The sequence below is a fragment of the Leptospira yasudae genome (assembly GCF_003545925.1).
In the GTDB taxonomy this organism is placed as follows: Bacteria; Spirochaetota; Leptospiria; order Leptospirales; family Leptospiraceae; genus Leptospira; species Leptospira yasudae.
The window spans coordinates 590,172-647,842 of record NZ_QHCU01000002.1; the positions used below are offsets into that span (position 1 = coordinate 590,172).

General features: G+C 45.5%; 51 protein-coding genes, 1 tRNA gene and 2 pseudogenes (1 of these 54 only partly in view). 27 read left to right on the plus strand and 27 right to left on the minus strand.

What is annotated here, in order from left to right:
- Window positions 1-252 precede the first annotated feature (252 nt).
- The 4 genes and pseudogenes from DLM76_RS08020 to DLM76_RS08035 form a co-directional block, all read right to left on the minus strand.
- Window positions 253-1,047 (minus strand): DNA-3-methyladenine glycosylase family protein, encoded by a 795-nt coding sequence (locus DLM76_RS08020; RefSeq protein ID WP_118964864.1) that lies wholly within the window; start codon window positions 1,045-1,047, stop codon window positions 253-255.
- Window positions 1,048-1,071: 24 nt separating this feature from the next.
- Window positions 1,072-2,289 (minus strand): cyclic nucleotide-binding domain-containing protein, encoded by a 1,218-nt coding sequence (locus DLM76_RS08025; RefSeq protein ID WP_010572707.1) that lies wholly within the window; start codon window positions 2,287-2,289, stop codon window positions 1,072-1,074.
- Window positions 2,290-2,337: 48 nt separating this feature from the next.
- Window positions 2,338-2,914, minus strand: a pseudogene (locus tag DLM76_RS08030) (tetratricopeptide repeat protein).
- A gap of 41 nt (window positions 2,915-2,955) precedes the next feature.
- A complete protein-coding gene (locus tag DLM76_RS08035) occupies window positions 2,956-3,240 on the minus strand; it encodes an LIC10235 family protein (RefSeq protein WP_118954094.1) in 285 nt (94 codons plus the stop codon).
- A 376-nt stretch (window positions 3,241-3,616) separates the two neighbouring features.
- Between DLM76_RS08035 and DLM76_RS08040 the strand changes: the two genes are divergently transcribed.
- From DLM76_RS08040 to DLM76_RS08065, 5 genes are all read left to right on the plus strand, one after another.
- Complete coding sequence (locus DLM76_RS08040; RefSeq protein WP_118964866.1) at window positions 3,617-4,309, plus strand: hypothetical protein; 693 nt, start codon at window positions 3,617-3,619, stop codon at window positions 4,307-4,309.
- Window positions 4,310-4,775: 466 nt separating this feature from the next.
- Window positions 4,776-5,354, plus strand: coding sequence for a tyrosine-type recombinase/integrase (locus tag DLM76_RS08050; RefSeq protein WP_118964868.1), 579 nt, complete (start codon window positions 4,776-4,778; stop codon window positions 5,352-5,354).
- Between the two features lie 64 nt (window positions 5,355-5,418).
- Window positions 5,419-5,754, plus strand: coding sequence for an STAS domain-containing protein (locus DLM76_RS08055; protein WP_003005878.1), 336 nt, complete (start codon window positions 5,419-5,421; stop codon window positions 5,752-5,754).
- A gap of 34 nt (window positions 5,755-5,788) precedes the next feature.
- On the plus strand, window positions 5,789-7,288 hold the full coding sequence (locus DLM76_RS08060; protein WP_118964869.1) for an ArnT family glycosyltransferase: 1,500 nt from the start codon (window positions 5,789-5,791) through the stop codon (window positions 7,286-7,288).
- Complete coding sequence (locus DLM76_RS08065) at window positions 7,285-7,935, plus strand: SGNH/GDSL hydrolase family protein (RefSeq protein ID WP_118964870.1); 651 nt, start codon at window positions 7,285-7,287, stop codon at window positions 7,933-7,935. The genes DLM76_RS08060 and DLM76_RS08065 overlap by 4 nt, the downstream gene beginning before the upstream one ends.
- A gap of 35 nt (window positions 7,936-7,970) precedes the next feature.
- Here the strand turns inward: DLM76_RS08065 and DLM76_RS08070 are convergent, their stop codons facing one another.
- Complete coding sequence (locus tag DLM76_RS08070; protein WP_429946407.1) at window positions 7,971-9,035, minus strand: SMP-30/gluconolactonase/LRE family protein; 1,065 nt, start codon at window positions 9,033-9,035, stop codon at window positions 7,971-7,973.
- Between the two features lie 151 nt (window positions 9,036-9,186).
- Between DLM76_RS08070 and DLM76_RS08075 the strand changes: the two genes are divergently transcribed.
- Together DLM76_RS08075 and DLM76_RS08080 are read left to right on the plus strand one after the other, a co-directional pair.
- Window positions 9,187-9,444 (plus strand): LIMLP_16025 family protein, encoded by a 258-nt coding sequence (locus DLM76_RS08075; RefSeq protein ID WP_010572699.1) that lies wholly within the window; start codon window positions 9,187-9,189, stop codon window positions 9,442-9,444.
- A gap of 5 nt (window positions 9,445-9,449) precedes the next feature.
- On the plus strand, window positions 9,450-10,229 hold the full coding sequence (locus DLM76_RS08080; protein WP_158586375.1) for a penicillin-binding transpeptidase domain-containing protein: 780 nt from the start codon (window positions 9,450-9,452) through the stop codon (window positions 10,227-10,229).
- Between the two features lie 155 nt (window positions 10,230-10,384).
- Here DLM76_RS08080 and DLM76_RS08085 read toward each other — a convergent pair.
- Both DLM76_RS08085 and sixA read right to left on the minus strand, forming a co-directional pair.
- A tRNA-Pro gene (locus DLM76_RS08085) sits at window positions 10,385-10,456 on the minus strand.
- 64 nt (window positions 10,457-10,520) lie between these two features.
- Window positions 10,521-11,003 carry a phosphohistidine phosphatase SixA gene (sixA, locus tag DLM76_RS08090; RefSeq protein WP_118954086.1) on the minus strand — a complete coding sequence of 161 codons (483 nt, stop codon included), beginning with the start codon at window positions 11,001-11,003 and terminating at the stop codon, window positions 10,521-10,523.
- Window positions 11,004-11,225: 222 nt separating this feature from the next.
- Here sixA and DLM76_RS08095 point away from each other — a divergent pair, with 222 nt between their 5' ends.
- The 3 genes from DLM76_RS08095 to DLM76_RS08105 all read left to right on the plus strand — a co-directional run bounded on the left by DLM76_RS08095 (window position 11,226) and on the right by DLM76_RS08105 (window position 14,571).
- Window positions 11,226-12,140: an ABC transporter ATP-binding protein gene (locus tag DLM76_RS08095; RefSeq protein WP_118964962.1), complete on the plus strand. Its 915-nt coding sequence runs from the start codon at window positions 11,226-11,228 to the stop codon at window positions 12,138-12,140.
- The gene (locus DLM76_RS08100) at window positions 12,133-12,960 is read left to right on the plus strand and encodes an ABC transporter permease (RefSeq protein ID WP_118964873.1); all 828 of its coding nucleotides are present in this window, start codon (window positions 12,133-12,135) and stop codon (window positions 12,958-12,960) included. Before DLM76_RS08095 ends, DLM76_RS08100 begins: the two co-directional genes overlap by 8 nt.
- A 90-nt stretch (window positions 12,961-13,050) precedes the next feature.
- Window positions 13,051-14,571 carry an HDOD domain-containing protein gene (locus DLM76_RS08105; protein ID WP_118954083.1) on the plus strand — a complete coding sequence of 507 codons (1,521 nt, stop codon included), beginning with the start codon at window positions 13,051-13,053 and terminating at the stop codon, window positions 14,569-14,571.
- A gap of 21 nt (window positions 14,572-14,592) precedes the next feature.
- On the opposite strand, the gene rsmA is transcribed toward DLM76_RS08105, so the two are convergent.
- The 8 genes from rsmA to DLM76_RS08145 all read right to left on the minus strand — a co-directional run bounded on the left by rsmA (window position 14,593) and on the right by DLM76_RS08145 (window position 23,293).
- A complete protein-coding gene (gene rsmA, locus DLM76_RS08110) occupies window positions 14,593-15,498 on the minus strand; it encodes a 16S rRNA (adenine(1518)-N(6)/adenine(1519)-N(6))-dimethyltransferase RsmA (protein ID WP_118964874.1) in 906 nt (301 codons plus the stop codon).
- Window positions 15,461-17,545 (minus strand): ComEC/Rec2 family competence protein, encoded by a 2,085-nt coding sequence (locus tag DLM76_RS08115; RefSeq protein ID WP_118964875.1) that lies wholly within the window; start codon window positions 17,543-17,545, stop codon window positions 15,461-15,463. The genes rsmA and DLM76_RS08115 overlap by 38 nt, the downstream gene beginning before the upstream one ends.
- A 67-nt stretch (window positions 17,546-17,612) precedes the next feature.
- Window positions 17,613-18,581: a tryptophan--tRNA ligase gene (gene trpS / locus DLM76_RS08120; protein ID WP_118954080.1), complete on the minus strand. Its 969-nt coding sequence runs from the start codon at window positions 18,579-18,581 to the stop codon at window positions 17,613-17,615.
- The gene (locus DLM76_RS08125; RefSeq protein WP_118964876.1) at window positions 18,578-20,410 is read right to left on the minus strand and encodes a hypothetical protein; all 1,833 of its coding nucleotides are present in this window, start codon (window positions 20,408-20,410) and stop codon (window positions 18,578-18,580) included. The genes trpS and DLM76_RS08125 overlap by 4 nt, the downstream gene beginning before the upstream one ends.
- A gap of 6 nt (window positions 20,411-20,416) precedes the next feature.
- On the minus strand, window positions 20,417-21,010 hold the full coding sequence (locus DLM76_RS08130; RefSeq protein ID WP_118954078.1) for a LolA family protein: 594 nt from the start codon (window positions 21,008-21,010) through the stop codon (window positions 20,417-20,419).
- A gap of 126 nt (window positions 21,011-21,136) precedes the next feature.
- Window positions 21,137-22,096 (minus strand): electron transfer flavoprotein subunit alpha/FixB family protein, encoded by a 960-nt coding sequence (locus DLM76_RS08135; RefSeq protein ID WP_118964877.1) that lies wholly within the window; start codon window positions 22,094-22,096, stop codon window positions 21,137-21,139.
- Between the two features lie 11 nt (window positions 22,097-22,107).
- Window positions 22,108-22,869, minus strand: a complete 762-nt coding sequence (locus tag DLM76_RS08140) for an electron transfer flavoprotein subunit beta/FixA family protein (RefSeq protein WP_118954076.1) — start codon at window positions 22,867-22,869, stop codon at window positions 22,108-22,110.
- 82 nt (window positions 22,870-22,951) lie between these two features.
- Window positions 22,952-23,293, minus strand: a complete 342-nt coding sequence (locus tag DLM76_RS08145; RefSeq protein ID WP_118954075.1) for an LIC10362 family protein — start codon at window positions 23,291-23,293, stop codon at window positions 22,952-22,954.
- Between the two features lie 58 nt (window positions 23,294-23,351).
- Here DLM76_RS08145 and DLM76_RS08150 point away from each other — a divergent pair, with 58 nt between their 5' ends.
- The 3 genes from DLM76_RS08150 (at window position 23,352) to DLM76_RS08160 (ending at window position 26,760) form a co-directional block, all read left to right on the plus strand.
- Window positions 23,352-24,536, plus strand: coding sequence for an acyl-CoA dehydrogenase family protein (locus DLM76_RS08150; RefSeq protein ID WP_118954074.1), 1,185 nt, complete (start codon window positions 23,352-23,354; stop codon window positions 24,534-24,536).
- Window positions 24,533-25,228 carry an O-methyltransferase gene (locus DLM76_RS08155; protein ID WP_118954073.1) on the plus strand — a complete coding sequence of 232 codons (696 nt, stop codon included), beginning with the start codon at window positions 24,533-24,535 and terminating at the stop codon, window positions 25,226-25,228. The genes DLM76_RS08150 and DLM76_RS08155 overlap by 4 nt, the downstream gene beginning before the upstream one ends.
- 206 nt (window positions 25,229-25,434) lie before the next feature.
- Entirely contained in the window at window positions 25,435-26,760 is a 1,326-nt protein-coding gene (locus tag DLM76_RS08160; RefSeq protein WP_118954072.1) for an adenylate/guanylate cyclase domain-containing protein, read from the plus strand.
- Window positions 26,761-27,025: 265 nt separating this feature from the next.
- Here the strand turns inward: DLM76_RS08160 and DLM76_RS08165 are convergent, their stop codons facing one another.
- Window positions 27,026-27,550 carry an LIC10415 family protein gene (locus DLM76_RS08165; RefSeq protein ID WP_118954071.1) on the minus strand — a complete coding sequence of 175 codons (525 nt, stop codon included), beginning with the start codon at window positions 27,548-27,550 and terminating at the stop codon, window positions 27,026-27,028.
- Between DLM76_RS08165 and DLM76_RS21695 the strand changes: the two are divergent.
- Window positions 27,549-27,773, plus strand: a pseudogene (locus DLM76_RS21695) (hypothetical protein). The gene DLM76_RS08165 and the pseudogene DLM76_RS21695 overlap by 2 nt on opposite strands.
- Before the next feature lie 79 nt (window positions 27,774-27,852).
- Here the strand turns inward: DLM76_RS21695 and DLM76_RS08170 are convergent.
- Entirely contained in the window at window positions 27,853-29,013 is a 1,161-nt protein-coding gene (locus DLM76_RS08170; RefSeq protein WP_118954070.1) for an LptF/LptG family permease, read from the minus strand.
- A gap of 126 nt (window positions 29,014-29,139) precedes the next feature.
- Complete coding sequence (locus DLM76_RS08175; protein ID WP_118964963.1) at window positions 29,140-31,461, minus strand: M48 family metallopeptidase; 2,322 nt, start codon at window positions 31,459-31,461, stop codon at window positions 29,140-29,142.
- A 169-nt stretch (window positions 31,462-31,630) separates the two neighbouring features.
- Between DLM76_RS08175 and DLM76_RS08180 the strand changes: the two genes are divergently transcribed.
- The 3 genes from DLM76_RS08180 to DLM76_RS08190 are packed head-to-tail and all read left to right on the plus strand — an operon-like array spanning window position 31,631 to window position 33,205.
- Entirely contained in the window at window positions 31,631-32,104 is a 474-nt protein-coding gene (locus tag DLM76_RS08180) for a HEAT repeat domain-containing protein (RefSeq protein WP_118954069.1), read from the plus strand.
- Between the two features lie 13 nt (window positions 32,105-32,117).
- Window positions 32,118-32,879: a HesA/MoeB/ThiF family protein gene (locus DLM76_RS08185; protein WP_118964878.1), complete on the plus strand. Its 762-nt coding sequence runs from the start codon at window positions 32,118-32,120 to the stop codon at window positions 32,877-32,879.
- Window positions 32,876-33,205, plus strand: coding sequence for a helix-hairpin-helix domain-containing protein (locus tag DLM76_RS08190; RefSeq protein ID WP_118954067.1), 330 nt, complete (start codon window positions 32,876-32,878; stop codon window positions 33,203-33,205). The genes DLM76_RS08185 and DLM76_RS08190 overlap by 4 nt, the downstream gene beginning before the upstream one ends.
- Here DLM76_RS08190 and DLM76_RS08195 read toward each other — a convergent pair.
- From DLM76_RS08195 to DLM76_RS08205, 3 genes are all read right to left on the minus strand, one after another.
- Entirely contained in the window at window positions 33,187-34,533 is a 1,347-nt protein-coding gene (locus DLM76_RS08195; RefSeq protein ID WP_118964879.1) for an LA_0442/LA_0875 N-terminal domain-containing protein, read from the minus strand. The two genes, DLM76_RS08190 and DLM76_RS08195, sit on opposite strands and share 19 nt — an antisense overlap.
- Before the next feature lie 203 nt (window positions 34,534-34,736).
- Window positions 34,737-35,768 (minus strand): tetraacyldisaccharide 4'-kinase, encoded by a 1,032-nt coding sequence (lpxK, locus tag DLM76_RS08200; RefSeq protein WP_118964880.1) that lies wholly within the window; start codon window positions 35,766-35,768, stop codon window positions 34,737-34,739.
- Window positions 35,769-35,791: 23 nt separating this feature from the next.
- Window positions 35,792-37,681: an ABC transporter ATP-binding protein gene (locus tag DLM76_RS08205; protein ID WP_167450740.1), complete on the minus strand. Its 1,890-nt coding sequence runs from the start codon at window positions 37,679-37,681 to the stop codon at window positions 35,792-35,794.
- Between DLM76_RS08205 and DLM76_RS08210 the strand changes: the two genes are divergently transcribed.
- Complete coding sequence (locus DLM76_RS08210; protein WP_118964881.1) at window positions 37,681-39,240, plus strand: ABC transporter substrate-binding protein; 1,560 nt, start codon at window positions 37,681-37,683, stop codon at window positions 39,238-39,240. The two genes, DLM76_RS08205 and DLM76_RS08210, sit on opposite strands and share 1 nt — an antisense overlap.
- Here the strand turns inward: DLM76_RS08210 and DLM76_RS08215 are convergent.
- On the minus strand, window positions 39,218-41,653 hold the full coding sequence (locus DLM76_RS08215) for a transglycosylase domain-containing protein (protein ID WP_118964882.1): 2,436 nt from the start codon (window positions 41,651-41,653) through the stop codon (window positions 39,218-39,220). The genes DLM76_RS08210 and DLM76_RS08215 overlap by 23 nt on opposite strands.
- 258 nt (window positions 41,654-41,911) lie before the next feature.
- Window positions 41,912-43,768: an OmpA family protein gene (locus DLM76_RS08225; RefSeq protein WP_118964883.1), complete on the minus strand. Its 1,857-nt coding sequence runs from the start codon at window positions 43,766-43,768 to the stop codon at window positions 41,912-41,914.
- A 110-nt stretch (window positions 43,769-43,878) separates the two neighbouring features.
- On the opposite strand from DLM76_RS08225, the gene DLM76_RS08230 reads away from it, so the two are divergent.
- The gene (locus DLM76_RS08230; RefSeq protein WP_118964884.1) at window positions 43,879-45,513 is read left to right on the plus strand and encodes an ABC-F family ATPase; all 1,635 of its coding nucleotides are present in this window, start codon (window positions 43,879-43,881) and stop codon (window positions 45,511-45,513) included.
- Window positions 45,514-45,877: 364 nt separating this feature from the next.
- Here the strand turns inward: DLM76_RS08230 and DLM76_RS21540 are convergent, their stop codons facing one another.
- Window positions 45,878-46,039, minus strand: a complete 162-nt coding sequence (locus DLM76_RS21540; protein ID WP_158586376.1) for a hypothetical protein — start codon at window positions 46,037-46,039, stop codon at window positions 45,878-45,880.
- 334 nt (window positions 46,040-46,373) lie between these two features.
- Between DLM76_RS21540 and DLM76_RS08235 the strand changes: the two genes are divergently transcribed.
- Complete coding sequence (locus DLM76_RS08235; protein ID WP_118954591.1) at window positions 46,374-46,775, plus strand: LA_3696 family protein; 402 nt, start codon at window positions 46,374-46,376, stop codon at window positions 46,773-46,775.
- Window positions 46,776-46,962: 187 nt separating this feature from the next.
- On the opposite strand, the gene rdgB is transcribed toward DLM76_RS08235, so the two are convergent.
- Together rdgB and DLM76_RS08245 are read right to left on the minus strand one after the other, a co-directional pair.
- The gene (rdgB, locus tag DLM76_RS08240; RefSeq protein ID WP_118964885.1) at window positions 46,963-47,553 is read right to left on the minus strand and encodes an RdgB/HAM1 family non-canonical purine NTP pyrophosphatase; all 591 of its coding nucleotides are present in this window, start codon (window positions 47,551-47,553) and stop codon (window positions 46,963-46,965) included.
- Between the two features lie 7 nt (window positions 47,554-47,560).
- On the minus strand, window positions 47,561-47,899 hold the full coding sequence (locus DLM76_RS08245) for an STAS domain-containing protein (protein WP_010572667.1): 339 nt from the start codon (window positions 47,897-47,899) through the stop codon (window positions 47,561-47,563).
- Between the two features lie 241 nt (window positions 47,900-48,140).
- On the opposite strand from DLM76_RS08245, the gene DLM76_RS08255 reads away from it, so the two are divergent.
- The 7 genes from DLM76_RS08255 (at window position 48,141) to DLM76_RS08285 (ending at window position 57,213) form a co-directional block, all read left to right on the plus strand.
- The gene (locus DLM76_RS08255; RefSeq protein ID WP_118964965.1) at window positions 48,141-49,250 is read left to right on the plus strand and encodes a catalase family protein; all 1,110 of its coding nucleotides are present in this window, start codon (window positions 48,141-48,143) and stop codon (window positions 49,248-49,250) included.
- A 1-nt stretch (window position 49,251) separates the two neighbouring features.
- Entirely contained in the window at window positions 49,252-50,124 is an 873-nt protein-coding gene (locus DLM76_RS08260) for a hypothetical protein (protein WP_241548199.1), read from the plus strand.
- 88 nt (window positions 50,125-50,212) lie between these two features.
- On the plus strand, window positions 50,213-51,550 hold the full coding sequence (gene creD / locus DLM76_RS08265; RefSeq protein ID WP_118964886.1) for a cell envelope integrity protein CreD: 1,338 nt from the start codon (window positions 50,213-50,215) through the stop codon (window positions 51,548-51,550).
- Window positions 51,551-51,628: 78 nt separating this feature from the next.
- A complete protein-coding gene (locus tag DLM76_RS08270) occupies window positions 51,629-52,630 on the plus strand; it encodes a class I SAM-dependent methyltransferase (protein ID WP_118964887.1) in 1,002 nt (333 codons plus the stop codon).
- The gene (locus tag DLM76_RS08275; protein ID WP_118964888.1) at window positions 52,627-54,954 is read left to right on the plus strand and encodes an FAD-binding protein; all 2,328 of its coding nucleotides are present in this window, start codon (window positions 52,627-52,629) and stop codon (window positions 54,952-54,954) included. Before DLM76_RS08270 ends, DLM76_RS08275 begins: the two co-directional genes overlap by 4 nt.
- A gap of 205 nt (window positions 54,955-55,159) precedes the next feature.
- Window positions 55,160-56,089, plus strand: coding sequence for an MBL fold metallo-hydrolase (locus DLM76_RS08280; RefSeq protein ID WP_118964889.1), 930 nt, complete (start codon window positions 55,160-55,162; stop codon window positions 56,087-56,089).
- Window positions 56,090-56,136: 47 nt separating this feature from the next.
- The gene (locus DLM76_RS08285) at window positions 56,137-57,213 is read left to right on the plus strand and encodes an SDR family oxidoreductase (protein WP_118964890.1); all 1,077 of its coding nucleotides are present in this window, start codon (window positions 56,137-56,139) and stop codon (window positions 57,211-57,213) included.
- A gap of 132 nt (window positions 57,214-57,345) precedes the next feature.
- On the opposite strand, the gene DLM76_RS08290 is transcribed toward DLM76_RS08285, so the two are convergent.
- Window positions 57,346-57,671, minus strand: the end of a protein-coding gene (locus DLM76_RS08290) for an SH3 domain-containing protein (RefSeq protein WP_118964891.1). The gene runs 769 nt beyond the window's last position; only the last 326 of its 1,095 coding nucleotides appear in the window; its start codon lies off the right edge, out of view — the gene reads right to left on this strand; its stop codon occupies window positions 57,346-57,348.

The window sequence follows — 57,671 nt, forward strand, 5'->3', positions numbered from 1 at the left end:
TTGAGGGTGTGGATTTAGTAGTAGTTCCGACGGTTTTGCTTTAAAAGAAGGTCGCCCCCGCCCGAGAAAACTCAATGAGTTGCTCTCCTCGGATCGCAACTCAGGGTGGAGAGGTGGGGCTCGTGGGAAAAAACGCGTAAATTCGCTTATAACAGAAAATTCTGAAATACGCAAGTAGATTAGACACAATTCGGTTTTTTGGGAACTCTTACAAAACCGGGTATTCAGTCGTTTCCTTTTTAGATCGGTGTTCTACCAGCCCTCTCCGCCGTCCACATCGGCCCAAAGATACCACGAAAGAATCGTGCGATACGGAGAATACTTCTTCAGAAAGTGAATGATTTCCTTTTTATTGTCTTTGGAGATTCCGTAGTGTTTTTCCACGGATTTACGCAGGATCAAATCGTTGATCGAAAAATGATCCCAACGATCCAGAGCGAAGATCAATACCATCTCGGCCGTCCAAGGTCCGACTCCCTTCAAGGAACAAAGCAGATCCAACACATTCGAATCATCTAATTTACGAAGTTTTGTGTCCGTGATTTCCTTACTGGAATAAGATTCCGCGACCCGTTTGATCGTTTCGGTTTTTGCCTGGGAAACGCCGATCTTTCTCAGAGCCGTATTCGGAATTTCTAAAATACGTTCGGGAGCAGGAAGTTTCCTGCCTCCCGCAAGCGCGATCAGTCTGCGTTCGAACGTAAGCGCGACCTTGGTCGAGAGTTGTTGTCCTAAAACGGATTTGATCAAAACTTGATAAGGAGTTCCGATCGTTCGAAGTTGACAAGGTCCGACACCGTCGATCAGCTTCTTCGTGACCGAATCTTGTTTCCGCAGCCAATCGGTAGCTTTTTGAAGACGGACCTTGCGGTCTTCCGACTTTTGGGAAACCGACGATGATCCTTTCCAATCTCCGTTTTTTTTATTTTTCAAAGGTTCCGACAAGGAACGCGAAGATTGCTTGACGACGTCGGACTTTTTGGACTTTGCGGAAGCCAAAGCGGAAGAATCTTTCGGAGGATTGGAATTGGAGGAGGACGAGGACATCTCGATCAAAGAACGCGTAACGGATTACGCTCTCTTCTTGAGTTTGTTTTCCATCTGGGATTTTTTTCTGTAGATATGAACGAGTTTTTCGAGTTCGACCAAGTCGGTGCAACTGAGCTTTCCCTGATCGAGTTTGATCCATTTGTTTTTGGTCAAAAGATCGAGAACGAGATTCTCATCCTTAGGATACGAAAGACCTACCATTTTGATTAAGTCCTTCGTGCCGATTTCGAAGTTATACGAAACTTTCGGAGCGATCTTGATTCGGTTCTTTTCGACGAGGGTCAAAAGAGTATCCGCGATTCTTCCTTGAGGATCGTTGATCATCAAGTTCGCGAGCTGCTTATATGCGGTCCAAATTCTTTCCGAAAGAAGGGTAATTAAACGGGTTGCGAGCTGAGGTTGAGCCTTAACCATTCCCTCGAAGTTCGCTTTGTTGATCGCTAGAAGTTGAACGTTTCCCCAAGCGATCGCGGAAGCGGATCTCGGTTTGTTGTCCAAAAGCGCCATCTCGCCGAAGATATCTCCGTTCTGAAGAACGGCGAGCAATACCTCGTTCTTATCCACGATCTTGGTGATCTTCACCTTACCGTTTTGAATGATATACAGTTCTCGGCCGGGTTCGTGCTCGCAAAAGATCATCTCGTTGTCCGCATACATACGGTTGAACTTGGTAAGATCGATCGCAGGAGCCTGCATCGGTTGGTTCATCGTTTGGAGTTTCAGTTTTGCCTGAGTCGCAAACGGACCGTTCGGAAGATATTGAAGATATTTCTGGAAAGCATACGCCGCGTGCGGGCTGTTCTTCTGGTTGAAGTAGTTTTCTCCGATATTGTAAAGTTCGTTCGGATCTTCTTCCACAGCGGAACGGAAGGTCAGACGAGTGATCGTCTGGTCGAACTGACGGAGTTTCATGGAGAAGTAGCGGATGATTTTCATCGCTACGGGAGTATTTCTTTGAATGAGGGTTCCGAATTGATCGTAACTCACCTCTATCACCGAAACGTCGGTGAGTGCCACTGCAGACTCGATCTGCGCGTGTTGGCTCATCGCCGCAACGACGCCGAAAAAGTCTCCCGGGCCTTGAACGGAATTCGGATCTTCACCGACAACGGGGTTTTCCCGACCGATTTTAACCTTCCCTTCTCGAATAATAAAGAAGCTAGGAGAATCCTTTTTGCCCTCTACAATAATGTAGGAGCCCTTCTGGAAATTAACGATTTGGAAGATCCCTGTGGACATGCTGTTGTGTTAGTATTTTTTTTGAAAATCAGAGTTCAACTGTTTTCATTATCGGAATTTGCGAATCAAATCTCGAAAAAAAGAGCTACTTTTCTCCGCATTCCGACATTTCCGTCTTAGAACCGCTTAAAATCTCCCATTCGGAGAGTTCCAGAGCTGCTTTTTCGGCGAGTTCTCGGGAAAAAGACTGGGTACAGATGGATTTAAAGACGTCTCTCGCTTTGTTTTCTTCCCCGATTTCAAGATAGAGTTTACCGGCTTCGAAAAACGCGTTCAAACCCTGGGAAGAAGTGGGTTCTTGAGAATATTGCTGTAGATTGATTTCCAGAACCTTTTCCGGACGACCGAGCCTCGAGTAATTGTTCTTTAAGACTTGATACGCCTTATTCTTAAACTTGCTCGAAGGATAAAGAATCAGAAAACTTTTGATTTCTTCAATCGACTTGTGGAACTTGCGGTCCTTATAGGCTTCTTCCGCGATTCGCAATAGGTTTTCAGCCTGGGTTTCTTGAAGGGGACTCGCCTCCGATAACAAAGAACCGGAAAGCGAAATCCATATTAAGAACAAAACAATCGGAAAGACGAAGAATCTTTTTGCCTGCAAGATAAACTCCGGAGGAAAGATCCCCCATTAAAGATTATCTGCAGGTTTTCCGAAAAGGTTGATTACTTTTTCTTGTCGATTGTCTTGCGATGGTGTTCGCAAAGTCTGTAGAGTTTGCCGGAGGAAGGGTTCTTTTTGGAGACTTTCGTTCCGCATACGATACAAAGGCCGTTGTTTCTTCTTCTTTGATATAAAAGTTGAACTCTTTCAGCGCCTGACAGATTATATTTACTAACCTGTATTCTGAATCCTTTATATAGATAATTTCCCACTGCCTCAAGGGATTGTGTTTTAACCCCTGATACCAGGGACTCAAGATCGTCGTTCGAGATTTTTTTCGGTTTCATACAGTTCTTTATGACGAATTCGCCTAATTAAAATTACAGAAAAAAGTTAACGTTGCATCATTTTTTATTTTGGCCCGGAAAAAAATGAAACATCTTTTTAACGCAAACGCAAATTAATAGCCAATCATTTGAAATAATTTTTTTCCTAAATGAAAGCGTGAAGAAACGGGGTCATCGCTTCATCGAGTGGGTCCGTATAACGGGTTAAAACGACCGACCGGTGGTCGGTTCATCAAATTATTTGAATTTAGAATCGAGTATTAGGATCGTTTGATTCTTCTAAACCGGTGAAAATCGGCTAAAAGCTTGCAAAAACGAATGGATCTCTTAAAATTAAGGAATCTCTTTTTGAAATAGAAAGTAAGGAGGTTTGTCTATGAAGAATGAACGTTTGTATTCCAACGAACCACGTCGGAAGGACATCTCAAAACAAAAACAAGTTCCTAAGAATCTAAATTTTGTATATAGGGTATTTTACCCTATGCTCGTTCTTTCGATCCTCTTCTCCGCTACAGATTGTAAAAAAAGCGCAAAGGACAAAGTCCAAAAGATATTATCCGATCATCAAATCCCCGTGGAAGAAAAAATCCGCCAGTCCTCCTTTCTATTGTTAGGGGATCGCTTGAAGGAAATCGAAATTTCTCCGGGAGTTTCGCCTGACGGAACCACTACGGACTCGGTGCGGGTGACTCTTGCCGTGGGAGGAAATTCCGCCCTTACGTTCCTGGGACAAAAAGAATATAAGGAAAGAATGAAATTGGAAGTCGCTTTGTTGTCCTTTCGGCTCTTGCAAACGTTGAAGGATCTTCCGATCGAAAGCTTTCGAGTGAGCATCGTAAAACCCTATTACGTGAAAAATTCTCCGAACGATTCCGTGGAGGAGTTCGAGGTGTTCCGCGCGAAAATGGAAAAGAATTCCATCGTACAGATTCGAGGATTTGATTCCGTGGATTCTTTTGCGGCCGATTCCTACGATTCTCCCGAGCCGGCGGTTTTGGACGTAATGGTTCAGATCGTTCAATCTTGGAAGGTCGAACTCGACGAATTGAATCGTGTGGAAGTGAATTGATCCTTCGGCACATACTCGGTATTCGAATTGAATCGAAATGAAATCGATCGAGAAGTTGCGGTTGATTTCAGTTCGGTTTAAATCGGTCGATTTCGTGCACGCCGAACGAAGGCACCTCGTTCGGATTTTCATTTCGGTTTATATTCGGGTCTTACAAGAGACGAATTCTTCGATTATAAATTTTAATTCGGAGAAAACTTCCGTTTATAAATCCCAATCTTAAAAAAAGATTCTTCCGTAAACCCCGTAGTTTCGGCGTTCGTGAGTGTTTGAGTGAAGGTCTATTTCCGAAATACCGACCGTGTTTCAATATCCCGAATCGGAATATTTTATATATTTTGAATATTCGTAAAATATGTTGTACAAATTAAAAAATTCGGGACTTCCGACAACCGACTCCGTTTTTTGTTCGCATTATTTTTACGTTTACGGCCTATGAATCCGAATTTGAAAAAGGAGGTTTTGCATGCTTTTTGAAAAAGAAAATTCGGAAGCTCAGGATTTTAAAAACATACTGACCAATGAGGAAGTGCGGAAGCTGATCGATGCCGCCCGGAACAATCCGGATCATTACGTCTGGATTCGATTTTTGTTTTTGTTCGGTTTAAAACCGGAGGAACTCGTTTCGATCCGTTGTTCGGACGTGAATTTGGAAACGAGAATATTACGAATTCGTGGATTCGATTCCGGGAAGGATCGGTTTTTGGACGTTCCTTTTTGTTTGTTCAAAGACTTTTATGCGATGACAAAGGGTAAAAAACCGGAAGAATTCTTATTCAGCGGTAGAAACGGCAAGTTGCATCGCAAGACGATTCAGAAACTTCTTCAAAAATTAAAACGAAAAACGGGAATCGAAGTCAACATTCCTAAAATCAGAAGAACAATCGCCGTAAGAATGGAAGCATCGGGGGTATCAATCCGATTTATCACAAACTTTCTGGGATTTAAAACAAGACGCGCGACCTATAAGTTGATCGGGAAAAATCCGAAGTCCGAACCTGTAAAAATATTTCCATTGGATGAAATTCTAGAGATTGGAGCTTAAAAATGAGTTGTAAACGCGTTCCGAAACCTTAATTTAGTCCTAATTCTCCAAAAGGAAGCCATCTTTGGAAATCAAAACGAAAAAGATCGGTAAGCACACTCTGGTTGCGCTCAACGGTAGACTGGATATCGGACATTCCGACGAAGTCGAAGCGAAACTACTGGACGATGTTCAATCCGGACAGGGTGATATCTTAATCAACCTGGAAAACATTTCTTACATTTCATCCTCCGGGATTCGTATCTTCGTAGGTATGGTCCGGGAATTGGAAAAGCAGGGAAGAAAGTTGAAACTTTGCTGTATCACTCCTCCCGTAAAAAAAGTATTCGATGTGGTCGAACTCTTAGATCTGTTTGAAGTGTACGAAACAGAAAGTTCCGCTCTCGATTCGTTAACCTAAAATCCGGGATCTTCCCGGATTTCCACTCGGGTCTATGTCCCGGAACTCACTCGCCTCCATCTCCACAAAAGCAACCCCTTGGGTTCTTTTGGTCCTTTTCCTTGCTCTTCTTATCTGGATTCCCTCCAACGATCGACTTGAGTTTCCTCCGGTTTGGCCGGACGAGGTGCTTTTCTTTTCCCCTTCTCAGGACTTTGCCGCATTCGGAACGTTACGAACGCAAGTGCTGGAAGGTTTGATTCCCGGGATGGAAGAAATCACGCTATGGATGCCTCCGCTCTATTTTTTAACCGGCGGAATTTGGATGAAATTCGTTTTACCGGGAATCGTAGGGCTTCGGCTTTTTACTCTTGTCACCGCTGCGGTTTCGATTCTGATCCTTTACGGAATTTTAAAGCGAACCGGATTTTCCGCGTTATCCGCTTTATTCTCCTGTTTGCTGCTCGGAACCGATCTATTGTTTTTACGCGTAGGTACGATGGCGAGAATGGAGATGCTTTGTCTTCTCTTCGCATTAACAAGTTTGTTCTTTTTGATTCGCACGGCGCTCGACGAAGAACCCGAAGTCATACATTGGGCGGAAGCGTTGTTGTCCGGAATATTTTTGGGTCTTTCCTTTCTTTCGCATCCTTTCGGCTCCGTCTTCGGAATTCCGGCCTTGTATCTTCTCTGGAAAAGGAAGTCCTTATTGGCTCCTTTGTTTTGGATAGGCGGATTGATTCCCCTTGCGGTTTGGATCGTTTGGTTGTTTCCACATTGGAATCTATTTCTGTTTCAATTCGGACTTCAGTTCGGAAGAAAGAAGGAACTCTTTTCCGTATTTTCGATTTTAACGAAGATCAAAATTCTGATCGGCGGTTATGAAAATCCGGGAGTCAGGATTCTATTTTATATTTTTCTCTTGGCCGGAATCGGAATCAATCGCAGACTTTTAAAGGAAAAGAAGGAACGTTTTCTTTTTCTCGCGGTTTGGATTTTGGGAACGCTCGTCTTTCTCTTTTTATCCACCGAATTCTATTACGTGATGTATTTGACGATTCCGCTTTCCGCGTTAGGCGGAATTCTACTCGAAGAATCGGATCGCAAACGCGTGATCTACGTGGGTTCCGGGCTTTTGTTCTGCAACCTGATCGTTTTGTTTTTGGCATATCGAAAAGTCGGCTTCGTAAATCCCGAGTTCGATCTTGGAAAGAAATTTTCCGAGGAAATCGGAGCGGAACTCAAGTATTCGAAAAAAGTTTATTTGCAGGCGATTCCGGACCCGTATTTTTATCTGCGCGAAAAATATCCGAACCAGCAGATTCTGGAATTCATACCGGGAGAACTTCCGGTTCCATCGGAACTGTTTTCCGGAACCCTCGATTCGATCGATACGTTCGTATTCAGCGAAGGAACGAAACGAAACGAAACGGTGGAGAATTATCTGAAAGAGAACGCTTCTTCCTTTTACAAAAGAAACGTGTCCGTTTCGCCTTCGACGACGAGAAAACTCGTGCGCGCTCAGGCGGAAATTTATCTTCGGAAGAAGAAATGAAATCTTCCGGGTTTCGAAACATTCTTCCGATTTCGAATATTCTATTTTTCTTATTTTGTGCGTGTGTCGGAAAGGAACAGGATCAACAAGGACTTTCTTCCCTTTTGCCGTTGGCAGGTCCGCTCTTGAAAGTGGGGATCATCGGAGATTCTCTTTCCCAAAGATCGGACGGGTTCGGTTTAAGGGAGAAATTGGGTACCAGGTTTACGGTCACGGATTACGCCGTTTCCGGCCGAGACGTTCCCGGATGGATTCAATCCATCGGAACGGCCTTAACGGAGACGCAAGACATTCTGATCGTGGAACTTGGAACGAACGACGTTTCGGGTTATCCCACGGATCAATTTTCGGGAAACTACGAAACTCTTTTGAATCGGATTCACGCACAGAGCAACGCCGCGGTTTTAGTGACGGTTCTTCCGCCGACGATTTCACCCGGATATAGAACGAATATTCTTCAGATCAATTCCTACCTAAAAAGTCTGAGTCCGCGATACGCGATCGCGGATATGGAAACCGTTTTTTTGGAAACGGAAAAGACGATTCCCTTGTATCCGCAGATCGACCCGATTCATCCGAATCCGGCGGGTTATGATCTGATGGGAACCGTCTATGCGGACGCGATCCGAAAAATCTACGTCCGCTGACGGTCCTGAATTTTCCGCTATCAATATTATATTCGTTAATCTGAATATTCGCAATTCAGAATAGACGGATTAAAGACCTGCGCGATATACAGTCTTCCCTCGAACGGAATCGCGGTGCTTCCCGCGGAAATCAGGGATCCGTCCGTTGCGAACACTTCCTCAAAACTTCCGTCCGGGGAAATCCGAAACACCTGGGTCGGAGCGAGGTAGTCCGGGTTCTTCGCGTGTCTCAGAAATTTGTATGTGGAACCGTGACCGACAACGAAGATTCTCCCTTTCGAATCCAACTCAAGATTGTCCGAACCGGAATTGATCCGAATTTGACGCGCTTCTCCGAGAACCGGTTTTCCTTGTTCTCTGCGGATCGGAAATTGAAACACGCTCTGATCCATGTATCCCGATCTGTATAAGAATTCGTTTCCTTTCGCATCGGGAGCATACAGAATTCCGTTTCCGTAAGAAAGCGGATTTCCGAGGTTCGACCAGGTTTTGCCGTCATAGTAGGCAATTTCACCGCGTTTGAGTCCGAACAAATCGTCCCAAAGATAACGCAGAAATCCTCCCGATCCGTGGTCGTTGGAAAGATAGATTTCGTTTTCGGAAGCGACGGATAGATCGTTCGGGCTCGTGATCAACGGGTCGGAAAGAGTTCCGACATGAGACCAAACCGCGTTCTTGCGTTCGAAGATTTCGACCGTATGGATTTTGTATAAAGTAGGATGAGAGATCACGTAAAGTCGGTAAACGTCCTTTGTTTTCAGCAGACTCATTCCGTGAGGTCGGAACTCCGGCGGAAATTTCACGGGCAATTCCTTAGGCACGGAAGAATTCTTCAGATCGATCCAATAGATCTTACCGGTTTGATCGGAGATTCTTCGTTCGTGGCTGGAAATATAAAGAATCCGTTCTTCTTTATCCAAGGCCAGGTCTTCCGGGCCGGGAAGCCCTTCGATTCGCGTGCAGGCGGCCGCAGTAGGTCCGACGGCTTTGATATCCGCGCCGCAGTTTGTAAGGCTTATCGCCGAGGCGAGAAGCAAGAAGAGAATGGTTCCAAGAGAAATACCCGAGGAGTTCCTACAAGTTTCAGTTCGTTTTAGCAAATTAGGTCGTTTCATATCGTTTTACGGCCTCCGAACATCCCGGAAAGTCTCGGCTCGGGCAAGGAAAAAAAGCAAAAAAGTGATTGCTATTTTTATGCACTGCACAAAAATAGCAACAGAGATCCTCGAAAACAAATTGAGGGGTTGCTGTATGGAAAATAAGAAATTAAACGACATAATCAATGCAGGAATCGGGGCCGTTCAAACTTCTCGCGAGATTTTCGATAAACTCGTGGATGATCTGAACGAAGGCAAAGAAAAGATCGAAGAGAGATTCGATCAGTTGAAGGCTCAGGGCGAAAAGGACATGAGCGACAACGCGTTGAAATTAAAAGTCAATTTAGCTTGGGGTTTGGTCCGTTTCGAAGAGATTCGGGACAATATTCTCAATCATTTTATCAAGAAATAAGGTCTTTGCTAAAGCGAAGTTCCCTGTTTCTTGCTCTCTGGGTTTTAATTTCCGCCGGAGAGATCGATTCTAAGGAAATTACACTATTCTCACACTTCACTGACTCCTCTCCTCGAATTGCCGGGGAGGGGAATCTTCTCAAACAAAAATTCACTCCGGCTTCCACGTTTAAGTATTGGATCACTCTTTTCTTATTGGAAAGAAATTTAATCGGACCCGCGTTTAAAAGAACGAGCGACGAAGCGCATATCCCGAACGTTCCTCGCGATCTGACTCTGCGGGAAGCGATGTATTATTCCTCCAATTCTTTCTTTCTCGCTTTTTTCGAGGAAAATCCTCAGCTCTACGAAGAACTCGAAGATTTCTTGTTTAGGATCGGTTACGTCCCGGAAACATTCAAAAAACATTATTTAGATAAAAAGAATATCTATTTTTCTGAAGCGATTCAAAAATCCCCCGAAGAACAACACGAATTTCTGCTCGAGTTTTTAAAAGACGAAGGAAGATCCAAAGGAGTTTCTCCTGAAACGTTTCGACGCTGGAAAGAAGCTGCGTTTTGGTCCGAATGCGATTTTCAAAATTCGATCGTTTACGGAAAGACCGGATCTCTCCGCGGATCGTTTTGGTTTTTGGGATTTTTGGAAAAGAAACAAAATCTTTGGCGGAGATGGATCGCAAACGCGCCGAAAGAATATTCCGTAATTACGGTTTTGCAAACGGGAGAAGGCGTTTCGAGAGAAACGGCGATCGATTCTTTTTATAGAACCGCGGGTTGTAAGAGATGAGATCGTTTCGGAAACTTTAAAAATGTTGTTCGATCGAAATCTTTAGAATCATTTGTATTAGGCGGGTCGCGACTTGAATTCGATTGGAGGTCGGTGCGATTTTTCAGAACGAAAGAAAAGACAAATCGAAATAAGAAACGACGAAGATCAGAATCTCGGAGTGACTGGATTCGAACCAGCGACCCCTTCCCCCCCAGAGAAGTGCGCTACCACTGCGCTACACCCCGATTCTTTACTATACAGTAATGATTTCCGAAAAGGTTCTTCTGTAAACTTAAAAAACGGAAGAGGTCAGCAGAGAAAATCGGGACAGATAAACCAGATGATCTGACCGTCTAAAAATTTTTCTCTAGGAACGTTGACTGCGAGAGCGGAGCCGGGAGAAAAAAGAAAACTCTTGCCCACGCCCGTGATTCCCAAAAGTTTTTCGGCAAAGATGGAAACGTCCGGACTATGTCCGACCAAAAGAATCGTATCCGAGTTCGAGTATTCGCGGATCATAGGACAAACGCGGGACATGTCGCTTCCCGCTTCCAAATAATCCAACGATTCGGTTTCCTGTTCGGGATGAAGAATGTCCGTATAAATTTTTGCGGTGTCCTTGGTTCTTTCGTAAGGACTGTGATAGATCTTCGTGATTTTGAAACCGGTCTTGAGAAAATTCGCCATCTTCCGTACGTCGGCTTGTCCCTTCTGTGTGAGAAGTCTTGAACGATCGGTTCCATCGGGAGAAGTCGTTTCCGCTTCCCCATGTCTAGCAATAATAATCTTCATGTTTCCCAGAGGATTGACAGGGAATGATTCCCGAAAATCATTGATCCTTCTCTAGTTGGAACCTTCGTTTGCAGAAAAGGTCCAACGTATTTATATTCTGAAAGCTTGTCCCGAAGATCGGATTCTTTTTATAAAGTTCCGCGTTACGACCCATCCCTTACGGAGGATAGGATTCGCCTTTGGGACGGTTTTAGAAAAGGCTCTGATTCCAAGGAAAAGCGCATGTCCGAATTTGCAATTGAAATCGATTCGATTCGAAAAAAATACAAGGAACAAAATGCTCTCAGAGGCGTATCCTTTCGAGTTCCCCAAGGTTCCGTCTTTGGGCTCTTAGGTCCGAACGGCGCCGGAAAGACGAGCTTGGTTCGAATCCTCATGGGATTCTCCAAACAAACCGAAGGAAGCTTTCGTTTATTTGGACTTCCGTTTTCACCTCTTTTGCGGAAAAGAATCGGTTACCTTCCTGAAAAAGTATCCATCCCCGGTTTTTTAACGGGAGAAGAATTCTTAACCTTCTCCGCAAAGTTAGCCGGAATTAAAAACGCTTCGATCCGGGAAAAGTCTAAGTCTCTTTTGGAAAAGACGGGAATCGCGGACGCCGCCGATAAAAAAGTTTCCGGTTATTCCAAAGGAATGCTGCAGCGTCTCGGACTTGCGTCTGCTTTGATCGGCGATCCCGAACTTTTGATCTTGGACGAACCGGGTTCCGGTTTGGACCCGAAGGGTTATATCGATTTCCGCGAAACTCTCGTCGAAGAAAACAAAAACAAGGGCACAACCGTATTATTAAATTCTCATAGACTTTTGGAAGTGGAGAAGGTCTGTCACGAAATCGGAATTCTCAACTTGGGAGCTCTCGCCGCTCTTGGACCTCTCGAATCCTTGAAGGAAGGGAAAAATCGGATTCTTCTGAAAGTGGAATCCGTAACTCCCGAATTGGATTCGTACATCCGTAAAATCTCCTCCGAACAAAAAGTTACGGAGAATCAGATCGAGTTTCTTCCGCAGAACGGAATCGATCTGAAACGAATCCCCGCGGAACTTGTGGACTTAGGAGCGAACATCTTGAAATACGAAAGAACCGTCGAATCTCTCGAAGAGGTTTTCTTAAGAGTCACCGGAGGAAACGATGAATAATCTCCTCTCCCAATTTCAGGATCAGTTTCCGAAAATCTTTTCGATCGCGTTTCTGACTCTGCGCGAAACTCTCCGCAAACGGATCGTATATTTCATTTTTATAATATCTGCTTTGTTTCTGTTTTTGAATTTCACGTGTCAGATTCAGATCGGCGGACAGGATCAATCCGGAAATCCGGATTTTCAGATCTACATCGTCTTCTTGTTTTTCGCGTTTTGGAACACGGTTCTGGCCTTGTTTCTTCCGATTTCCCTTTTGGGTGAAGAGTTGGAAAACAAAACTTATATTCCGATTCTTTCCAGACCGGTTTCTCCTTTGACATACGTCTGCGGAAAATCCTTGGGAGTTCTCGCTCTCATTTTCGCGAACGGTGTTTTTTTGATCGGAACGTATCTCGTAAAACAGGAGTTCGGCGGAGGGGCGCTTTCCTGGGATCTTTTAAAGGCCTGTCTTACGATGTTTTTCGTTTTTTACTTTCTGATTCTTTTCGGATTCGTGGGAGTTCTCGCTTTCGGTAAGAACGCGGCGTTTTTCGGAGGTCTTGCGCTTTTGGTTTTTACGACCTTTCTGGATTTGTTCATCTACGAATCCGCGGCCGCGAGCATGGTGCAAACCTCGGATCTGAAAAAACAAATTCTCGAGATTTTCTATTGGATTCTCCCGCAGGAAGGAACGGTGTTCTTTTATTCGAGTTCTCTTCTTGCCAAGAGTCTTTCTCAGGTTCATTACTACGGAGAATATTCTCTGATTCAAATCGGCGTTTGGATTCTTCTGAGTTTCGTTTTAGCAAAAGTTATTCTGGACAGGAAAGAACTCTAAACGAAAAGTACCGGTTGACAAAACTTTAAAGAGTCATAATTCTACCTTGGGTCGGCTACGCCGGCTCGGGTTGGTATTGGAAATCGGTACATGAAGATTCAATGGTTTCACTATGAAAAGGAGGGTTACTTTCTCTCCGTCAAAAACCTGAACGAACCGATCGAATCGCTCAATCCTCTTTATCTTAGAATCACCCACCTCAACCGAAACATCGACAAGATCATCAGCTTTCTGCTGGATCGTTATCTTCAGTATCTCGATATCACTCCGCTTCGGGAATGTATATTTTCCATTTTGAGAGAAACGATCATGAACGCGGTCAAAGCGAACCAGAAGCGGGTCGTTTTTAAGGAAGCCGGTTTGGATATCAACGATCCGAGCCAATACGCGACCGGAATGGAGAAGTTCAAAGAGGAACTGATTTCCAAAAAGGATCTTTATACGGACCTTCTCGAACAGAACGGATTACACGTTCTCATCACGTTCGGCTTCAATCAGAATAGTTTTCTTCTAAAGGTCACGAACAACGTGAGCATTCTCCCGGAAGAGGATCAAAGGGTTCGGGAAAGAATTTCGAAAGCGCACACATACAACGATCTTTCCGAAATTTTCGAAAATCACGGGGACGAATCCGAAGGCGCCGGGCTCGGACTTGCGATGTCGCTTTTGATGTTGAAGAACGAAGGGATCGAAGGCGATTCGTATCGGATCAAATCGGAGGAAGGAGTTACGTCCGCGTATATCAAAATTCCTTTCGGTTTTAAAAAGAGAAACATCAACCTTCAGAAGACGGGAGAAATCCTTTCCGAGGTGGATACGCTTCCCACCTTTCCGGACAACGTAAATCAGATCATGAGTCTGATCAACAAACCCGATTCTTCCATTCAAAACATCACCGAGCTGGTGGGCCGGGACGTATCATTATCTACGAATATTCTAAAATTAGCGAATTCGGCCTCGTTTTCTCAGAGAACCCGTGTGGAAAGTTTGGAAGACGCGATCAAGGTGATCGGTTTGTCCGAGTTGAACAGCATTCTTTTGAGTCTCGGAACCAAAAAGATTCTCGAGGAACGATACAAAGAGTTCGAAGCGATTTGGGAACGTTCCAGTTTGTCCGCGTTCATCTGCAGACGTCTTGGGGAAAGAATGGGCTGGAAAAAACAGACGATCACCGTGCTGGTCTGTGCTGCGCTTTTGCACGACGTGGGCCGGGTGATTCTTCTTTCTTTGGAACCCGAGATTTCGGGGAAGATCTCCGAGATATTAGGGAATCGATCCTTTCCTTCTCCGTTGACCTTGGAGGAAGCCGCATTAGGAATTTCGCATACGACTCTCGGGGGAATGATCTGCGAGAAATGGAATTTTTCGGATACGATCCGAGTCTCCGCGGAAATGCATCACAGGCCGCTTTTGGTCAAAAAGGAATTTCAGGACGCGGTGTTTTCGATTTATCTTTCCGATATGATCATCGACATATCGCAGGGACTCGCCGACTTTTCCCTGATTCAAACAGTCGTGCTTCAGCATTTCGGTTTTAAAAAGGAACCCGAGTTCGCCGAGTTCATGGAAAAAATCCTTCAGGAATACAAGGATTTCAATAAGAAGTCCTGAAACCGTGCGGTTTCCGATGACTTACGTTACATTCAAAATTTTTAATATGTAGGCCGAAAGAAATTCGGCCGCCTTATGAAACTCCCGCGCCTGCAATTCTTCCGGACGTTTGTCGAGATCGATCTCCGCTTTTTCCAAAGCCTGAAAACATTCCGAACGAAACGATTCCTCCGAAAAAAGTTTCGACGTTTGCACTTCGTTCGGAAGGGAAGCGATCGGCGCGTCCCGAAAGGAAGAAGTTAGTTTTTTTCTTTTTCCCCAAAAGGCGGTTCTGCAAAGACATTCGAGCGCGGTAAAACCGAATTCATTCGGAAATACCGGAGCGGCTTTGAATTCTAAGATGGAAGAATCCACGTTCGGTCTCGGATAAAACGCTCCGGCTTTGATATCCTTTTTCAAACTCCAATTTCCGTAAGCGGAAAGATAAAATCGGATCGAAGAAGGTTCGTTGGAAATTCGTTTCGCGAATTCTTTTTGAACCAAGAACGCCGCGCCTTTGAGTCCTTTCAGATTTTTTACGGCGCTTAACGTAAGTTCCGAAGAGATGTAGTAGGGAAGATTTCCGAAAAGATAAACCGACTCTCGGGAATATTCGGGAAGAAAATCGAGCGCGTCTCCTTCTCTCAGTTCGAACTCGGGAAGATATTCCCGAAGCCAGTTCGCATATACGGGATCGATTTCAAAGAGCGTCACCGGTCTTTGAAATTCCAAAAGCCCGTGCGAGATTGCGCCGAGTCCCGGGCCGATTTCCAAGATTCGATCGATGCGCGTAACAAGGTCGGAACTCAGACAGGAAAGGATGGTTTGGATCGCGTTGGGATCGATTAAAAAGTTCTGTCCCCATTTTTTCAAGGGCGCGGAGGATCTTGACTCCAGAAATTTCCGGATCTCAGTAACCTTCCGAAATGGGTATTCTCTGGAGCTCATCTTTTTCCAGAAACACCCAACTCTCCGAAAGCCCAAGCAGTTTTCGGTTTTGATTCCAGACTTCCGCCTTGTCTTTGCCGCCGAAAGGAGTTTCCAAAAGAATCCAGCCTCGGCCCGTTTTCGTTTTTTGGGAAAGCGAAAACAGCGAATCCTTCTTCGTATGAAAGAATACGATTTTGGATCCGTTCCAAAGCGAAATCTCCCGAATCGGCGGCGACCTTTGAAGGGGAAAACGACCCGCTGCGGTCCACAGTTCCGGGTTTTGTCCCGCGTAGAGGATCGACGTTTGAGAACGGTTCTTCAAACAAGAGAAAGCCCAAATCAAACAGGATTCGTCCTCCACAAAAACGCGGTTCAAGGGAGAATCCGTTTGCGATTCGCAAAATTTTTTTTTGGATTTTTGAAACGCCTTGGAAATCGTCTTGAATCCGTATTTGCACTTTCCCGAAAAGATAAGGGAATCTCCGTTTCGTAAGATAAAGAAGAATCGATTGTAAATGAGTTTCGTTTCGTTCGGAAACAGATCGGGAGAACGATACAAAAGAACGTGAAGTCCGATCGTAAAAACGAGGAACGATCCGCAAAGAATCGAATCGATCGTTTTCACGGAAAAGGTTCTCTTTTTTGAAAACGATTCTTTTGAAAGTCGGGATCGGAAAGAAAATTCTGAATTTTGAATGTTCTTATTTGCATCCGTTTTCAAGCGGAGTTTTTCCAAAAGCCATGCGAAAGCGAACACTTCGATGCAGAGTAAAACCCAGCCCGAAATTCCGATCGCCGCCGCGTCTCCCATTTCCCTGTAAAAACCCAGAGGTTCGGAAAGACGCTCCGAAAGATAAGCAAGAATAAAGATTAAGAATTCCGTAATGGACCAAAGCAGTTCGTTTAACAACGGAACGCCGGATTCCTGAACGCAGATGGAAAGATACAGAATCGGAAGAAGAATTCCCGCCAAAGGAACCACGAGCAGATTGAGTAGGATGGAACCGAAACTAAAAGAACCGAACGCAGACAATAAAACCGGCATGGTTCCGAGTCCGGCGGAAAAAGAGATCGATAGATTCTCCTTAAAAAAGAAGGAAAACCGATTCTCATCCGAAAGAAAGCGGAACAAGATCCGGATCGGATTCGAAAAAAGGAATATACCCGTTACGGCTCCGAACGAAAGAGAAAAGGAAACCGAATGAAATCGCAGCGGATCCGCGATCCATACGATCCAGGCCGAACCGAGAAGCAGATCGATCGGACGGAGTTTCCGGTAGAACAATCCTTGCAGGAGAAGCATTCCCGCAAAGATCCAAGCTCTTGCGAGGGAAACGGGATAACCGAGGGCGGAAAGATAAAGAAATCCGGTCAGCAACGGAAGGATTCTCGGCAAACGATGTCCAAGTATCGGAATTAAATTGAGAAGTCGAAATTGAACTCCCATCAGAATTCCAAGGTGCAAACCCGAGGCAGCGAACAAATGAAGAATTCCTCCTTCTTTCGCTTTCTCTTTGAAGTCTTTGGAAAGTTGTTTTGCTTCTCCGAAGAGTAAGCCCAACGCGATTCGATCGGCGTTCTTTTCCAAAGAGGCTTGTTTTAAATCGAATAGAACGCGTTCGCGAAATTCGTTCTGAAAGATCGCTTCCGGTTCGCCGAAGATCGTTCTTCGTTGCGGAGAAGATCCGGTTTGAGATCGATGCCGTTTTGTTTGGTTCGAGTATCGGTTCCGATTCTGACCGGGCGTTTTGGACGCCACCGAATTCGAACGTGATTCGGTGGTTACTGCGGGAGCGGGTCGTTCGAATTTCTCCGAATCGTTCCGAAACCGTTCGGGAAAAAACGTTAGGATAATTACATAAAATAAAATTCCAAAAATAGAATATTCGGAAATTCGAAATCTTGGTTTGAGAAACAATCTCGCCGAAAAGATCAAAAATAAGATTCCGACCGCAAGGAGGACGTGGTTCGGAAAAAGAAGGTTTGTTACGACCCCTAAGAGGGAGCCTAAGGAGAATTTGGAAAATCCGGAACAAGGAACCCAGTCTCGAAACAGTTTTTTCATACCCTAGACGGTTCTTGAAACCGTCGCTCAGGTCGTCGTTTCGGAAAAAATGGAAAGCTACGGGTTCTTAAAAACGATACATTCCGAGAGCGGAACGCACTTGATCCAAAACCGCGGTGATGGTCTTCTGCGCTTTTTCTTTCCCTTTTTTGAGAGCTTCTTCCGCGTAGGATTTGTCAGCCCCGATCTTTTCGCGTTCTTTTCGATACGGAGCGAAGTAATCCAGCGTATCCTGCAGAAGTTGCTTTTTTAAATCCCCGTATCCGGTTCCCGGAGTTAGAAACTTTTGTTTCAGGGCTTCTCTTCCTTGTGCGTCGAGAAAAAGGGAATGAATCGCGTAGATATGACTTTTGGAAGGATCTTTCGCTTCGTCGACTCCGGCGGAATCGGTCATAATCGACATTATGGATTTCTTAAGTTCTTTTTCGGAATCGAAGAAGTTGATCGTATTGCCGTACGACTTGGACATTTTTTGTCCGTCCGTTCCCGGTACGAGCGCGGTCGCTTCGTCGATTTCCGGTTCGGGAACTTTGAAAACGGGACCGACTTCGCGGTTGAAGCTCGAAGCGATGTCTCTCGCGTATTCAAGATGCTGTTTCTGATCCTTCCCGACGGGAACTCGATCGCTGTTAAAACCGAGAATGTCCGCGGCCATCAAAACGGGATAAAAGAAAAGACCGCCTCTCGGATGAAATCCTTTCGCGACCTTGTCTTTAAAAGAATGCGCGAGCTCCAATTGATTTACGCTGATCGAATGACTGAGATACCATGTGAGTTCGGTCACTTCGGGAACGGAAGATTGCAGCCAAAACGTGCAACGATCGGGATCGATTCCGAGCGCTAAAAAATCGCAGACGGCGTTGTATGTATTTTCCTTTTGTTTCTCTTTTGATGAGAAGGTGGTCAAAGAATGAAGATCCGCTACGAAACAAAATAAGTCCGTTGTTTCCTGATATTCTTTGAGTTTTCGAATGACGGAGAAAAAATTTCCTAAGTGAAGTTTGCCGGAGGGTTGGACTCCTGTAAGAATCCTCATGATTCCTCCATCCTTGTAGTTTCGTAAGCTTTACCAGCAAGCCTTTCGTATTCTTTCATCAATGAGCTGAGTTCCGCGTCTATTTTTTTGTGTAATGTCAGTTTGGTGATCGTGAATTTGTCCTTGTAGATCACGGCGTAGTTGTACAGAAGTTTTGCCATTTCCAAGAAGACGAAATCGAGCGTCTTTCCGTTCAATCGATTTCCCGAAACCACCGTCGAGTCGCAGTACGGAATGAATCTATGGAGAATTTTGATTTCTTCGATCACCTTTTCTTTGGAAACCAAAACCCGTTCGTTCAGCTTTCCGGAAGATTCGTATTGTTTAGCGAGGAGATGATTCTCCACGATGATGTTGATCTTTTCCGCGAACTTGCCCATAAACGCAGCGGCGTCTCCGAGAAGTTTTAAAAGATTCTGAGTGATCTGATCTTCGACTCCGGCGGTTGAAGTCGTATGTTCGTTGTAAGTCGCAAAGCTGTATTGAAAGCTCGGATACTTTTTGTTGAATGCGTCCAAAAGACGGAGCAGGTTGTTGATCTGTTCGATGTCGTTTTTGAAAAGACCGGGCAGCATGATGATGACGTCGCGGCTTTGATTCTTCGTTCCCACTTTAACGGTTCCTTCCAGAATCGGAGCATAGGAAGCCTGAAAGTCGCGCAACAAAAGATACATCAGTTTGTGGGGAGTTCCCTTAAAGGAAGACTTGATCGAAGCGGATTGCATGTTTTCCGGCACGTGGTTTTCGAAGTAGTCGTCCACGATCAAGTTCAGGAAGTCGAAGTTCATTCTTCCTTTATCGTCGATCCGGAAATATCTTTCTCTCAGATTCTGCAATTCTTCCTTGCGGTTGAGTCTTGTTTGAATGTCGTCCGCGAGACGGATCAGAGTCGTTTCCACTTCCTTGATGATATCCGAAGAACCTTGAAACTTCGTTTCGTTGATCGGAGGAACGTTGAGCTGCTGAACGATCTCTTCCCAAGTGATCATACGTTTGGTCGCTACGATGTGGAACGCGCGGATCGCATCGGACATTCTAGGTCTTCCGTTTTCGAGATTGAGTCCGTAGGAAAGTCCGGCCATGATCTGAGGCATTTTCGGAACCAGCTTCTCGTCCTTACGGATGAGTTCCGGAACCTGAGTCATGATGATGTCTTTCGAATCTTCGCGGCTCAGATGTCGTGCATAATAAAGTTCTAATTTAGTCGCGCGGTTCAAAAAGATTTCGGGAGAAATCTGATCGATGAACAAACTGTCCAACGAGATGATGCTGTTGAGAAGTTTATTAAAATTTAATACGACATTGTAGACGAGCGGCTTCCAATATCTCCAGCCTTGTTGTTCGCAGAAACGCAACGCTTGGATCGTTGCGATGATCTGATCTTCCTTCAGAAATTTGAAAAGGTTCTGAACGCCCGGAGCGATCTGAAGTTTTCTTCCTAAAAATCCTACGTCGATCGTTCCGGATTCTTTCGCAAACTTGTTGATGGCGGGATTTGCGCCGAACAAGTTCGCTAAAAAGCCGATGCTCGCTCCGCCGGAGGAAGAAGATTCGGTTCTGCGTGCGGGTTTGGATGCGGTTTTCGCGGAAGCAGCGGAACGATCGGAACCGCCCCTTTTGGATCGGTCTTCGTCGTCCGGCTTTTTTGGTTCGTCTTGTTTTTTCTTCTCGAACTCTTCGTCGACCTTCTTCATCAAATCGATACGAATGAAGATATCGTTCGACTTCTGAATGACTTCGTCGATTTGCTCCTGATGTTCGGGGCTTCTCTGTTTTCTATAGAGATCCGCAAAGATCTTGTGAGCGTCGGTCCTTGAGTTGAGAGACAAGAGAGATTATTCCTTTTCGTTTAACGGATTTTCGACGATTTGCGCGCTGGATGGAGCGCTGAAGTTAAACAAAGAAGCGGAAAGACCTACGTTCGTTTGAACGCCTGAAAAGCTGATCGAAGTGTATTCTCCGGATCCTCTGTGTTTCATTCTCAATGATTTCGGTGTGTTATCGGGGTTCATGGTTACTACGATTTCTTCGTACGATTTCGTAGGAGATTTCAAACGGATCGATCCGCCGACTTGAGAGACTTCTTCGTAACCGCTTAACAATCCGAAAACTCCGCCGGATGTTCCGCGAAGATCCTGTTTGCCTACGATCGCTCTTGCTGGAGAATAAAACCAAAGAAATCTTCCGTTGGAAGATACAACTCTGCCGTCTGAGAATTTGACGTGTAAATAGTTCGGTTTCTTATAGGAAAGTGTTCCGGAAATTTCGTTATTGATCGTTACGCTCGCTCTAAGGGAGGAAATTTCCCCCATTCTTCCTAAGAGTGCGTTGAGTCTGTCGCGTCCAGGGTCCCCTGAAACAGAAATGCCGCAGACTAAGATCAGTCCCGCGGCACCCGGGAGGATTCTCCTGATTTTCAAAAATGCCATAGTTTCAAACTATGGGCGAAGGTTGATTATCCAAGTACTTTTTTTGAATAAAAACTCATGCTCAACTCCCTAAATGCCGCCCCATAGGAAGGCATTTATGAGTTTCGGATTCGTTTCGCAGGTTGATTATCCAAGTACTTTTTTGAACTCAGCAGTCACCGCAGGAACTACCTCGAAGAGGTCGCCTACGATACCGTAAGTCGCAACTTTGAAGATCGGAGCGTCTCCGTCTTTGTTGATTGCAACGATATACTTGGAAGATCCCATCCCAGCTAAGTGCTGAATCGCGCCGGAAATACCGCAAGCGATGTAGCAGTTTGGAGAAACTGTTTTTCCGGTTTGTCCGACTTGGTGAGAGTGAGAAATCCAGCCAGCATCCACAGCCGCACGAGAAGCTCCGAGAGCCGCTCCGAGAGTGTCTGCAAGTTCTTGAAGAATCGGCCAGTTCTCTGGTCCTTTGATCCCGCGTCCGCCGGAAACGATGATGGAAGCTTCGGTCAACTGAACCTTAGAACCGCCGCTCAGATCGGTAGAAACGATTTTTACTTTTGCGTCGCCCGCAGAAGGAGAAGCCGCTTCCACAGCGCCCGCTCCGGCTTTTTGAGTGATTTCTTGAGAGTTCGGACGAACGGTGAAAACTTGGATCGCGCTCGTAACTTTGAAGTTTGCGTACGCTTTTCCGGAGTAGATCGGCTTTTTCGCTACGACCTTTCCTCCGTCAACGGAGAATCCCACAACGTCCGCGATGATTCCCGCTCCGACCTTTACGGCTACGCGAGGAGAATAATCTTTTCCTTGAGAAGTATGTGGAAGAAGAACTACCGCAGGGTTTTGCGCTTTTACGACTTCCGCAACAATCGTGGAATACGTTTCCGCGTTGTACTCTCCGGAGTTTACGGTGATGATCGTGTCCGCACCGACTGCAGCTAATTCAGGAGCGTGTTTTTCAACTCCGCTTCCGATGAGAAGAGCTACAACTTTTCCTCCGATAGAATCAGCGATTTTTCTACCTGCGGAAGTGATTTCTCTGGAGATCTTTTTGAGTTCTCCGTCTTTCAATTCGCCAACAATTAATACGTTGCTCACTGGTGTTCTCCTTATATAACCTTAGCTTCTTCTCTGAGAGCTTTAACGAGTTGAGATGCGAAACCGTTCGCGTCAGCCGCTTCCAGTTTTCTACCTGGAATTCTTGGCGGAGGAGGTTCGAGTCCAACAACTTCGATTTTGCTAGCAGGGCTTCCGAGATCCGCAGCGGATTTCGTTTCAACCGGCTTTTTCTTAGCAGTCATGATTCCTTTGAGAGAAGGATAACGAGGTTCGTTCAATCCTTTTTGCGCCGTAAGAGCGACAGGAGTGGAAGTTTCAACGGTTTGAGTTCCGCCTTCTACTTCTTTCGTAGCTTTTACCGCAGTTCCGTTGATTTCAAGGCTAACCGCGAAAGCAACGTGAGGAATGGAAAGAAGTTCCGCAACTTGAACCACTACTTGAGAAGAATCCGTATCGATGGATTGTCTTCCTCCGATGATTACGTCCGCGTTTTCCGCTTTCGCGAAGTTTGCGATCAGTTCAGCGGTGTTGTTCGTGTCGAAAGGAACGTAGTTGTCAACCTTGATGTGAACCGCACGGTCTGCGCCCATTGCGTAAGCGGTTCTAAGAGCCTCAACGACTCTGTCCGGTCCGAGGGAAACGGCGATTACTTCTCCGCCGTGCTTTTCGCGCAGTCTGATCCCTTCCTCGATAGCAAATTCATCATAGGGAGAGATAATCCATTTGATTCCGGCTTCGTTGATGGATTTATCCCCTACTTTAATACTGGTTTCGGTGTCAGGTACCTGTTTCACTAATACGATGATTTTCATTAAATGGGTACTCCAAAAAAATTAGTGCTGTTAAACACAAAAATCTTGTGTCTATGTCGTGCAAACCACTTTTTCGACGGGTCTAAGCGGCTTCTTCGGTCGAAAGCAGATATTTCAACCAGTAATAGGTCCAGATCATAAATCCGATTACGATCAGAACGTTTGCGTCCGTCTTTATGAAAAACGCAAGTCCCCAAAATAGGGGCAAAAGCATCCAGGCACAAAGAGACAGAAGCAGAAAAAGCGATTCTTTTTGAAAGGGAGAATTCAGAGCGTCTTGGAATCGGGAACGAATCGAGGACAATCGGAACGGATTTCCCGTGTTTCCTTTTTGAGCCGCGCTCTTATAATATAGAAATAAAAAAAGTCCACAAAGGATTGTCAAAATGAGAGCGTAGATCATAAGATAGTTTTTGGAAAACAAAGATTCTCTGTCGAGCTGTTTTAGTCGTGGGGAAAAGGATATTAGAGAAGAGGACAATATGAGAGCTATACTTGAAAAACCGAATGATTTATACAACCCGACTGAGAACCACCTCGCTCTTCGGGAGAACGTAGCGAAATTCGCGAAAGAGAACATGGATACTCAGGCGAAGGAGAATGACGATCACGAAACGTTCAATCTTCCTTTGTTTAAACGATTGGGTGCCGAACTGGGACTTTTCGGAGTAACGGTTCCGGAAGAAGACGGGGGAATGGGATTGGACGCGGTCGCCGCGGTGATCATCCACGAGGAAATGTCCGCTTACGATCCCGGATTTATGCTGTCGTATCTGGCTCACGAAGTTCTATTCGTAAACAATTTCTATCACAGCGCCAACCCCGCGCAAAGAGCGAAGTATCTTTCCAAAGTGATTTCGGGAGAATGGATCGGCGGAATGGGGATGACGGAACCCGGAGCGGGAACCGACGTACTCGGAATGAGAACGATCGCCGTGAAAAAGGGCGACAAATACGTGTTAAACGGATCCAAGCAGTACATCACCAACGGAAATACGGGAAGCGTATTCTTAGTTTATGCGAAGATGAATAAGGATTCCAAAAAGATGACCTCCTTTATCGTGGAGAGCGCTTTTCCGGGATTCAGCGTGGGTAAAAAAGAGGAGAAGATGGGAATGCGTTCCTCTCCGACCACGCAGCTTATATTCGAAGATTGTGAAGTTCCTGCGGAGAATTTAGTCGGTCAGGAAGACGGGGCTCTCGTTCACATGATGCGAAACCTCGAAATCGAACGCGTGACCCTTGCCGCTCAATCCTTGGGAATCGCAAAACGTTGCGTGGACATCATGGCCGATTATACGATTCGTCATAGAGAAGCGTTCGGGAAAAAGCTCGCCGAGTTCGGACAAATCCAAAGACTTCTCGCGGAATCCTATGCCGATTATCAAGCGGCTCGTGCGCTTGTGTATCAAGTCGCAAGCGGAATCAACCCGGATAGTCGAAATTCTCTTGGAGCCGCTTCCGCGAAATTGGTCGCGACTCAAATGGCAGAACGAGTGTCTCGGAATGCGATCCAAGCGCTCGGCGGTTATGGATATTGCAGAGAATATCCTGTGGAACGACTGCATAGGGATTCGATTCTTCTTTCCATCGGAGGAGGAACGAACGAGGCGATGCAGAAGAATATCGTGGCCGACTTGAAAAAGATCTACGAGGGAATCGCCTGAGTAGAAAGAACATACAGCTCACGGAAAAACTGGAAGAGTATATCTTCCGGAATTCCGTTCGAGAGCCGGACTCTTTTCGAAGATTGCGGGAAGAGACCGGCAAACTGGCTCAAGCCAACATGCAAATCAGCCCGGAAGAAGGGCAGTTTCTCCACATTCTCACCAAACTCAGCGGCGCCAAACGAATCATCGAAATCGGAACGTTTACCGGATATTCTTCCCTTTGTTTTGCGAGCGCGCTTCCGTCGGACGGAAAAATTCTTTGCTGCGATATCAGCGAAGAATGGACGACGATCGCTCGCAAACATTGGAAAGAAAACGGTCTTGAATCCAAGGTCCGTTTGAAGATCGGATCTGCATTAGAAACTTTGCAAGTGATTTTAGATTCTAAATCCGCGCCGGAATGGGCGTCCGATTTTGCGTTCGGTTCTTCTACGATCGATCTGGTGTTTCTGGACGCGGACAAGGAGAATTATCCGAACTATTATCCGTTGATTCTTAAGCTTCTCAAACCCGGAGGGTTGTTGATAGTGGACAACGTTCTTTGGGACGGAAGCGTAGCGGATGAGACGCATCAGGAAATCTCCACAATTGGAATCCGCAAACTCAATGAAATGATTCACAGCGACGAGTCCGTGGATGTAAGTTTGGTTCCGATCGCGGACGGAGTTTCTTTGGTGAGAAAGAAGTAACGTTGTAACGTTAAGCGCTTTGATTCTTGCGCGGAAAATAAATCGTTCACTCACTCCAAATTCTTTTTTCAGCCGAAATAGTTTGGTTCTTTTTCGATCTTCGATCGGATTTATAGTTTCCTTCTCGTAAACCTCATTCAAAAGATACTTCCCGCTTTGATAGATTCATTGATTAGAGTTGGGTCTGCAAACTATTTGGAGCTAAAATCGTGAATCCATTTCAACAAACGAGTGATACATCTAAAAAGCGGTCCTTGGATCCTTTGTCTTATGAAATCCTAAAGAGTGAAATCGTTCGAACCAAAATTCTCTGTATGTTTTTTTCTTTTACGTCCGCGTTGATTGGAATCATATTCACCGTTTTTAATGAAAAGATTAAGAAAGAGATCGGCGGGGAAATCCCTTTTTATCCGGTTCTCGGAGTGAACATAGGGATCGCCGTTTACGAATGGATCGCGAATCGAATCTTCAATCGATTTTTGAAGAATAAGAAAAACATCATTCCTTTTGCGAGATTCGTGAACGTATTCGTGGAGATAACCGCCATCGGATTGCTGATTTGGTTAAACGTTAAAATTTTCGCGTCCCCTTTGATTCCATTGTATTCTCCGGCCGTGATGATTTTCTTTATGTTCATCATTCTTTCGGTTTTACGACTCGAGTTCTGGTTGAGCGTATTTACCGGATTTTTGGCCGGAGTAGAACTGTTTGCATTAGCATATTATTATATTCCGCAGAATCCGATTCCGATGCCGATTCAATTTTTCAACACGTTTGTGCCTTTCGTTTCCAAAGGGCTTTTGTTTTTATTCAGCGGAGTAGCGGCGGGATTGGTGGGGCTTCAACTAAAACGTTCCTTGATTTCCGCAATTTCAGCGGTTCAAGAAAAGAACGAAGTGGTCGGTATGTTCGGTCAGTATGTTTCACCCGACGTCGTGGATAAGCTTTTAGAACAAAAGAACGAAAACTTTTCCGAGTTCAAAAGCGTCTGCGTTCTATTTTTGGATATCCGTAATTTTACCAGCTTCTCCGAAAAAAGGGCTCCCGGAGAAGTGATCGATTATCTCAATTACATCTTCAGTCATTTGATCGATATCGTGAATCAACACAACGGTATGATCAATAAATTTCTGGGGGACGGTTTTATGGCTGTGTTCGGCGCTCCTCTTTCGGACGGATCGAACGACGTGAAGAATGCGGTCGATGCATCGATGGAAATTCTCAGGAAAATCGAATTTCTAAATCAGGAAGGTAAGATTCCCGAAACCAGCATCGGAATCGGTTTGCATACCGGCAAAGCGATGACGGGTAACGTAGGTTCTGAAACGAGAAAAGAATATACGATCATCGGAGACGTCGTGAATCTCGCATCCAGGGTCGAACAATTGAATAAACAATTCGGAACGAAACTTTTGGTAACCCAAGCGGTTTACGAGGAAATTAAAACGACGATGTCGGGCAGACATCTTTCTTCCATTCATGTGAAAGGAAGAGAAGAACCGGTCGACGTTTACGAGTTGGATAAAGTTTAAACCTCTGCGTTGTTCGGACTTTTGAGATCGGGAAACAAAATAAATCTTTGATACGTTTGTAGGGTTTTAAGTCGTAATTGTTTTTTTGAAACTGAGCGGTTACGAATTCGATGCGATCGATAGAAAAGAAACGAATTCTGAGGCAAAAGTTTTAGCAGAGAGAAGGGAACGTTGAGCGCTTTTACAAAGCTTGGGTTTGGATTCCTGAGAATGGAGTCCCGGATTTAAAAAAAACGGGGAATGAAAACTTCGTATTCCCCGATTCTTATTCTTTAATCAATCTCTCGATCGTTCTTTCGGAGAGCTGTTTCATTTGAACGTTTTTACCGGTGATCGCTTCGAGGGATTTGGAGAAATTCTCCTGACCTTTGAGCATCCCGACGGAAAAAATATTCTCGGATTCTACTTCTAAGTTACGGATCGTGTCTGTGAGTTTGTTTTTCTTTTCCTGAATTTGCTCTTTCAGAACGGCTTGATCGATATCCGGATTCTCCGCGAGTTCTCGGAACAACGGGGTTTCCCCGAACAGAATGTTGATGAGTTCGCTGTTCGGCGTGGCTCCTTCGTTCAAAACTCCGAGCTTCATTTGTTCGCGGGAGAATTCTCCCTGAAGACTAGAAAGGGTTTCCTGAATTTTCAGATAACGGGAAGTGAGTCCCGATGAAAATTCCGTTTTATCCAGACTTCCTTGTCCATCTTGAGCGGATACGGTTTTGCCGCTAACGGAAGACCGTTTATCGCGGATCAGCTTTTCCGCAGAGCTTATCAGATTTGTGAGTGGAACGTCCATGTTCTTTCCTCCTCTTCAGAATTCGGATCCGGAAAGAATTTACCGACTTGGCGTGAACGTTAGTAGGAACTTCTTTCCTGAAGGATTCTATGTCGCATCAAAGATCTTACTTCTGGAGACAATCTATACTAGATATCGGACGAACTCTCTGAAATAAATGAATTTTTTTTCCGGAATTATAAAAAAAATTCAGTTCGCGCTAAAGCTGTTAATAATTTTTTGAGCGGATGGGGCTTCGATTTTGTCTCCTGAAACTCCGCGATTTCCAAATTCTTATGCAAATTGTAGTATGAGAGAAGGCGCTAAAGATTCATTTTTCGAAACATCCAGAAACACAATCCGAGAAAAAGTCCGGGCGTGATCCAAACTCCTACGAAGGGGGGAATCACTCCGTTTTCACCGAGGGATTTTCCCGCGGAGTTGAAGATATAATAAATCAACACGACTCCGATCGTGATTCCGAGCGATGCGACTCCCGCCGTTTTCTTCGTAAAATATCCCGCAATCGTTCCGATCAACGTTACGATGATCGTCATCATCGGCAAAGCAAAGACGGAATGTTTTTCCGTAAGAACATCTCCGTAGGAAAGTCCTTTTTGAATTCTTCGTTTTTCCTCTTCTCCGAGTTGAAAGAGATTCATTTCTTCCACGGAACCGGCGGGAACCTTAAAGTAAGTGGGGTCTTCGGGAAGTTCGTATTCCTTTTCGTCGAACGATTCTTGAGAGGACAACTTAAGGTCGTTGTCGAAATGCCATTCTTCGACCTTCTTCATTTTCCAAAGTCTCGTATCGTAGTTATACTTTGCCTTTAAGGAAGAGATCACCGTTTCGGGAGAACCGTCGGGTCGAAGACGGATATAATTGAATCCGCCGTTGATTTCGTCCTTATCGGGATCGTAGAAGTATAAATAATAAAATCCCTCTTTTCCTTTTACGTGAAACTGATAGACGCTGTTGGCGAGGGTTCCCATCCCTTCGGTGAGAGTATCGTGTTCTATCTTGGCGAGTTTGTTGACCGGTCTTACGATGAACTCCGTTCCGAGCAGCATAACGACCCACATCAAAATTCCGAATAGAATGAGAGGCGCTACGATTCTGAAAAAGGAAACGCCCGCGGCCATCATGGATACGAGTTCCTTGTTCACGGAAAATTGGCCCACGGTGAAACAGATCGAGAACATCAAGGACATCGATACGACCGTGGTCGAGATGATCTTCGGCAGACTGTAGATTAAAAATAATGCGACATGATAACGAGGGGCTTTGGTCGCGGTGAAATTCCGCATGTTGTCGTTTACAAGAGAAAGCAGCATGATTCCCGTGAGAAGAATCACGGTTCCGATAAAGATCTTAAAAAATTCCCCGAATAAATATCGATCTAAGAGTTTCGGCGGAAAAAATTCTTCCTTCCATTTGCGGAAGAAGGACTTAAAAAAATCGGAGTTCAACGGAATCGATGTCATACTCGGTTATTTTTCGGAACTTCCGCCATTCTGAACGAACTCCGCGAAATGACAACCACAAGAGAGTTTGAAATTCGAATCTTCCCGTGGGACAATATGCCCACGGTTTTCTATGGCGATTTGATCCTATCGAAAAACCGCAAAACTCGTGAGATACAAGGCTCCGCTGATGATTCCCGCCGCAACCGCAAACCGAAGAATTCCCGGAATCAATCCGTCCGCGGTTTGAAACCGATCCCAAAGATCCAAACGGGTTTGTAGTTTTCGTTCCTGACCCGGAACCAAGGTCGGATATTCGGGAACGGATTTCGACGGCGAAGGGGCCGCTTCCATTTTCGTTTTCGGATTCCGGATTTTTTCCGCGATCTTCGCTTCCGCGAGAAGAAGTTTTTCGAGACTCGCTTGTTTCAGCGCGTAAAGCGCGTCGATCGCCTCGTTGATCCAGGAATCGACCACTTCCAACCACTGCTGCATATTGTCTTCGGTCGCACGGGTGAATTTGAATTCGCTGAACGCGGAATTCCAATCCTTCAATTCCAAACGCTCGAGAAGTTCTGAATCTAATATTATGTTTTGCTTATGATTGTGCACGGCCTCGATCGCGTCGTAGACTTGATTGCCTGCGGATACGAGACGGATCAATTCCTGACTGCTCACGTGCCGATCCGCCGTTACGACCGCATATACGTTGTTCAACAAAGCCCTGCTGTCCTCGATATTCTCCATCGAGTGAACCGCGTAGTGAAGCAAGTCCATCAAGCCGCGCAGATACTCGGGCCATCCTTGGCCGATCTGTTCCGCCGCTCTGAGATGGGCCGTTCTGCATTTTTGATCGTGCGCGAAAACCTCCTCTTGCAGTTCCTTACAATCCTTCTCCAAACTTTCGATGGCCGAGGGAAGTTCCTTTTTTTTGAGTTCCGTTCCGCGAAATCGGATGATTCCGTCGGGAGGAGTGTAGAATCCTTCCTTCAACGCGGTCAGAAGATTTTTTTCCTTTTCAAGAGAGCGGAGCTTCTCCAGCTGTTCCGTTAAACTCGGCGGATACAATTCGTTCAATGCGTCCGGAACGGAATCGATCTTCGCTCCGTAAAATTCATTTGGAGATGACGCATAACGTGCAAAGGATCTTCCCAAATACGCGCCTCGATAACGACTATTTAGATATTCCTTTTCGTAGAATTGATCCACCGCATTCAGGATTTCCGCGTCCTTGCTCAGCTCGGTTTCGTAACGGGCAAGAAGCCGATCCGTGAATTTTTCACGAAGAGAATCCGCGTCGTCGAACACCAGCCAACTGCTTCGATCGTCGAGCAAACCGGGAACGTATCTTTTTTTCGCGTTCGCTTCTCTTTCATGATTGTAAGGATGGGTCGCCCACATTCTCGGAGGTTGAGCGATCTCGGACGTGAATATACGATGTCCCTGCGGATTTTCCGAAGGCAATTCGGGAACCCTTCCGTAATTCGGATTGTTCCAAAGATTTCTAGACTTATCGATGATTTTCGAATGAACCGGAAAAATATCCTTGGCCGCTTTTCCCAAACGAACTTGATCGACAAGAAAACCTTGGGTCGTTTCCCAAGCTTCGTCCGCCGCTTGCAGTTTATGAAGCGCGTGAATCAATGCGTCGCTTCCCGTAACCGAAACGGCCACGAGGTCCGCTTGGAATTCCATTTCTCTGGAAAGCGCTCTTTGCGCCAATACGACAAGATTGAAAAAGGATTCCAGAGCGGATCGCAAGGACCAAATGATTAAGCGAAGCGACCAACCGATCCAAGCGACCCGAATGTCGAATCTCGAAACCGAACGAAGAAAATCATCGAGCGCGTCCCTTCTTCCGATTAAATGCGCGGCGATCTGCTGCGCGATATAAACCCAATTTCCCACCGCCATGCTGCGTTGTGCGAAATGTCCGAACTCGTGAGCGAGAACGGCCTTGAGTTCGCTGATGCTCAGTACGTTTACGAGAGCGAGTCCGATCTCCAAATTCTTTTTGGAAGGGAAGAAAAAATTGAGCATCGATAAATCGTAAAACACGCACGCGTTGACTCTCGGCGAAAGAAACACTCGGTGCGGACGGGGCGCTCCGGTTTCGTCCGCTAAACGGTATAAGAAATGAAACAGTTGGGGCTGGTCTTTGGCGGTGATTTCGTATTCTTCTTCCACGCTTCCCTTTTTTACGAAGAACAAGGCCTTGATCATAAAGACGGCGATCAACCCGGAACCGATTCCCGCGATCCAGGAATAAATCCCCGCTCCGCCTTCGTCCAATCCGTGTCGAATCAAGGAATACGACGACCAAGCGAACCATCCGCTTAATGCGAGATATACGAGAAGAAAAAGAACCAGACCGATTACGGTCAGCCAAAGATTTCGTTTGTGAGCCCGGTTCAATCCGGTAAGATCCGAAGGAATATTCGCGGGGCTTGCGGGGTATAAGTGATCCATAACAACGTCCTTGAATTCGAGGATTTTGCGATTGTTTGTTCTATCGGTCAAGATTGAAACGAAAGACACAAAACGAAAAGAACCGGTTAAAACCCGCGCAGAGAGGGCGAATATTTGGATTGACGCTTTCGTTTCACCGCGCGATTCTTCCGAAGGAAAGGAGTCACTCATGAAATTTCGTTCTCTTCTTGCTATTGCGTTCGCGGTTTCTTTTACAACAGGCGCCCTGTTTGCCGAAAAATCCACGGAAGAACATATCAAATCTCTTTCTTCCGGTTCCGATTCCGAAAAATACGAATCCGCGGTTGCGCTCGGAAAGAATAAGGAAAAATCCGCAATCCCAGAACTCATCAATCTTCTCAATCGTAACAACGAACCGAAGGTTGCTTCCGCTGCAGCGATCGCTTTGGGAAGAATCGCGGAGCCGGGCGACGCGACCATCGCTCTGAAGAATAAAATTATTTCCTCCGAAAACGGAGACATCGTTTACGCTTCTCTCGCTTCTCTTTTGAACATCACGACTAAAAACGAAAAAGTAGAAGATTCCACAAAAGAAGCGTTCGAATACGCGGATAAGAATCGCAGAGGAGACGAGTTCGTTTCCGATTTTCTGGATCTTATCAAGAAGAAGTTAAAACTCTAATTTCCTCAAGACCTTGTTGACTCCTCCGGAAATCAGCCGGTATTCCCGGAACATTCTTCTGGATGAAGTAAAACGAAAGGGTCAAGAAGCCCTCAAGTCCTCCCGAGTCACCGTGATCGGCGCCGGGGGGTTGGGTTCTCCCGCTCTCTATTATCTCGCCGCGGCAGGAATCGGAAAGATCCGAGTTTTGGATTCGGATACGATCGATACCACGAACCTGCAAAGACAAATTCTGTTTAAACATTCGGAGATCGGTCTTTCCAAGTCGGAAACGGCAAAACATAGAATCGAAGAATTGAATCCGTACATCGAGATCGAATCGTTCCCGGTTCGTTTGAATCCGGAGAATGCGGAGCAGCTTCTGAAAGACAGCGATTTGGTTTTGGAAGGTTCGGATAATTTCGAAACTAAGTTTCTAACAAACGACGTCTGTTGTTCATTGGAGATTCCTCTTTTAATCGCGGGTATTCTTCGTTTTGACGGGATGGTTTTGGGAATTCGTCCGGGTATCGATCCTTGTTATCGTTGTATTTATGAAACTCTTCCTCCGGCGAACGCGATCCCGAGTTGTTCGGAAGCGGGCGTGATCGGAAGTATGGCCGGAATCATCGGAAGCATTCAGGCGACCGAGGCCGTAAAATTTTTGCTCGGACTTACCGCTTCGGAATCTCCCGGAGTTTTCGGTTCCATGCTTCAGCTCGAATCGAAGTCTATGGAGTTTCATAAGGTTTCGCTAATCAAACGGCAGGACTGCAAGGCTTGTTCTCATCTATGAGTAAAAAAGAAACTTCTAAAATAGGAAAAGGATATCTCGACCAATCGGATATTCTGAAGGAATTTCAGACGCTTCCCGGAGTGGGAAAATCGATCGCAATGGATTATTGGAATCTCGGTTTTAGAAGTCTCGACGAAATCCAAACCGAAGATCCCGAAAAATTATACGTTCGCTGCTGCGATCTTCACGGAGGTTACGTGGATCGTTGTATGCTTTACGTTTTTCGATGTGTTCACTACGCGTTGAATACGAAAAAGCCGAACGCCGAAAAACTCAAGTGGTGGAACTGGAAGGATTCCGAAAAACCTCAAAAGTCGAAACGATAATTCCCGCCGATTTGAAAATACGTCAGAACGGTTTTCGAGTCGTACAACATCGGAATCAAAATTCTCGGCCCGAAGATCTTCAAGCCGATCTGTTCGCTACCGCCTTCGTTGTCCGTAATGTATCCGGTTTGAAGCGTGTTTTTCAGGGTCATATTGCTTCCCTCCGCAAAAACGCTGAAATTGCCGACGACTCTCGCGGAAAGTTTGAGATTGACTTCGGTTCCCGTCGATTTCCACCAATAATCCAAACCTATCGAATTGAGACGGATCGTGGAAGTGGAGGAGTCCGTTCTATATTCGTAATTTTGCAGGCTGGAAGGGCTCGACATGGTCAGATGAAGCAGTTGTCCCTGAAACGTATATCGTTCCAAAAACCTGAATTCGAACCCGATTCCGTAGCTAATCCCTTTATGAGTTTGAGAATATTCGCGAAAGCTAATGCGGCTCGGATTGATTCCGCTTGCGGTCGTCTGTCCGAAACTGTCCACTTCCTGACTGGTCTTAGACCAGATTCTTTCCACGCCTCCGAGAATCTGCACGTCCAAAACAGGGTGCGGATACGGAGTAAAACCGATACGGGAGGAAACCTTTTGGAATTTCGTATTCGCGTCGCCTACGATCAGGTTCGCCGCTCTTTCGCCGGAACTAGAGGAACCGCCGCCCGTTCCGAAGGCTAACGTTTGAATACCGCTGACGTCTATGTTTCCTTTCGCTTCGGTTCCTCTCAGCTCGACCGTAAACCGGTTCCATGCGTATTTAAGACGAGTTGTCGAACTGCTGTTCGTCGACTTGTACGGGTCCAAAAGAATTTCCGCTTGTCCCGAACCGCCGAACAGTAAACCCGCGTATTGAATCGTTTGATAAAAGGGACGAAGCTCGGTTTGCTCCTTTCCGCTTCCGGCCCCGAAGGAAGCTTCGAGATAATGTCTTTTGGAAGCCGAAAGTTCCTGCTCTCGTTTTTTGGCCTTTTCCTCTTTCGCTTTTAGTTTTTCCGATTCTGCCTTTTGCTTTTCTGCGAGTTCGGCCGCTTCTTTCTTTTGTTTTTCTGCAAGTTCGGCGGCTTCTTTGGCTTTCTTTTCTTCCTCGTTTACTTGCGGTTCCTTTTTCGTCGTAGCATCCGGAATTTTTGCGAACGAGATTTTTCGGATCGTTGCTTTCGGAAGAACCTTTACGGTTCCGTCGTCGAGTTTGAATGTCACCGATTCCTTATCCTGGCTTACGATATGTCCCTCCATCTTTTGACCGGACTTTAAAAGAAGGGTTTCGCTTCGCAGCGAAAAAGAAAAAAGAAGAATGATTATTATAAGATAGGTAATATTTTTTTTCATAAGCCTTTCGATCTGAAACACAATAACGGGAATGTTAACACACCGATGAAATCCCGCAATTCGATTTAAAAATCTTATGATTAAATTCGATGGAAAAGATATTCGAATTTAAACCTTGAGAAAACGGAAATTTACGTTTTTGGAATGGAAGAAGTATGAAAAAAGTAAGATTACGATCGTAATAAAAAAAGTTCGAACGTTCGTTAGAGGATTTTATTTTTTAAGAAGGAGATTAGCTTTTCTTCTTTGTCGAGCTTGCTTTCCAAAAGAAGAATCTTCAAATTCTCCGGAGGTTTCGAAATTTTAATCAGATCTTTTTCCGTACAAACGAGATAGTCGTTGTCTTTCGAAATCGTATCGAGCGCGTTTTCGTCTTCCATCGTATATGAGTGGTGATCGCGGAACGCTCTCGTTTCCAGCTCCAACGGTTGAAACTTGCGGATCATCGAAAAGAAAACCTCAGGATTTCCGATTCCCGTAAAAGCGTACACCTTCTTACCGTAAAAGATTTTCGGAGAATCCAACTGAAGGTCGGGCGATAATAGCTTATCCGGTTCGGATGAAAAACGGAGAATTCCCTGCGGAAATTTTTTCTGAATGTTCTGAACGATTCTTTCCACCGAAGGTTCGTATTTCGAGAATACGATCCAATCCGCCCTTGTAAGCGAGGAAATCGGTTCGCGAAGATTTCCGGCGGGGATCAGAAAACGCTCGCGATGAATCCTGCTCGAATCCAATAAAACCAGATCCACGTCTCGTTCCAATACGTGATGTTGAAATCCGTCGTCCAAAATGACGATCGGGTCTTCCTGCATCTTCAATTCTTTTTTAAAACGAAGATAGGACGCGTATCGATCCCTTCCGATCCATACTTCCGCAAACGGAAGATGTTTTTTTAAAAGAAGAGGTTCGTCTCCCGCTTCTCTCGGAGCCGATTGTATCGTGACTCGATATCCGTTTTTCGATCCGGTCGCGCCGTATCCACGGGACAACAACACGATTTTTTTTTCCGGGAACTCCCGATGAATCAATTTTGCAAGATAAATGGAGAAGGGGGTTTTTCCCGTTCCGCCCATGGAAAGATTTCCCACGCTGATCACGAACGCGCCGGGAAGTTTTTTCTTTTCCGTAAACTTCTGATCCAAAAGAAAAATTCCTCGATAGACGAACGAAAGCGCGTATAAGATCGGAAATAGAACGACTTGTAAAAGCGAAAGAGGGGTGAAGGACTTCATGAGAGAATTATAATTTTCTTATGTTAAAAACTTTCGGATGATTCGACGAACTGGATGTCGTAGAGTTTTTTGTATTTTCCGTCGAGTTGGATCAGTTCCGCGTGGGTTCCCGATTCCACGATTCTTCCGTTTTCCATCGTAAAGATTCGGTTCGCGATTTGAACGGTGGAAAGTCTGTGCGCGATGATGATTACGGTTCTGTTTTTGTAAAGGGATTCGAGCGCTTCCTGAACCAGTCGTTCCGATTCCGTGTCGAGTGCGGAAGTCGCTTCGTCCAAAATCAGAATTTCCGGATCGAGCAATAAGGCGCGTGCGATCGCGATTCTTTGTCTTTGACCGCCCGAAAGCATTACGCCTCGTTCGCCCACGATCGTGTCGAAACCTTCCTCCATGGAAAGGATAAAGTCCATCGCAAAGGCCTGTTCGCACGCGGCGTGAAGTCGATCCTCAGAAACGTTCGAATTTCCGTAGCAGATATTTTCCCGGATGGTTCCGTTGAATAAAAAGACCTGCTGCGATACGATTCCGATTCTTTTGCGGAGATTGCTCAGATCCATTTCCCGAAGATCGATTCCGTCGATGGTGATGCTTCCTTCCTGAGGATCGATCAATCTCGGAACAAGATCGACTAACGTTGATTTTCCGGCTCCGGACGCGCCTACGAGCGCGATCGTTTCTCCTTTCGGGATTTCGAGATTGATTTCCTGGATCGCTGGGTTTTTCGAGCCCGGATACGTGAAGGTCACGTTGTTAAACGAAATGCCTTTCTCGATTCTTTTTAGGAATTTAGGATTCGCGGGATTTCGAACGTCGGTTTCCTGATCCAGAAGTTCGAACACCCTATCCCCGGCGGAGATCGCGCTTTGGATCGAGTTGGCCAACATGCTCATCTGTTTGAACGGTCGCATTAAAAAGATCAGCGTTAAAAAGAAGGCCATGAACATCCCGCGGGAAAACGTTCCGTCTTCCATCAGATACGCGCCGAAGCTCAAAAAAATCACGGCTACGATAGAGCTGAATAATTCGGTAAGGGAAGGTCCGACTTGGTGATAAAAATGTCCTTTGAACGTTTTGTCCGAAAGATCTTGGTTGAATTCCCAGAAACGTTTCGCTTCCACCTTCTCCATCGAGAACGCGCGGATCACGCGGATTCCGGAAATGACTTCCTGGAGATGTCCGTTTAACGAGGACAGACGTTCCTGCTGGTTTCGGGTCGCCCTGCGGATCTTATCGGCGAACGCGGAAACGGGACCCATCACGATCGGAACGATGATGAACACGGCAAGGAACATCTTCCAGCTGAGATAAAGAAGAAGAAGCAAATGCGTGACGATGTAAAAGAAATCCGTGATCGCGTCCTTCAAATCCGAACTGATCAGTTTACCTAGAACTTCCACGTCGTTGATGATTCTACTCATCAAAATTCCCGTTTTTTCCTGAACGAAGTGATTGAGGGGAAGAGTCTGCGCCTTTGCGTACAGCTCCGCCCGCAAATCCCGAATCGCGAGATAACCGGCCGAGTTGATACAATACACCGCCGCCGCGAGAAAGATGAGCTTCAAAAGATAAACGGGAAAAACGATAAAACAAAACAGAAGAACGAGTTCATCGTGACTCATTTTCTTCAGAGAAGAGTTCAGCTGCACTTTCCAGTGAGCGAGCTGCAGTTCGATGGATTCCACGCTCGTAAAAGAATCCTTCTCTTCGTAACGTTGGATCAGTGCTTTGTCTTTTTTGGTCAGGGAAATTTCGAAATTCGTTTTTTCTCCCGTACCGAGAGAATCGAAAATCGGAATCAAAGAAGTAAGAGAAGCTCCGTTCAGAACCGAAACGAGAAAAGAAAGTACGATCCCCGAAATCAATCTGTATTTGTACTTGAAGGAATACTTTAGGAGCCGTTTATAGATGTTCATTGGACAGGTTTAGTCTTTTGAATACTTCTCTACCCTTTTTTGCAGGAATCGTTGTTTTGTCCCTTCTTTTTTCCGGTTGCGGTTTGCAGGAGGAAGACCCCGAGGAATTGATTCTTTCTTTGCCTTCCGATCCGATCAGTTTGGACCCGCTCTTTTCCACCGATTTATCTTCGCGCACTTTGGGAAAATTCTTATACCCGTTTTTATTTCAAAAAACGCCGGACGGAACCCCGGCTTATCAACTCGTGGAATCGCATCAATTAACCGGCAAGGGAGAAGTGCGTTCTCTCAAACTCAAACTGAAATCGCATCGATTGACGAACGGTGAAGAACTGAACGCCTCGCAGGTAAAAGAATCTTTGGATCGGCTCAGAAACACTCCCGGTCCGCGACGGAATCAATACGCGTTCCTAAAAGAAATCAACGCGATCGGTGAAAAAGAAATCGAACTGAAAATCACGGGAGGATTGCGGCAAGCAGTCGACGCTTTGTCCTTGCCGCCCGCTGCAATCGTATGCTGTAAACCTTCCGAAGCGAATAGTTTGGAGGCGGAGTCGTTTGAAACATTAGAAAAAAAGAATGTATCCGTCGCTGCGAAAGCGGGCAGATATGTTCTCAAAGAATGGAAAAAGAACAATTACATTCTTCTTGAAAAAAATCCTTCTGTGACCGAGGATCTTCCGAAAAAAATCCGTTTGCGGATATTGGCTTCCGCTTCCACCGGCGTTTTTCTTTTTTCCAAAGGAAGAATGGATCTGATGCGTCTTCCGAACTTCTTATTAAAAAATCCTCATATTCAAAAGGAAAATCTCCGTTTTCGAAAAGGATCGGGCGTACAATACATCGCGATCAACGCGAACGAACCTTGTTTCGACGTGAACTTTAGGAAAGCCTTAAATACCGCCGTCAATCGCCATCTCGTCGTCGAAAAGCTTTTGGAAGGAAACGCAGATCCTACGTTCGGCCCGGTCCCGCCCGTAAGCGTTTCGCAGACAAAGATGCAGGAGATCGCCGGCACGAATCCCGACTTTTCGGCGATTCAAAGTCATTCTCCGGAAAAGGCGAAAGAATATCTGAAAAAGTCCTCTTGTTATCCGAACATTTTGGAAAGAGAAATCGATTTTAGAATGCGGGGCGACGACGAAAACAATGCGAACGGTTTGGCCTTGGCGGGTTTTTTAAAAGAACTAGGACTCAAGGTGAAAATCCGCCCGATGGAAAAGGCCGTTTTGTATAAGGAAAATGGAGAAGGCAAAGGGGATCTAACGTTGCTTTTTTGGTACGCCGATTTGCCGGGCGCTTGGAACTTTATCGATCCTTTGTTTTCCGGAAAGGATAAGGGGAACGGCGGAAACCGAGCGCATTATGAAAACAAGGAACTCGAACTTCTTTTTACGAAGGCGAGAAGTTCGGATTCTTTGAATCTTGAAACGGAAACGACCAAAGCCTTGCAGATTCTTTTGAGAGAATATCCTTGGATTTTTCTTTGGTCGCCGTATGAGACGTTTCTAATATCCGAAAAAGCGAAACGGTATCCTAGTTTGGCGGAATATCTTTAGTTGGCGGAAGTTCGAGTTCTACCGAATCACCGTCTCCTTCCTCCGCTTGCGGAAGAATCGTTCTATCGTTGGTCGCGGTTCCGCCTTCCGGAGCGGTCGTTTCCGGTGTTCCGGTTGTCGTTCCCGCGGGAGGCGCGGGTTGTTCTCCGATATAATAATACTGACCGTATAACGGATACGTGCAGGGAACGGAAGAATGAAGAAGACTTCCCGTGTCGCCGCACACGTCCACTTTCACAAAATCGCCGTTAAACGGTTTGACGAGCGTGTCCGAAAAGCCGATGTTTCTTGCGATATAACTCGCGTAACGAAACCAGATGTTTCCGCTGATTGCGGAACCGGAACCTTCGAACGGAGCGCCCACGTCGTTTCCGATCCACACGGTGGTCACTAAGTCGGGGTTGACTCCCGCAAACCAAGCGTCGCGAACCCCTTTGCGGCTTCCCCATTTTTTACGCGCTTCCTTCGGAGATTGAACCGTCCCCGTTTTACCGCCCATCGGAAACGAATCCTCCGCTTTGAGACGGAGCTTCATCGTTCCTTGTTCGCTCAACACGCCTTCCAAAAGATTGATCGTTTCCGCACACGCGACCGGATCGAGGATTTGAATCGCCTCGTTCGGATCTTTTAAAGGAGCGGAAAACATCTCGCTTCCTTCCATATCCGTGATTCTTAATATCTGAACCGGAGTTACTTTCTTTCCGCCGTTTGCGATCGTCGCGTAGATCAGCGCCAGTTCCATCGGAGATAATTCCCCCGAACCGAGAGCCAGAGAGAGATTTGGTTGGAATCTTTTTTCCAGAGTCGCCTTGTCGATGTCCAAGATCATCCCGATCTTTTCGAGAAAGTCGCTCACTCCGAATTCGTTTAACAATTTCACGGCGATCGTGTTGATCGACTGTGCGAACGCGATTCTCGCGGTGACTTCTCCCTTGTAACCTTTGTACCAATTTTTCGGCGAATATCCGCGTATGTTGATCTCTTCGTCCATCACCTTGGAGGAAGGAGTGATGATTCTGTTTTCGAACGCGATCGCGTAGACGAGTGCCTTGATCGTGGAACCGGGTTGTCTTACGGCGGAAACCGCGCGGTTGAGTCTGAATATATTAGAAATCTTGTAACTACCGACCATCGCTTCGATATAACCGTTTCCGGGATTGATCGAAATCAGGGAACCGTTCATGTTGTCGATGATGGATTGTTGGATTCTCGCTTCTTCCGAATCGCCTTTTTTCGCGTATGCCGCTTTGACGTCGCTCAGCTTTTTGCGGACGGACTCGATCCCTTCTCGCAAAGACTTCTCCGCAGCGTCTTGTTTGTCGTAGTCCAAAGTAGTGTAGACGTTCATTCCTCTGGTTTCGATATCGATTTCGGAAAACGTATCGAGGATATGCTGACGGATTCCGTAATTGAAATCGGGCGCGAGATTGACGGTAAAGTCTTTGTCGAATCCGTATCTTGCGATCTCGGAAGCGTAGAATTCTTTTTCTCCGTCTTTTGTTATCTCGACCTTATACAAGGATTTGAAGGATTTCAGATTTGCGTCGATCTTCTTCGCAAAATTCTTATCTATGCTGGACGGATTCGGATGAAGCTGCGTGTTCTCGGACATAGGAACCATCACGAGCTTCTGCCGTTTGAGAGCGGTCTTTAAACTGCGAACGGGATTGTAATTGGATGGAGCGGGAATGATACCCACGAGCATCGCCGCTTCGGCGGGAGTCAATTCCGCCGCGGCCTTGTTGAAGTAATAACGGCTCGCTTCTTCGACTCCCGTGTTTCCTTCTCCCAAAAAGATTCGATTGAGATACATCGAAAGGATCGTGTTCTTGTCGAACTGACTTTCGAGATAAAACGTACAATAGAATTCCGTAATCTTGTTGAATATGTTTCTCGCTCCGAGATCAAGAGTCAGCTTTGCAAGCTGTTGTGTGATCGTCGAACCGCCTTGTTTTTGAAACGTGGTAAGGTTGATGAGAATCGCACGCAGAAGTGCGGTATAATTGATCCCGTGATGATTGTAAAATTCCCGGTCTTCGGAGGAAAGAAGGGCCCAGACGATGTTGCCGTGTTCCTTGAGATTGTCCGTGCGGATCGGCTTGAACTTTCTTCTGGAAAATTCCCCGATCAATTTTCCGTTTCGATCTAAGATTCGAATCGGACGGATCTGACTGATTTCGTAATAATTCGTGACTTCGTTTTTGAACTTATCGAGATTGGAAACGACTTCGTCTTTTTTGGTGAGCCAAACGACGTAAGAACCTCCGATCAAAAACGAGGCGATCGCGATCGCGGCGATCGTCGCATAACGGAGAATTTGCCGCCAGTGCGCTTTGGAAAAGAGGAAAAGTTTACGAACGGTTTCTTGGATTGAACTTAGAAGGGAGAATACTTTCTCGTTGCCGGATGCCATCATTTCCTCTTATCGAATCGGATCTCAGAGAAAGACAATAGAAACCGTGGAAACTTTGTAAAGTATTAGAAAACCTTCGGGGTAGAATCCTGTAAGATTTTAAAACGCTCTTCCCGTTGCGAATTTTTAAAATGTCAATCCGAATTCGTATCGATAGATTTGTGGGAACTCCCACAAAATCGGGTTTTTAGAAAGGTTGACTCCGGTTTTTCGTTTTTTGGAAAGAACTTATTTTTAAATTGCGGATCTTCCCTAAAATCACCTCTTTTTGAGAATCGTGAAATTCACTCTTCGATTCTTTTTGCGTCCTTCTTCCGAATCGTTTTTGGCGAGAGGCATCTCGTCTCCGAAGCCGCGCGTTTGAATTCTTTCCGAGGGAATCGAATGTTTTTGGGAGAGATATTCCGCAACCGCCTTGGCGCGTTTTTCGGAAAGAAGACGATTGTCCTTTTTCTTACCGACGTTGTCCGTATGACCTTCGATCTGAATTTCGATCTCGGGATTTTCTTTGATGATTTCGGCGAGACGATCGAGTTCCGGCGCTGATTCGGGAGCGATTTGAACGCTCTTGGATTCGAAGAATAAATTATTGATCTGAATCGTTCCGCGTTCCTTGATCGGCGGAAGCTGCAAAAGAACCTCCACCTTTTCGGAAATTTTCTTTTTGGAACTCAGATTCAAATTTTGGGAAACGGGAAGATATCCCTTCTTCTGCGCGTAAAAACCGTAGTTCTCTCCAAAGGGGAGAATGATCGAAAAATTCCCCGTGGAAGGATCGCTCTTGGCGCTTCCGATTTTCTCATGAGACTTTAAAGATTCGTAATGTATGTCCGCGGACAAAGGATTTCCGTCCGTGTCTACGACCTTGCCGTTTACGACGACCACAGTTTCCGGACGCATCTCCTTCGGAAGATAAGCCATAAACAATTGGCCTTCTTTGCTGATATAAGCCCAATCGCTGTTTGCGGGAATCGAAAAGAAGTTCACGCCTTTCAGGTTTTCCGAAACTTCCACTGGTTTGGTCCATTGATCCCAACCGTCTCCGATTCTTCTCGTCATATAAATCGAAAGGCCTTTGTGCCCGTCGCTGGAAAAATACAGAGTCCGATCGTCGCTCGCCAAGAACGGAGCCATCTCTTCGTGATCGGAATTGATGACTTCTCCGAGATTCGTTCCCAACGGAAACGTTCCGTCGCTTAACATTTTACTCGCATAAAGATCGAGTTTGCCTTTCGAGTCTTTGTGCTGGGAGGAATAGATCAGAATTCTTCCCGAAGAGGAAAGAGTGGAACCTCCGAACACTTCCTGACTGGAATCGTTTTTCTTTCGATAGAGATTATAAAAATCAGGAAATTTTAATATACTCGGCTTGGACCAGGAATCCTTCTCCTTAAAACTTTTGTACAAAGGAACTCTTCTCGTGATCTGTTTCGTCTTCTCGTCGTAGTCGTTTCTGAGTTCTTCGATTTTTTTGCGGTATTCGTTCGAGTTCTTGGAGGAACGCGCGGCCGATTCTCCCTTCGCTTCGAATTCCTTTTCGAGTTCGTCCAAAAGTTCTTTTTCTCCGAACGTCCCGAAGACGAAGAGTTCGTTTCCGCCCGGCAAAGCGGAGATGACCGCGGAAGGCATTTCGTTGTTGAGCGGAGCGCTCATTTCTTTTCCGTCTTCCCAAAACCCTCGGTCGTCGAGTTTGGAATACCAGATCTTCTGCGTTCCGGAGCGGCCGCGTTTGATGTAAGCCGTCCAAAAAAGATGTTTCCCGTCCGGAGAGGCCGTCGGATTGAACGCGAATATATTATGATTTACGTAATCGGGAATTTTTTTGATCGTCCAGGGTTTGAGTTCCTTCGTATCGAGAAAGGGATAGATTTCGTAACGGATCGGATTGCAGGTTGCGCCTTTCATGTTACAAAGAATCCGTACCGTCTTATCGTTGAGTTTGGAAAGTTCGGAAGTGATCTCGTTCGATTCGATCGGGACGTACGCGTTTTCGGCGGCTAATAGTTTTCCGAACTGAAGGATCTTACCGATCAATAATTTATCCTCGGCTTGAAGGCCGGTTAAAAACGGAAAACTCAAGATCAAAGGAAGGATTGCCTGAAGTTTAGAACGCATACGTTTTAAACTTCGGAAGAATTTCAAAAGTCCTTAATTCTCCTTTTTCTTGGCAAAAAACCCTATCTTGAAAATCATGGTCATGATTCTCCCCTGGCAGGTATTCTCAGATGATCAGCACTTCCGGATTAACCCTAAACTTTGGTAAAAAAATTCTTTTTGAGAACGTTTCGGTTAAGTTTAAGGAGAATTGCAGATACGGATTGATCGGAGCGAACGGTTCCGGTAAGTCCACGTTCATGAAAATCCTTGCGGGATTGGAACAGGCGGCAAACGGAGCGGTTTCCATCGACGCGGGATTGAAGCTCGGATATTTAAAACAGGATCATTACGAATACGAGAACGAAACGGTGCTCAACACCGTGATTATGGGGAACAAGGAACTCTGGGAAGTTTCCCAGGAACGGGACGCGATTTACGCGAAACCCGAGATGTCCGACGAGGACGGAATGCGTGTTTCCGAACTTGAAGAAAAATACGGAGAACTCGGAGGTTACGAAGCGGAAAGTACCGCGGGCGAACTTCTCGAAGGTTTGGGAATTCCCACGACCAGTCATACGCAGACTCTCGCATTTTTAACCGGAGGTTTTAAACTTCGGGTATTATTGGCTCAGGTTTTGTTTCAAAAACCGGACATTCTTCTTTTGGACGAGCCTACCAACCACTTGGATATCAAGACGATTCACTGGCTGGAAGAATTCTTAACGAACTACCGCGGCGTCGTCATCGTTATCTCTCACGACCGTCACTTTATCAATTCGATCGCGACTCATATCGCCGATTTGGACTATCAATCCTTGACCATCTATCCGGGCAACTACGACGACTTTATGGAAGCGTCCACGATGGCCCGCGAACGTCTGTTAGACGAGAACAAACGCAAGAAGGAAAAGATCGCCGAACTTCAGGACTTCGTAAACCGATTCAGCGCGAACGCGAGTAAATCAAAACAAGCGACTTCCAGGCAAAAGCAAATCGAGAAGATCAAACTCGACGACGTCAAACCTTCTTCCAGGGTTTCTCCTTATATTCGTTTTAAAATGAAGAAGCCGCTCGGTAAGGACGTAATTCTTGCGGATAACGTTTCGAAATCTTACGATCGTGCTATCTTTAAGGATTTTACGATCAATATCACCAAAGGTGAGAAGATCGCGATCATCGGAACCAACGGAGTCGGAAAGACCACCTTGTTAAAAACGCTGATGAAACAGATCGAGCCCGATACCGGTAAAGTAACGATGGGAGAATCCGTAACCGCTTCCATTTTTCCTCAGGATCATAGAGAAGGTATATTAGAAGACGCTGATACGATTGTGGAATGGTTGTATCGTTACGCCGATCCGGGAACCGAGTTGGAAGAGATCCGGGCGATTTTGGGAAGAATGTTGTTCAGCGGCGATATGGCCAAAAAACCTACCAGCGTTCTTTCCGGGGGAGAAAAATCCAGAATCATCATCGGAAGAATGATCATGACCGGAGACAATCTACTCGCGCTCGACGAACCGACCAACCACTTGGATTTGGAAACGATCGAAGCGTTGAACTACGCTTTATCCATCTTTGAGGGAACTGTAATTTTCGTTTCTCACGACCGCGAGTTCGTATCTTCTTTGGCGACTCGGGTGATCGAGGTTTCCACCGAAGGAATCCGCGATTTCAAAGGGTCATACGAGGACTTCTTGGAACGAGAAGGTGCGGAATTCTACAAACGTTTATCCGGCGGTCCTGTTTTAGCGGAATCCTAACGAGCGCCCATAGGAAGCGAGTTATCGATATGATCGCGGAGCGAAATCATATCGCTCTTTGCGAAGCAAAGAAATAGAGCGCCCTGAAATGCGACCCGTAGAGAGCATTTCACTGAGTTCGAACGAAACTGAAACGAGACATGTGCCTCCTTCTCTACGGATTATTCTGCAGGAAGCGAGTTATCGATAGGACCGCTGAGCGAAATCCTATCGCTCTTTGCGAAGCAACGAAATAGAGCGCCCTGAAATGCGATCCATAGAAAGCATTTCACTGAGTTCGAACAAAACTAAAACGAGACAGGTGCCTCCTTCTCTATGGATTATTCTGCAGGAAGCGAGTTATCGATAGGATCGCTGAGCGAAATCATATCGCTCTTTGCGAAGCAAAGAAATAGAGCGCCAAAAATTTTTCCACAACATAAGCAAACCTGCGCTTCGCTTCATGCAGATTTCCGTAATTCAATGCTTTATGGTTCAATTTCAAAGCAGCAATCTTCTTGTGCTCGCTGAAAATTTTGTTTTTCATCAGAACGAAGGATCGCTCTTCGTTCTGATCGATTCGTTTAGCGATTTATGCGATTCTTTCCATTTGCTTCCTTTACTGAATTCTTGGTCTTTACCTTTGTGTAATGTCCCACTTTGCCTCTGTTTATCTATGACAATTTTCTTTTCCTTTTATAACTCGCAAAAAAATAAATTAGATATTTTGAATCTGTTTTCATCATCCTGAGGGTTTCTTTTTGGAAAAAAGGATAAATAAATTCAAAATTTTGAATCTGTTTTTTCATTTTCCGGAACCGTTCTTTTGTGCGGGCGATTTTTCGCTTGCGCAAACTTTTTCAAAGAGGTCTTTTATGATCATGACAGCTTTAGTTCAAAAAGTTCCTAGACGTTTGGGGGAACTCTTAGGGCCGGAAGGCACCATCGAGTTCGTGGATTATTTAAACCGTGCTTTTGGAAATATCCATTCCAATGCGATTGAAACGGTATCGGATCGATTTGAACTTCGTCTTTCCGACGAGAGTTCCAAGCATCGGGCCGAGATTTCCGGTTTGAAAACCGAATTAAAATCCGAGTTTCAATCGGAGTTTTCAAGGTTACGATCCGAATTTGCGGATTTAAAGTCGGATTTTGCCGAACATCGCGCGGATATTAAATCCGAGATTGCGGAAATTCATAAGGCGATTTCAGTGCAGACGAAATGGATTTTAGGAGCAGTGATCGGGTTGGTAGGAGTATTTTCGATTCTCGTAAAATTCTAATTTTCTCGAACGAACTTTGTTTTCTGCAAATTCCGAAGCGGGTTTGTGGAAAACAGCAGATAGAAAATCGAAAAGCGCTCGAAACGAACGCTGTCTTTGCGTTTTCTGAAATACATCCCCAAAAAACAGAATGATTTTCTTGTTGAGCGGTCGATCCGGCGCGGACTTCTCCGCTTTTCCTAAAAACTTAGGACCTTGTTTTCAAAAAAGTCAATAATCCTTCCAACGCTTTTCTTCGATGCGAAACGGAATTCTTTTCGGATTCGGAAACCTGCGAAAACGGTTTCTGAAACGGCGGATAAATGAAAACGGGATCATAACCGAAACCGTATATTCCAATCGTATCATATTCTTCCGCGATGATTCCTTCGCATTTCCCCTCAAAGGTTCGTTCGGTCGTATCGTCCACATACGCGATCACGCAGGCATAATGCGCGCTGCGGTTCGCGTTTCCTTCGAGTTTTTCCAATAGAAGCAGTGCGCGGCCTTTGTCGTCCAAACCCGGTCCTCCGAATCGTGCGGAATACACTCCTGGTTCTCCGTTTAATGCGGAAACGCAGATTCCCGAATCGTCCGCGATCGAAGGGAGTTTGGTGATTCGATGGAGTTCTCTTGCTTTGATAAGAGCGTTTTCCGCAAACGTAACGCCCGTTTCTTCGGCGTCAAAAGAAACGTTCAAATCCTTGGGAGTAAGGATTTGAACTCCCAGCTCCGTAAGAATGAAGCCGACTTCTTTTACTTTATGCGAGTTGTTTGTGGCGAGGGCGAGTTGTTTCAAAAAACGATCAGCGATTCAATTTGAATTCGTCGAAAGCGTCTTCTATATTCGGGACAACCTTGAAGACCTTATCCAACATCGTGATTTCAAAAAGCTGCAGCAAATCCTCGTCGTTGACCACGATGATGATATCGCCTTCGGCGCTTTTGAATTTCTTTTTGTAAGAAACAATGATGCCTAACGCGGTGGAGCAGATATGATTCACTTCGGTGAGGTCGATGATGATCTTCGGACTCGGATCGAAATTGTGTTCACTCAGATTTCGGTCCAATTCTTCGCTGTCGGATTGAAGAATGGATCCTGCAATTTTAATGATATGAATATCGTCTTGTACGGTTATTTCCATGGCGTCCCGTTACTTCTGTGGCTGTTTGAATTTGGTTTTTCAACAAAAAAACAGGACCGGAACGGGATTTTTGACACCTTTTTCAAGGATTCTTCCGTTTTCTATGTCCCTTGGAGAAAGAATTCTCCGTTTCCCTGGAAAAGCGTCCTTCCGATTGCACTTCTTAAAAAATAAAAGAGAAGAATTTCCTGAAATTTGTGATTCGATCCTGGAATCTTTTGGATTGGTTGGAGCATATAGAATGGGAAAAAAGATCGGATATATAACACTTGGAATTTTATTCTTATTAGTTTTGTCCTATTGGGCAGGTCAAGGACCGAAGGTTGCGATTCCCAAGGACACGAAACCGGGCGCTGAATTCGTTTTTCCGGGAGAAGAGCAAACAACGGCGGATACGCTCGCACTTTTGATTTCTTCCCTGAAAGAAAAATATCCGCAAGGTAGCGAAGCGAAGAGGGACGCGCATCCGTTCGCACACGGCTGTGTGAAAGCGAAGTTCACCGTTGCCTCCTCCGTTCCGGAGGATTTGAAATTTGGAATATTCAATTCTCCTAAAACATATTCCGCGTGGGTGCGTTTCTCGAACGGTTCCATCACGAAAAAGCCCGACTTTGAAGGGGATATCCGCGGAATGGGAATCAAACTTACGGGAGTGGACGGTCCGAAACTCGCTTCCGACGAAAAACGAACGCAGGATTTTTTACTCATCAATCATCCGGTTCTGCCGGTAGGCGCGCCGGACGAATATCTCGCGTTGTTCAAAGCGGCGTTTGCAAAAAAGCCGATGTCGTATTTTTTCGGAGGAATGCCTTGGAATTGGAAGCTGAGCGCTTTGAAAGAATCGATTTCGATCCGCAGAAAAAAGATTCCCGATGTTTTGGAAATTCGTTATTGGAGTACGACTCCGTATCGTTTGGGAAAGGATTCCGTTGCGGTTAAATACTCCGCAAGACCTTGCGAAACGAAAGAATTAAAAGTTCCCGAAAATCCAGCGGAGAATTATCTGCGTCAGACGATGGTTTCTCATTTGAAGGAGAAGTCCGCTTGTTTTGAATTTATGATTCAGAAACAAGGAGATCCGATTTCTATGCCCGTCGAAGATCCTGCCGTTCACTGGAACGAAAGCGATTCTCCCTTTATGCCCGTCGCTAAGATAGAAATTCCGGTTCAGGAATTCGCGACGGAAGAACAGGATCGTTTTTGCGAAAATCTTTCCTTCAATCCTTGGCATTCTCTCGAAGAACACAAACCTTTGGGAGGAATCAACCGTGTTAGAAAACTTGCGTACGAATCGATCGCAAAATACAGACACGAGCAAAACGCAGTAAAACACGTTGAACCGGCGGAATAAAATGAAATATCGAATCCAAAACCCTTTTTCCTTTTTTCAAAAGAACGTTCTTCTTCGAACGGCCGCGTATGTGTTCGTTTGTTGTCTGTTCGTATTAGCAAATCCTTCGTTTGCGCAAACGCAAGGCGGTTATTACGCTTTGGTTTATTCCAAATCGGGAGTGATCGGTTCCATCGAATTCAACGGTATGACGATCGTTCCCGAATCGGGAACGGAAGACATAAGCGGTCAAATCGATTTGAACGTTTGGATTCTCCCCGGCGTGAATCAAATCAAAGTCAAAGGAATCCGCAAAAGAAAAGCGGACGAGTTTGCGCCCAAGATAAAAGCCGTTCTCTATCTCGCGCAAAAAGGCCAATTCCCGGACGAAGGACAAAGGATCGCCGGTTTCGAATGGGAAGAAGGAGAAGGTAAACCGGTTCTTCCGATCGAACAGGACGTTACGTTTACTCCCGCGGAAGTTCCTCCTTCCGAACTCTGGAAGATCGCCGAAGAGATTCAACTGACCGATGAGGATAAACAAAAGATCCAAACGGTCGTTAGCGATCTGTATGAAGGTTTTCAGAAGAAGGACGAGAAAAAACTTTTTGACTTAATGGAGTTTCGAACGAAAGAGTTCGCGCGCGCGAGATATTATTCTCCGGAAGACGATATCAAGGATCTAAAAAAGGGAATCCGGAGTATTCTCAAAACCGTGGGCGGAAAATTGGACAAACTCGAATTGAACGAACTTCAATATCGGTTGATCTCGGATAAGAAGGTCGTCGTCGTTACGTTGAAATCCGGAAAGAGCCCGATCGAAAACAAAAAGAAAGGATTCTCCGTTCCTTTGCATCTTTCCAAAGTAAAAGGAGAATGGATTCTTTCGCGTTAATGCTCTGAATTATAATTCGAAGTCCGTTCCGTAGGAAGGGCTTCTGCGTATATCTTGACAAAACGAAAAATTATATTAGGTTTTTAACATGGACGTGAAAACCCCTTTGCAGCAGATTCTCTTTTGGTTTCGGAGTTCTCTTACGATTCGGATTATCGGAATCGGTATTTTGGCTCTTTTGCTTTTGATCCCTTCGTTTATGGTTTCGAATCTGATCCAAGAACGCGAACAAACGCGAAACGCGGCCGAGGAGGAAGTCACTTCGAAGTGGGGCGGGTATCAAACGATAGGAGGTCCGATCGTTTCCGTTCCTTTTTACGATTCGATCAAAAACGATCGCGGAGAATCGGAACGGATTCTGCGTTATGCGCACTTTCTTCCCGAAGATTTGCAGATTACGGGAACGGTAAAACCGGAAAAAAGATACAGAGGAATTTATATCGTTCCTTTGTATCAGGCCGAGTTGAAGATCAACGGAAGTTTTTCCGCTCTCGATAATCATTCTCTTCCGATTTCCAACCGCGACCTGCTTTGGTCCGATGCGTTTCTTTCGCTCGGCATCAGCGACGTAAAAGGAATCCGTGAAAAGATTTCCATTCAACTCGGGGGCGACACGAAAGAGATGGGGCCCGGCACGAGAACGAACGACGTATTCGTTTCCGGGGTGAACGTAAAACATTCTTGGGATCCGAGTCGTTCGAAAACATTCTCCTTAAAACTTTCGTTTAACGGAAGTAAGGAGTTGTATTTTCTGCCGATGGCAAAGGAAACCAAGGTGAACATCGATTCTCCTTGGCAAACTCCGTCGTTTGAAGGGGATTTTTTACCCGATTTTCGGGACATTACGAGTTCCGGTTTTAAAGCGAACTGGAAAGTGTTGGAATTGAATCGGAATTATCCTCAGGATTTTATAGGCGATGCGGAATCCGGTCAAGTTAACGGTTATCGTTTCGGAGTTCGGTTCCTTTTGCCGGTCGACGAATACCACAAGACGATCCGTTCCTCCAAATACAGCGAACTCTTTCTTCTTCTGACCTTTATCACGTATTTCTTTATCGAAGTGTATAAGAAGGTGAGGCTTCACTTTATCCAATACTTGCTTTTGGGATTTGCGGTATTGCTGTTCTATATTATGCTTTTATCATTAACGGAACACATTCCGTTCAACGTTTCCTACTGGATCGCAAGTTCTTTGATTCTCGCGTTGGTGACTTTGTATTCCCGCGCTTTTTTCAAGGGCGAAGCGGTCTTTCTTGTCGCGGGCGGAACGATCTTCGCGTTTTATCTATTCTTCTTTACCTTGCTTCAGCTCGAAGACTTCGCGTTGCTTGTGGGAACGTTCGGCTTGTTTATCCTTCTCGCGATCGCTATGTATTTTACGCGGAGAATTCAGGAATTGGAATCGAACAAGGATTCTCAATCGTAGAATTTTAATCCGTCCGATCGGGTTCCTTTTTCGGAAAATGAATTGTAGAATGATTCGGATCGTTCACTCTGACCCACCATGAACGATCTGAATCGGAAACAATTTATCAAATCCTTCTTTTATTTGGTTTTAAGCGGGTTTGCTTTGGACCTGCTTTCGAAAGATAAGAAGGAAAAATCGAAGCCCTCTTTGACGAATGAGAGTTCGAGCGTAAAAAACGCGCATCCCGATTCCAATTTTAAGAGCGTCTATCTCGATTCTAAGTTGAGAAATGAATTCTTTCTCTTTCTTCAAAACGTTTATCATCTTTATCCCGAAGCGGACTTTCACAAGCTTATATTCGAACTTTCCCAATCGAAACAAAACGATAGGGAAATTTACGAAGCGATTCTAAAGGAAATTCCTCAGATCAAACCTTTTGCAGGGATTATAACATACGCGCTTCCCGCTCTCAAAAAACAAAAGTTGGAAATCTCGAAAGAAGTGGGCGATTTGTTAGGCGAAGGCAGTCGATTCAACGGGTATTTGGAAATCGGAACCACGGGAAGATACGTTTCCAATCTCCAAAAGAAGATGCACATAGAGGGCGCCGTCTTCGTGTTAAACGATCTCGAACCGAAATACAGTCTGGAAGATTTGGTCGAGCGCGGACAAATTGCAAAGGTGGGGAAATTCGTTTCTCTCGGGGATTATGATCCGATTCCCGAAGCGGCGATTGCGCCGGAAAGTTTGGATTTGGTCACGAACTTCATCGGCTTTCACCATTCTCCCGCAAAACGGCTCGACGGTTTTATCAAATCGATCGCAAAGGTTTTGAAACCCGGAGGAAAGCTCGTTCTTCGCGATCACGATGTGAACTCGAAAGAGATGCGTTCCATCGTCGCTTTGGCCCACGATGTGTATAACGCAGGCCTGGAAATTTCTTGGGACGAAACTTCTCGTCAGATACGGAACTTTACTTCCGTTTCCGAGATCGAACAGCGAGTCGGCGAGTTCGGTTTAAAACCCTTGGGCAAATATATTCTTCAAAAAGGCGATCCCACTAAAAACACTCTGATGGCATTCGTAAAATCCGCATGAAAAAACTCATTCTTCTTCTTTTCGTCTTTGCCAGTTCCCTTTTCGCCGATCCGGCGATCGTAAACGACGTCACCCAGATCAATCCGATTCCGGTCGCAAGAGTCGTCGCACCGAAAACGTTAGACGAAATACAGAACTTGGTAAAGAATCATAACGGCCCGATTTCGATCGGAGGCGGAAGGTTTTCCATGGGCGGTCAGATCGCAACGGAGAACGCGTTGTTCATCGACACGAGGGAGTTCGATAAAATTCTTTCGTTTGACGCAAAGACAAAGATGATCACGGTGGAACCCGGAATTACCTGGAGAAAACTCCAGGAATTCATCGATCCTTTCGGTCTTTCCGTTCAGATCAAACAGACGTATTCCAACTTTACGATCGGAGGCTCTCTCAGCGTTAACGCGCACGGAAGATATATCGGTTACGGTCCGATGATCCTTTCGGTTCGTTCCATCAAAGTCGTGTTAGCCGATGGAAAACTCGTGAACGCGAGCCCTAAGGAAAATCCGGAAATCTTCTTTGCCGCGGTCGGCGGTTACGGCGGAATCGGCGTCATTGCAGAGGTGACTCTTGCGTTGACGGACAACAAAAAGGTAAAACGTTCCGTAAAAAAACTGCCGATCACGGAATACAAAAAATTCTTTTTTGAAAACGTTCGTAATAACGCAAAAGCGCAGTTTCACAACGGGGATATCTATCCTCCCGCTTATGAAAACGTAAACGCGGTTACTTGGGAAGAAACGGAAGAACCCGTGACGGTGGAAGACAAGATCGTTCCCGTGAAGGAAAGTTATTGGCTTGAGAATCTCATCTACTTCTGGTTAACCGAACTTCCTTACGGAAAAGAATTGAGGGAGTCCGTTTTGGATCCGCTTTATTACCGCAAGGATCGAGTCGTCTGGAGAAATTACGAAGCCAGTTACGACGTTCAGGAATTGGAACCGCCGACTCGAAGAATCAGCACGTATGTTTTACAGGAATACTTCGTTCCGGTCGAGAAGTTCGACGAATTTTATCCGTTGATGCGTTCGATCCTGCAAAAGCACGACGTCAACGTGATGAACATTTCGATCCGTCACGCAAAAGCGGATTCTGGTTCTTATTTGGCTTGGGGAAGAACGGAGGTTTTTTCCTTCGTGATTTATTACAAACAACGAGTTTACGAAAGCGCCAGAAAAGAAGTCGGTGTTTGGACGAGAGAGTTGATCGATGCGGTAACGAGCGTGGGCGGCGCTTATTATCTTCCTTATCAGCTTCATGCGACGGTTTCGCAGTTTCACAAGGCGTATCCGAATGCGGACCGCTTCTTAGCATTAAAAAGAAAACTGGATCCGAGCTACAAGTTCCGAAACAAGCTCTGGGACAAATATTATTTTCATAAGGAAGAAGACAAAAAGATCCGGCTCGAATTGGATTCCCTCAAGAATTATTCGCGCAACGAGGATCAGACCTTTTTGACGCTGCCGGAATGGTATATCGTTTTCAGTTCGGACGAATATGTAAATTTCCTAAAGCATTCTCCTCCGAGCGCGTTTCCGTATTGGGGAAGCGTCGCGCAGTTTTGGAGGATTTACGGAAGGGTGATCGTAAAAACTTGGAATTCGTACGAGTTCAATTGGGGTTATCATCTGATGATCAACGTGATCGGAATCAGTTATTCGGGAGAATTGATTCTAAAATCCCTCTATGAGAACACGATCGGAAGAATCACGGAATGGATCGCAGGAACTTCGGGGCTTACGCCGGAAACGAACGTCGAATCTTACATGCAAAAAGTTGCAAGAGAATACACAGATTTCGTTCGTCTTCGTCCTTGGTATGAATATCCGTTTTATTCCAAGTTCAAGGAATTTTGGACGATTCGGGACGGGGAGGGAACGAGCGTTATCCGTAGATGGGAACGGAGAATGTTTTTTTCGGCCGAACTTCTTGCTAAAGCGACATACGGAAAATTGATTGCGATGGGAACGGAATCCGTTTACGAACCGGAAACGTTCGAAGTGACGGCCTGGGTCAAGGAAAACGGCCGCAGTGCGATCCGCAAAATTCCGAGATACGAGGCGTTTACGCAGACCGTCCCGCAGCTCGTAAAGAAAAACGTTTCCTTCACGGAAATCGCGGGGAATAAACAAATTCTTTTGACCTTGATCGTTCCCGTTGATGCGAATCTACGCGATCAAGAAACGATACTCTACGAATGGAAGATTTTGACCGAGCCGAATTTAAAACGAACCGCGGTCATCGTTCCGATTTCAAGACTTCATGAAATTCTAATAAAGGCGGAATCGAACGGATATAAGCTCGACCATATCTTCGATTATTGAGTTTTATTGATGCGTTTTAAAAGGCATAGAAAAATGCGCTTTATGGATCGGAAGCCTCAAGCTTTCGCCTGCGAATCAGCGCGCAACGCTCAGCCGGCTTTTGATTGTTTCGCTCTCTATAGATCGCTCGATATATTTCTAGATTTTATGCGGGTTCGTTTAAATCCGTCTTGCTGATTTCACTCGAATTGAAATTCTTCACAACATGAGATATATACTTCAATTCTTTTGTTTTCTTGCGTTTGTATCCTGCGCCGTAACTTCGCGTCCGTCAACGATCGTAACCAAGGGGAAACCGGTTTCCGTAAATAATTTCGTTCCAACTCCGAAAGGTCCGATCGTATTTCAAAAAATAACGGCCGCCGATTGGGTCGTGGACCGTGGAGGTCTGATCAATCTGAAAGATCCGAAGGCGAAAGCGGCCGGATTAAAATCCGAGGAAGAACCGATTCAGATTTATTTTTACGTGATCGATCATCCTAAGTTCGGCAGATACGTGATCGATACAGGTCTTTCTCAGGTTTTTAGAAAGGATCCGAAAGAATGGCCCGTTTCCTGGATCGTAGCTTCGGTGATGAATACGTCCGCTCTGAAGGTAAAACTTACCGTCGACGAATGGCTCAAGAAAGAACCGAAAAAAGTGGAAGGAATTTTCCTAACTCATTTACACCTCGATCACATCATGGGGACGAGCGATTTCTCCTCCGATGTTCCTATTTACGTAGGGCCGAACGAAGCCACGAATAAGAAGTTCATCAATTCTCTGGTGCAAGGGAGCACAGACGGTCTGTTAGGCGAGAAGGTTTCCTTTTCGGAATTGGACTTTGCGGAGGCGGCAAAGAATTCTTCCTATCCTGCGATCGACTTTTTCGGAGATCAATCCTTGATCATCATTCACGTGGAAGGTCATACGAAAGGAAGTCTTGCGTTTCTGATTCAGAGTTCTTCCGGTTCCCATCTTATTCTCGGCGATTCCTGTCATACGAGCTGGGGTTGGGAGAACGGCGTAAGCCCGGGCGATTTTACGGAGGATCAGGAAAAGAATCAGTCGAGCCTGAATTTCCTAAAGGAATTCGCCTCTAAAATTACCGGTATTCGCGTCCATCCGGGTCATCAGAGTTTACCCGAAAAATAAGTTTTAGAAATTTAGAATGTACGAAATTATTCCTACGGAGAATATAAATGAAAGAAATTGACCGTTCCAAACCGGTTCTTGTCACCGGAGGCGCCGGGTATATCGCGTCCTGGGTGATTCGATATCTGCTCGAAGACGGAGTTTCCGTGCGCGCAACCGTTCGGAATAAATCGGATTCCGCGAAGATATCGCATCTTCTGAAACTCGCGGAACGTTTTCCGGGTAAACTGGAATTTTACGAAGCGGATCTTTTGAAGGAAGGATCCTTTTTGAATGCGATGACGGACAAGGGAGGAGTGGAATTGATCATTCATACCGCTTCTCCGTTTTTTATAGACGGGATCAAAAACCCGCAGAAGGAACTTGTTGAACCGGCAGTATTAGGAACTAAGAATATTCTGGAATCTGCAAATGCAAGCCCTTCGGTGAAACGAATCGTTCTGACATCCAGCGTTGCGGCCGTGATGGGAGATAATATCGACGCCTCATCCCTTCCCAATCGAAGACTTTCGGAAGAACACTGGAATACGACGAGCAATCTCGGTCACCAACCGTATCCGTATTCCAAAACGCTCGCGGAAAAAGAGGCGTGGAAGATCGCCGATGCACAATCGCGATGGGATCTGATCACGATCAATCCTTCGTTCGTGATGGGACCTTCCGTTTCGGACAGAGCGGACGGAACGAGCGTGAACTTTATGCTTTCTATGATTAACGGTAAATTCGCTCCGGGCGTTCCCGATATGATGATCGGATTTGTGGATGTTCGCGACGTAGCTCGCGCTCATATCCTTGCGGGATTCACTCCTTCCGCAAAAGGCCGTCATATCGTTTCGAATACGACTTTGAAGTTTTTGGACGTTGCAAAGGTGATTCGGGAAAAATATGGAAAGCGATTTCCGACCCCGAAAAGTTCCCTGCCTAAGTTTGTGACCTATTTGATCGGGCCGTTTTTCGGATTATCCTGGTCGTATATTTCGCGTAACGTGGGAATCCCTTTTGAGCTCGATCATTCGTATAGCAAAAAAGATTTAGGTCTGACGTATCGTCCTATTTCGGAAACGTTCGTGGAGCATATCGAGCAGATCGTTTCTTCTAAGATGCTTTCGAAAAAAGGCGCTTAAAAATTTCCAACGAGGAAAATTCCGTTTTGGGTTGAAAATGAAACCCAAAACGGAGATCGGGGCGATCGATTTTCCGTTTTTCGTTTTTTTGAATTGGGCTTCTTGAGCGGAAAATATAAGAAAATTAGAATATTAGCAAGCGTCTCCACCCGACAAAAACATCGTTTGCAGCTGATTGTTCTTGATCCTTGCAAACTCGTTTATGTAGCCGTCGTAACCGTTGTGATGGAGAATCAAAACCGGAGTTCCGTTTTCATCCAAGTCGAGAGCGTCGTTTAGGTGATATTGGCCCCCATAAACGGCCTGATCCTTACTCAAAACATCGAATTTTTCGAAGATCCTCTTTCCTACTTCCCCGTTGTTTAGCTCGTAAATCGCCGCGTAATAAGCTTTTTCTTCCGGTTCGACCCGAAGTGCGTAACGAATATAAATATATTCTTTTTCCGGAGCTTTGATAG

Excerpts from the sequence above, each read along its gene's own strand:
- DLM76_RS08075 (WP_010572699.1), top strand. The coding sequence starts at position 9,187 with ATGGAAAATAAGAAATTAAACGACATAATCAATGCAGGAATCGGGGCC.
- DLM76_RS08195 (WP_118964879.1), bottom strand. The coding sequence starts at position 34,533 with ATGAAAAAAAATATTACCTATCTTATAATAATCATTCTTCTTTTTTCT.
- trpS (WP_118954080.1), bottom strand. The coding sequence starts at position 18,581 with ATGAGGATTCTTACAGGAGTCCAACCCTCCGGCAAACTTCACTTAGGA.
- DLM76_RS08190 (WP_118954067.1), top strand. The coding sequence starts at position 32,876 with ATGAGTAAAAAAGAAACTTCTAAAATAGGAAAAGGATATCTCGACCAA.
- DLM76_RS08230 (WP_118964884.1), top strand. The coding sequence starts at position 43,879 with ATGATCAGCACTTCCGGATTAACCCTAAACTTTGGTAAAAAAATTCTT.
- DLM76_RS08245 (WP_010572667.1), bottom strand. The coding sequence starts at position 47,899 with ATGGAAATAACCGTACAAGACGATATTCATATCATTAAAATTGCAGGA.
- DLM76_RS08140 (WP_118954076.1), bottom strand. The coding sequence starts at position 22,869 with ATGAAAATCATCGTATTAGTGAAACAGGTACCTGACACCGAAACCAGT.
- DLM76_RS08095 (WP_118964962.1), top strand. The coding sequence starts at position 11,226 with ATGTCCGAATTTGCAATTGAAATCGATTCGATTCGAAAAAAATACAAG.
- DLM76_RS08235 (WP_118954591.1), top strand. The coding sequence starts at position 46,374 with ATGACAGCTTTAGTTCAAAAAGTTCCTAGACGTTTGGGGGAACTCTTA.
- DLM76_RS08280 (WP_118964889.1), top strand. The coding sequence starts at position 55,160 with ATGAGATATATACTTCAATTCTTTTGTTTTCTTGCGTTTGTATCCTGC.
- DLM76_RS08260 (WP_241548199.1), top strand. The coding sequence starts at position 49,252 with ATGAAATATCGAATCCAAAACCCTTTTTCCTTTTTTCAAAAGAACGTT.
- DLM76_RS08130 (WP_118954078.1), bottom strand. The coding sequence starts at position 21,010 with ATGGCATTTTTGAAAATCAGGAGAATCCTCCCGGGTGCCGCGGGACTG.
- DLM76_RS08215 (WP_118964882.1), bottom strand. The coding sequence starts at position 41,653 with ATGGCATCCGGCAACGAGAAAGTATTCTCCCTTCTAAGTTCAATCCAA.
- DLM76_RS08115 (WP_118964875.1), bottom strand. The coding sequence starts at position 17,545 with ATGAAAAAACTGTTTCGAGACTGGGTTCCTTGTTCCGGATTTTCCAAA.
- sixA (WP_118954086.1), bottom strand. The coding sequence starts at position 11,003 with ATGAAGATTATTATTGCTAGACATGGGGAAGCGGAAACGACTTCTCCC.
- DLM76_RS08025 (WP_010572707.1), bottom strand. The coding sequence starts at position 2,289 with ATGTCCACAGGGATCTTCCAAATCGTTAATTTCCAGAAGGGCTCCTAC.
- DLM76_RS08270 (WP_118964887.1), top strand. The coding sequence starts at position 51,629 with ATGAACGATCTGAATCGGAAACAATTTATCAAATCCTTCTTTTATTTG.
- DLM76_RS08275 (WP_118964888.1), top strand. The coding sequence starts at position 52,627 with ATGAAAAAACTCATTCTTCTTCTTTTCGTCTTTGCCAGTTCCCTTTTC.
- DLM76_RS08205 (WP_167450740.1), bottom strand. The coding sequence starts at position 37,681 with ATGAACATCTATAAACGGCTCCTAAAGTATTCCTTCAAGTACAAATAC.
- DLM76_RS08180 (WP_118954069.1), top strand. The coding sequence starts at position 31,631 with ATGAAATTTCGTTCTCTTCTTGCTATTGCGTTCGCGGTTTCTTTTACA.
- DLM76_RS08225 (WP_118964883.1), bottom strand. The coding sequence starts at position 43,768 with ATGCGTTCTAAACTTCAGGCAATCCTTCCTTTGATCTTGAGTTTTCCG.
- DLM76_RS08175 (WP_118964963.1), bottom strand. The coding sequence starts at position 31,461 with ATGGATCACTTATACCCCGCAAGCCCCGCGAATATTCCTTCGGATCTT.
- DLM76_RS08065 (WP_118964870.1), top strand. The coding sequence starts at position 7,285 with ATGAAATCTTCCGGGTTTCGAAACATTCTTCCGATTTCGAATATTCTA.
- DLM76_RS08100 (WP_118964873.1), top strand. The coding sequence starts at position 12,133 with ATGAATAATCTCCTCTCCCAATTTCAGGATCAGTTTCCGAAAATCTTT.
- DLM76_RS08165 (WP_118954071.1), bottom strand. The coding sequence starts at position 27,550 with ATGGACGTTCCACTCACAAATCTGATAAGCTCTGCGGAAAAGCTGATC.
- lpxK (WP_118964880.1), bottom strand. The coding sequence starts at position 35,768 with ATGAAGTCCTTCACCCCTCTTTCGCTTTTACAAGTCGTTCTATTTCCG.
- DLM76_RS08255 (WP_118964965.1), top strand. The coding sequence starts at position 48,141 with ATGGGAAAAAAGATCGGATATATAACACTTGGAATTTTATTCTTATTA.
- DLM76_RS08050 (WP_118964868.1), top strand. The coding sequence starts at position 4,776 with ATGCTTTTTGAAAAAGAAAATTCGGAAGCTCAGGATTTTAAAAACATA.
- DLM76_RS08170 (WP_118954070.1), bottom strand. The coding sequence starts at position 29,013 with ATGACATCGATTCCGTTGAACTCCGATTTTTTTAAGTCCTTCTTCCGC.
- DLM76_RS08105 (WP_118954083.1), top strand. The coding sequence starts at position 13,051 with ATGAAGATTCAATGGTTTCACTATGAAAAGGAGGGTTACTTTCTCTCC.
- creD (WP_118964886.1), top strand. The coding sequence starts at position 50,213 with ATGGACGTGAAAACCCCTTTGCAGCAGATTCTCTTTTGGTTTCGGAGT.
- DLM76_RS08035 (WP_118954094.1), bottom strand. The coding sequence starts at position 3,240 with ATGAAACCGAAAAAAATCTCGAACGACGATCTTGAGTCCCTGGTATCA.
- DLM76_RS08285 (WP_118964890.1), top strand. The coding sequence starts at position 56,137 with ATGAAAGAAATTGACCGTTCCAAACCGGTTCTTGTCACCGGAGGCGCC.
- DLM76_RS08060 (WP_118964869.1), top strand. The coding sequence starts at position 5,789 with ATGTCCCGGAACTCACTCGCCTCCATCTCCACAAAAGCAACCCCTTGG.
- DLM76_RS08020 (WP_118964864.1), bottom strand. The coding sequence starts at position 1,047 with ATGTCCTCGTCCTCCTCCAATTCCAATCCTCCGAAAGATTCTTCCGCT.
- DLM76_RS08150 (WP_118954074.1), top strand. The coding sequence starts at position 23,352 with ATGAGAGCTATACTTGAAAAACCGAATGATTTATACAACCCGACTGAG.
- DLM76_RS08040 (WP_118964866.1), top strand. The coding sequence starts at position 3,617 with ATGAAGAATGAACGTTTGTATTCCAACGAACCACGTCGGAAGGACATC.
- rsmA (WP_118964874.1), bottom strand. The coding sequence starts at position 15,498 with ATGAGCTCCAGAGAATACCCATTTCGGAAGGTTACTGAGATCCGGAAA.
- DLM76_RS21540 (WP_158586376.1), bottom strand. The coding sequence starts at position 46,039 with ATGAAAAACAAAATTTTCAGCGAGCACAAGAAGATTGCTGCTTTGAAA.